This window comes from Dyella lutea, from assembly GCF_024158035.1.
Taxonomy (GTDB): Bacteria; Pseudomonadota; Gammaproteobacteria; order Xanthomonadales; family Rhodanobacteraceae; genus Dyella_A; species Dyella_A lutea.
In genome coordinates this window covers 281633-337389 of record NZ_JAMZEK010000003.1, presented here as the reverse complement: position 1 = coordinate 337389, position 55757 = coordinate 281633, and the positions used below count along the sequence as shown (strand labels likewise).

The following is a 55757-nucleotide window of genomic DNA, read 5'->3' as shown; positions in this document are numbered from 1 at the left end:
TCTGCTCTTCCTTCAGCGCCTTCCAGCGCTCGGCGGCGCGGGCCTGGCGGTTGAGGTGCTCGAGCTGCTTGTCCACCTCGTCGCGCACGTCGCGCACGCGGTCGAGGTTCTCGCGGGTGGACTTGATGCGGCTCTCGGTTTCCTTGCGGCGCTCCTTGTACTTGGAGATGCCGGCGGCCTCTTCCAGGTGGGTGCGCAGGTCTTCCGGCGCGGCCTCCACGATCTGGCTGATCATGCCCTGCTCGATGATCGAGTAGCTGCGCGGACCCAGGCCGGTGCCGAGGAACAGGTCGGTGATGTCGCGGCGGCGGCAGCGCGCGCCGTTGAGGAAGTACGAGGACTGCCCGTCGCGGGTCACCTGGCGCTTGACCGAGATCTCCGCGTACTGGCCGTACTCGCCCTGCACCGAGCCGTCGGCGTTGTCGAAGATCAGCTCCACCGTGGCCTGACCCACCGGCTTGCGCGAGTTGGAGCCGGAGAAGATCACGTCGGTCAGCGAGTCGCCGCGCAGGCGGCTGGCGGCGCTCTCGCCCATCACCCAGCGGATCGCGTCGATGATGTTGGACTTGCCGCAACCGTTGGGACCGACCACGCCGGTCATGTTGGTGGGCAGGTGCAACGTGGTCGGATCGACGAACGACTTGAATCCGGCAAGTTTGATGGTGGTCAGGCGCATCGGCGGCTCGATATTCCTTAGAGAGCGCCCACGCGGACGCGGGGCGACGGGGCACTGTGCCAAACGGCAGGCGCTGCCGCAATGCGTTGCGACAGCGCAATCCACTTGAAGAAGTTACTGCAAGCGGCTGATTTTACACGTCCGGTGCCCGCGCATCGATGGACAGGGCGTGGATCCCGTTGTCCATCAGGCCATCCAGCGCCGCGTACACCATGCGGTGGCGCTTGATCGGCAGCACCCCGGCGAACGCGGCACTGGCGATGCGGACGTGGAAATGGCCCTTCCCCGCGTTGGCGTGGCCGGCGTGCTTGTGGCCCTCGTCCAGCACCTCCAGCTCGGTCGGCGCCAGGGCGGCGGCGAGGCGCTCGCGGATCTGCTCGACCATCGCCCGGCTCATGGCAGGGTCTTGCGGAACGGCTTGACCTCGACCTCGGCATAGACGCCGGCCGCCACGTACGGGTCGGCGCCGGCCCAGGCTTCGGCATCGGCCTGGCTGGCGAACTCGGCGATGATCAGGCTGCCGGTGAAGCCGGCCGGGCCCGGGTCCTCCGAGGCGATCGCCGGGAACGGACCGGCCAGCAGCAGGCGTCCTTCGGCCTGCAGCGCGTGCAGGCGGGCCAGGTGCTCAGGCCGGGCGGCCATGCGCTTGGCGAGGGAATCGGGGTGGTCCTTGGCGTGGACGGCAAACCACATGCGGGGCGCTTCCTGACTGGGCAAAGCGGCATTTTACTGCAGCCACTGCCCTCGCAGATCCGATGCTGCATCGCAGAAACGTTCGGGTCGCTGGTTGACCTCGGTCAAGGCCTGCCGCGATGCCGCAGCGCATCCTGCCCGTGCTCCCGGTATGGTCAGGCATTCATGCCGATGCCGGCCCCCACCCGCGCATCCGGATGACCCGATGAAGGAAGTCGCTCCCGTCCCGAGAACGCCCCAGCCCACGGCCGCGGCGCGCACCGACCGTCAGGTCCGTGCAGCGCTGGCGCGATGGAGTGCCTCGATCTCCCCCGCTTCGCTGGAACTGGCCTGGAGCGACTGGGCGGCCCACCTCGCCGCTTCGCCCGGCAAGCGCCTGGAACTGATGCACCTGGGGCTGCGGCAATGGCAGGCGCTGGCGGATTACGCCGCCCGCTGCGCCCTCCCCGGCGCGGCTCCCAACGGCGGTTGCGTGACGCCCCGTCCCGGCGACCGCCGCTTCCGCGAGCCGGAGTGGGGACGCTGGCCGTTCAACGTGATGCAGCAGGCCTTCCTGATGGCCGAACGCTGGTGGGAGGAAGCCACCCACAGCGTGGAGGGCGTCGAGAAACACCATACCGACGTCGCCGGATTCGTCGCCCGCCAGTGGCTGGACATGTGGTCGCCGGGCAACCAGCTGGCGACCAACCCGGTGGTGCTGAAGCAGACAATCGAGCAGGCCGGCACCAACTTATGGCGCGGCTGGCTCAACGCACTGGACGACCTGGACCGGCTAGCGATCGGCGCACCGCCGGCCGGCACCGAGGACTACGCGGTCGGCCGCAACCTGGCGGTCACCCCGGGCAAGGTGGTGATGAAGAACCGGCTGGCGGAGCTGATCCAGTACTCGCCCACTACGGACAAGGTGCGGCCGGAACCGGTGCTGATCGTGCCGGCGTGGATCATGAAGTACTACATCCTGGATCTGTCGCCGCACAACTCGCTGATCCGCTACCTGGTCGACCAGGGCCACACCGTGTTCTGCATCTCCTGGAAGAACCCGGATGCCGACGACCGCGACCTGGGTATGGAGGACTACCTCGACCTGGGCGTGATGGCTGCGCTGGACGCCGTGGGCGCGATCGTCCCGAAGCAGAAGGTGCACGGCGTGGGCTACTGCCTGGGCGGCACCCTGCTGTCGGTCGCCGCGGCCGCGATGGCGCGCGACGACGATCACCGGCTCGCCTCGGCGACCCTGTTCGCCGCGCAGACCGACTTCACCGAGCCGGGCGAGCTGGGCCTGTTCATCGACGAGAGCCAGGTCTCCCTGCTCGAGGCGCAGATGTCGCAGACCGGCTATCTCACCGCCCAGCAGATGGCCGGCGCGTTCCAGATGCTGCGCTCCTACGACCTGCTGTGGTCGCGCATGGTCGGCGAGTACCTGATGGGCACGCGGCCGCCGATGAACGACCTGATGGCCTGGAACGCCGACGCCACCCGCATGCCGGCGCGCATGCACTCGGAATACCTGCGCCGGCTGTTCCTGCACAACGACCTGGCCGAAGGGCGTTTCCCGGTGCAGGGACGACCAGTCGCGCTGAGCGACATCACCCTGCCGGTGTTCGTGGTGGGGACGCAGACCGATCACGTGGCGCCCTGGCGCTCGGTCTACAAGCTGCACTACCTCACCGTCGCCGACCTCACCTTCGTGCTGACCAGCGGCGGGCACAACGCCGGCATCGTCAGCGAGCCGGGACATCCGCACCGCAGCTACCAGTTGCTGCGTCGCCCGGAAGGCACCGCCTACATCGGCCCCGACGACTGGCTGAAACGGGCACCGATGCAGGACGGCTCATGGTGGCCGGCCTGGGTGCAGTGGCTGGACGCGCATTCGGGCGAACCGGTGACGCCGCCGTCGATGGGCAACGCCCGTGCCGGCTACCGTCCGCTCGCCGATGCCCCCGGCCACAACGTGCGGGAGACCTGAGCATGACCGGTCTGGAAGGGGCGAAAGGCCTGGTGGTCGGCATCGCCAACGAGCACAGCATCGCTTGGGGATGCGCTCGCGCCCTGCATGCCGCCGGCGCGGAACTGGCCGTCACCTGGCTGAACGACAAGGCCAGGCCGTGGGTCGAGCCGCTGGCGCAAGCGCTGAACGCGCCGCTTCGCATGCCACTGGATGTGTCGCAGCCGGGTGAGCTCGAAGCGGTTTTCGATGCGGTGAAACGCCGGTGGGGCCGACTGGATTTCGTGCTGCATTCGATTGCCTTCGCGCCGAAGCAAGACCTGCACGGCCGCGTCACCGACAGTTCGCGCGACGGCTTCCTGCGCGCGATGGATATTTCCTGCCACTCGTTCATCCGCATGGCCCGGCTGGCCGAGCCACTGATGGACCGGGGTGGCAGCCTGCTGACCATGAGCTACCTCGGCGCGGACGAGGTGATCGACCACTACGGGCTGATGGGGCCGGTGAAAGCCGCGCTGGAATCGTCGGTGCGCTACCTGGCCGCCGAACTCGGCCGGTCCGGCATCCGCGTCAACGCGATTTCGCCGGGGCCGCTGGCGACCCGCGCCGCCTCCGGCATCGAACAGTTCGACCAGCTGCTGCGCGAAGCGGTGCAACGTGCACCGCTGCGGCACCCCGTGGACATCGACGATGTGGGCAGCCTGTGCGTGTTCCTGGCCAGCGACGCAGCCCGCTCGATCACCGGCGACACGCTGTACGTGGACGCCGGTTACCACATCCTCAACTGAACAGAAGGGAACGAAGGCAACGCTGCACGCTCTCTACCCCTGAATGGCCGCACGGATTGTCATGGAGCGCGGCCACCTTTGCGGACGACCGCCGGTATCGCCCGCCAGGATGACGTCGGGATGCCGGCCTTACGCCAACCGCCTCATCACGAGCGAGGAGATGAACATGAGCATCGACACCAACCTTCCGATGGAGTTGTACAAGGCCAACGTCCAGCTCTGGTTGAACATGGGCCTGCTGTTGCAGGAGGCCCGCCAGCAATGGGCCGACCTGGGCGACAAGACGCTCGGGGACGATGTGGAGGAAACCCGCAAGGAACTGGAGGAGTTGTCCCACGCCAGCGACTGGAAGGACCTCACCAACCTGCCCGGCAGCACTGCCTGGCGCCGTATGCAGAAGCGCGTGGGCGACGCGCAGGCATGCACCGAGACCGCCATCGCCGAGCAGACGCGCTTCGTCGCCGGCATCCAGCACGCGCTGGCCGACTGGCAGAAATCGCTCACCCGTGCCGTCAGCGACGCCGGCAAGTCGTTGCCGATGGGCATGCCGATGAGCGGCGCCGTGCCGGATTTCAGCGCGCTGATGAAGATGTTCACGCCGCCTGCGGGCGGGTCCGGTGCGAAGGCCGCGGGCAAAGGCAAGAACCATGCAAGCTGAGCACACTGCCGTGGTTACCGGCGGCATGGGCTGCCTGGGCGAGTCGATCGCCCAGGCCTTGCACGATGCCGGCTGCCGCGTGATCGTCACCCACTCGCCCGGGCGCAGCGACGTCGGCGCCTGGCTGGCCGAACACGCCGCCCAGGGCCGCAGCTACCTCACCTACGAGATGGACGTGGCCGACGCCGACTCCTGCGCCGCCTGCGCCGAACGCATCCGCGCCGACGGCCATGTCGTGGATATCCTGGTCAACAACGCCGGCATCACCCGCGACGCCAGCTTCCGCAAGATGCAGAAGGTGGACTGGGACGCGGTGATGCACACCAACCTCGATTCGCTGTTCAACGTCACCAAGGCCTTCGTCGAGGGCATGATCGGCGGCGGCTGGGGGCGCATCGTCAACATCGCCTCGGTCAACGGCTCCAAGGGCGCCTTCGGCCAGACCAACTACGCCGCGTCCAAGGCCGGCATGCACGGCTTCACCAAGTCGCTGGCGCTGGAGCTGGCGACTAAGGGCGTCACCGTCAACACGGTGTCGCCCGGCTACCTGCAGACGAGGATGGTGGCTGCGGTGCCCGAGGAGGTGCTCAAGACCAAGGTGCTCTCGCAGATCCCGATGGGACGGCTGGGACGCACCGACGAGGTCGCAGCGCTGGTGGCCTTCGTCTGCAGCGATGCGGCCGCGTTCATGACCGGGGCGAACCTGGCGATGAACGGCGGCCAGCACATGGCCTGATTTCCTTCCACGGACCCACGGAGCGCGTCCATGCCCGATACCCCCGCCGCCCCCGCCGGCCCGCCCGGCGACGCCGACGACATCCACTTCATCCGCAACCGCACCTTCGAGGAAATCGCCGTCGGCGACACCGCGGCGATCGAGCGCACGCTCACCGCCGAGGACATCCAGCTGTTCGCCGTGATGTCCGGCGACGTCAATCCGCAGCACCTGGATCCGGATTTCGCCGCCTCCACCCGTTTCCACGGCGTGATCGCGCACGGCATGTGGGGCGCGGCGCTGATCTCCGCCGTGCTCGGCACCCGCCTGCCCGGCCCCGGCACGATCTACCTGTCGCAGACGCTGAAATTCCTCGCCCCGGTGCACATCGGCGACACGCTGACCATCCGGGTCACCGTGCGCTCAAGGGACGAGGCGAGGAAGGAGCTGGTGCTCGACTGCAGCTGCATCGACCAGGCCGGCCAGTGCGCGATCAAGGGCGAAGCACTGGTGCTGGCGCCGGTGGAGAAGATCGTCCGCCCGCGCGCCACCCTGCCCGAAGTCCGCCTGACGAGGGGCAACGACGGCGTGCAGCGCCTGCTCGACTACGTGAAGCCGCTGGGCGCGATCCGCATGGCGGTGGTCCACCCCTGCGACGAGTCCAGTCTCGGCGGCGCCGTCGATGCCTGGCGCGCGGGGCTGATCGAACCGGTGCTGGTGGCCCCGCGTGCGCGACTCGAGGCAGTGGCCGCCCAGGCGGGATTCGACCTGACCGGCATCGCCATCGAGGATGTCCCGCACAGCCACGCCGCAGCGGCCCGCGCGGTCGAGCTGGCCGCGGCCGGCGAGGTCGATGCGCTGATGAAGGGCAGCCTGCACACCGACGAGTTGATGGGTGCCGTGGTCGCCGCGGGCAGCGGCCTGCGCACCAAGCGGCGGATCAGCCACTGCTTCATCATGCAGACGCCGGCCTACCCGCGGCCGTTCATCATCACCGACGCGGCGATCAACATCGCACCGACGCTGGAAGAGAAGGCCGACATCGTCCGCAACGCCATCGACCTGGCCCAGACGATCGGCGTGGCGCAGCCGCGCGTGGCGATCCTCGCCGCGGTGGAAACGGTCAACCCGCACATGCCGGCCACGCTGGATGCGGCGGCGCTGTGCAAGATGGCCGACCGCGGCCAGATCGAAGGCGGCGTGCTCGACGGCCCGCTGGCGTTCGACAACGCGGTATCGGCGGCGGCTGCGCGGATCAAGGGCATCGCCTCGCCGGTGGCCGGCCAGGCTGACGTGCTGGTGGTGCCGGATCTGGAGAGCGGCAACATGCTGGCCAAGCAGCTCGAATACCTCGGCGGTGCGGCCAGCGCCGGTATCGTGATCGGCGCGAAGGTGCCGATCGTGCTCACCAGCCGCGCCGACTCGCGCGAGTCGCGGATGGCCTCCTGTGCGGTGGCACTGCTGCTGGCCCATCACTACCGGAGCCATCCGCTGTGAGCGCGTTTCCGATGACCCAGGCGGCAGGCGATCTGCTGCTGGTGCTCAACTGCGGCTCGTCCAGCATCAAGTTCGCGCTGTTCGACGCCGCGGTCTCGCCGCTTCCGCGCCATCCCGCCTGGATCGGCAAGATCGAGGGCATCACCGGGCCGGCGCCGCGCTACGAAGCCGCCGGCGAGCCCGATGCGACGCTCGCGCTCGACAGCGCCGATCCGTACACCGGCGCCTTGATGCACATCCGCGAGCGACTGCAGGCCCGGCTCGGCGACCGCCGGCTGGCCGCCGTGGCGCATCGCGTGGTGCACGGCGGCAGCAAGTATTTCGCGCCGGTGCGGGTGGACGCCGCGGTGCTCGCCGACCTGCGCAGCTACATTCCGCTGGCGCCGCTGCACCAGCCGTTCGCGCTGGAGGCGATCGAGGCGCTGCTCGGCCTGCACCCGGACCTGCCGCAGGTCGCCTGCTTCGACACCGCCTTCCACCACACCGTGCCGAAGGTGGAGCAGATGCTGCCGCTGCCGCGCGCGCTCTGGGACGAGGGCCTGCGTCGCTACGGCTTCCACGGGCTGTCCTACGCCTACATGGCCACGGTGCTGGCCGAGCGCTACGGCGCCGGCGCGCGTGGCCGCACGATCTGCGCCCACCTGGGCAGCGGCGCCAGCCTGTGCGCCATGCACGACCTGCGCAGCGTCGCCACCACGATGGGCTTTTCCGCGCTGGACGGCCTGATGATGGGCACGCGCTGCGGCGCTCTGGATCCGGGCGCCGTGCTGTACCTGATGCAGGTCCGCGGCCTCGGCATCGACCAGGTCGGCCACATGCTCTACCACGAGTCCGGCCTGCTCGGCGTCTCGGGCGTGTCGCCCGACCCACGCGAACTGCTGCCGCGCGAGGACGAGCCCCCCGTGCGCGAGGCGCTGGCGCTCTACGTGCGACGCATCGTGCGCGAGATCGGCGCGCTCGCCGCCGTGCTTGGCGGGCTGGACATGCTGGTGTTCACGGCCGGCATCGGCGAACACAACGCAGTGATCCGCGAGCGCGTCTGCGACGCGCTGGGCTGGCTCGGCGTCGCGCTGGACACCCGCGCCAACGCGGCGCACGCTGCGGTGGTGTCCGGCCCGGAAAGCCGCGTGCGCGTGGTGGTCGAGCCGACCAACGAGGAGTGGATCGCCGCCCGTGCCACGCTGGAGCTGATGGCGGGCTGATCCGTTCCGGATTGATGCCAGTCAACTCCCGCAGTGCGCCGATGCCCGACCATGGGGCATCGCATGCGGGTGGCGCGTCCACCCTGGAGAACGAGAGCTTCTTTCATGGCCGGGATGCACGAGGGACAGGTGACGGCGGTACGCGGCGCAGTGCTCGACGTGCGCTTCGCGCTGCCGCCGCTGCCGGCGGTCGGTGAAGCCCTGCATGTGCTGCGCGACGACGGCTCACCGCTGCTGGTGGAAGTCACCTCGCAGCTTTCCACGACCGACGTGCGCGCGATCGCCCTGCAGTCCACCGAGGGCATCGCCCGCGGACTGCGCGTGCAGGCCCAGGGGCAGCCGCTCGAGGTGCCGGTCGGTCCGGCCGTGCTTGGCCGGCTGCTCGACGTCACCGGCCAGCTCGGCGACGACGGCCCCGCCCTGCCCGCCGACGTGCCGCGCCGCCCGATCCACCGCGCGCCGCCGCCGCTGTCCGCGCAGAGCGGCACCAGCACCCTGTTCGCCACCGGCTTGAAGGTGATCGACCTGCTCACCCCGCTGGTGCAGGGCGGCAAGGCGGCGATGTTCGGCGGTGCCGGGGTCGGCAAGACGGTGCTGGTGATGGAGCTGATCCACGCCATGGTCGAGCGCTACCAGGGCATCTCGGTGTTCGCCGGCGTTGGCGAGCGCTCGCGCGAGGGCCACGAGATGCTGCTGGACATGCGCAACTCCGGCGTGCTCGACCACACCGTGCTGGTCTACGGCCAGATGAACGAACCGCCCGGCGCGCGCTGGCGGGTGCCGTTCACCGCGCTGACCATGGCCGAGCATTTCCGCGACGAGCGAAAGCAGACCGTGCTGCTGCTGATGGACAACATCTTCCGCTTCGTCCAGGCCGGTTCCGAGGTGTCCGGTCTGCTCGGCCGCCTGCCCTCGCGGGTCGGCTACCAGCCCACTCTGGCCGACGAGGTGGCGGCGCTGCAGGAACGCATCGTCTCGGTGGACGGCGTGGCGGTCACCGCGATCGAGGCGGTCTACGTGCCGGCCGACGACTTCACCGACCCGGCAGTCACCGCGCTCGCCTCGCACGTGGACTCGATGGTGGTGCTGTCGCGCGAGATGGCCGCGCAGGGCATGTATCCGGCGATCGACCCGATCGCCTCGTCCTCGATCATGCTCGACGCCGACCTGCTCGGCGAGCGCCACGTGCGCATCGCCACCGAGGTGCGCCGGGTGATCGAACACTATCGCCAGCTGCAGGATGTGATCGCCCTGCTCGGCGTGGACGAACTGGGCGCCGAGGACCGCCGACTGGTCGAGCGGGCGCGCCGCCTGCAGCGTTTCCTGACCCAGCCGTTCGCCGTCACCGAGGCCTTCACCGGCATGCCCGGCCGCAGCGTGGCACTGGCCGACACGCTGGACGGCTGCGAGGCGATCCTGCGCGGCGACTGCGACGGCTGGCGCGAGAGTTCGCTGTACATGGTCGGCACGCTGGCCGAAGCCCAGGCCAAGGAAGCCGCCGCCACGAAGGCCGCGGCATGACCGGCCACCTGCACCTTGTGCTCGGCACGCCGCAGCAGGTCGTGCTCGACCTGGACGACGTGACCGCCGTGCGCGGCGAGGACGCCAGCGGCAGCTTCGGCATCCTGCCCGGCCATGCCGACCTGATCACCGTGCTGGTACCCACCGTGCTGCGCTGGCAGCGCGCCAACGGGGAAAAGGGCTACTGCGCGCTGCGCGGCGGCGTGCTGCGGATGAGCGAAGGCGGGCAACTGCACGTGGCCTGCCGTGGCGCCGTGCGCGGCGAAGAGCTCGACACGCTGGAGAGCACCGTGCGCGCGGCACGCGCCGACCAGGCCGATGCCGACCGCCGCGCCCGCGTCGAACAACTCCAACTGCATGCCCGCGCCGTGCGCACGTTGCTGCGCTACCTGCGCCCCGGTCCGCGGAATGTCGCGCCATGACGACACCGGCGCCCGAGCCTCGCAACGAACAGGGCCGCGACCCGGTCGCCACGGCTGCCCGTCGCGCACGCCAGCGCGACGAAGCGAACCGCGACGACCCGGCCACCCCGGCCAACATCCGCCTGGCGCAGATCGGCGTGCTGGGCTGGACCATCGTCACGCCGATCCTGCTCGGCCTGCTCGCCGGCCACTGGCTGGATCGCTGGCTGCGTACCGGCGTGATGTTCGCCGCCGCCCTGCTCACCATCGGCGCCGGGCTGGGGATGTGGTTCGCCTGGCGCTGGATGCACCGTCAATGAGGACTCCGCGATGAATCTGCCGCTTGCTTCGCTTCCTTTCGCTCCGGCGATCGGCATCGGCCTGCTCGGCGGTGGCGCGGTCGGCCTACTCCACTTCGTCGGACTGCGTTACACCGTGCGTCTGCTCGCCGCCGGCCGCACCGGACTGGCGCTGGCGTCGCAGGCGCTGCGCGTGCTGGCCAGCGCCCTGCTGCTGGCCGCGCTGTTCCACTTCGGCGTGGCCGCCCTGCTGGCCGGGTTCGTCGGTTTCCTGGTGGCGCGGCAGGCACTGCTGCGTGATGGCAGCGCCAGCGGGACTCCGCCGCCGACCCGGGAGCCGGAAGCATGATCGGCTCGCCGCTGCGCACCGAGACGCTGTTCCACCTCGGCCCGGTCCCGGTCAGCACCGCCGTGGCGGTGACCTGGGGGATCATGGCGCTGCTGACGATCGGCGCCTGGCTGGCCACCCGGCGGCTTTCGATGCACCCCTCGCGCACCCAGGCCGTGCTCGAGCTGCTGGTCGAGACCATCGACACGCAGATCCACGACACCATGCAGGTGGACGCGGCGCCATACCGTCCGCTGATCGGCAGCATCTTCCTGTTCGTGCTGGCGGCGAACTGGTCGGGGCTGGTGCCCGGTATCGAGCCGCCCACCGCCCACCTGGAGACCGACGCCGCGCTGGCCGGCATCGTGTTCTTCGCGACCATCTGGTTCGGCCTGCGCGCCCGCGGCGTACGCGGCTACCTGGCCACGTTCGCCGAGCCGGGCTGGCTGATGGTGCCGCTGAACTTGGTCGAGCAGATCACCCGCACCTTTTCGCTGATGGTGCGCCTGTTCGGCAACGTGATGAGCGGCGTGTTCGTGGTCGGCATCGCATTGTCGCTGGCCGGGCTGATCGTGCCGATCCCGTTCATGGCGCTGGACCTGCTCACCGGCGCCATCCAGGCCTACATCTTCAGCGTGCTGGCGATGGTGTTCCTCGGCGCTGCCGTGCACCCCGCCCCGCCTTCCCGCGCGCAAACCGAACCCGCACCTTCCGATCGGAGAGACCCGTCATGAACGACCTGATTCCCGTTGTGAGCATCCTGGCCGCCGCGCTATCGGTGAGCTTCGGTGCGATCGGCCCGGCGCTCGCCGAGGGCCGCGCGGTGGCGGCGGCGATGGATGCGATCGCGCGCCAGCCCGAATCGGCCGGCACCATCTCGCGCACGCTGTTCGTGGGCCTGGCGATGATCGAGACGATGGCGATCTACTGCCTGGTGATCGCCATCCTGCTGCTGTTCGCCAACCCGTTCCTCAAGTAGGCGGCGACCTTCGATGAAGATCGACTTCTGGACGCTGGCGCTGCAGGCGATCAATGCGCTGGTCCTGATCTGGCTGCTGTCGCGCGTGCTGTATCGCCCGGTGGTGCGCGTGATCGCGCAGCGGCGCGAGGCCGCGGCGAAACTGCTGGCCGACGCCGAGGCCGAACGCGACCGCGCGCGCCAGGCCACGGCGGCAGCGACGGCACAGCAGACCGAACTCGCCGCCGGGCGCGACGCGGCGATGAAGGCCGCGCAGGCCGATGCCGAAACGGCACGCACCCGCCTGCTGGCCGCCGCGCGGGCCGAGGCCGAGGCCCTGCGCCAGCAGGCACAGGCCGAACGGGACAAGCAGCTTGTCGCGCAGCGGCGCGCCGACGAGCAGCGCGCCGCTGCGCTGGCCGTCGACATTGCCGCGCGACTGCTTGATCGCCTGCCGGCCTCGGCACGCGTCGCGGGCTTTCTCGACGACCTCGTCGCCTCGTTGCGGGCACTGCCGGATTCGCAGCGGCAGAAGCTGGCCGATCCGGCAACGCCGCTCGCACTGGTGGCGCCGCGCACGCTCGAAGCGAGCGAGAGGGATCGCTGCGTGCAGGCGATCCAGCAGGCCATCGGCCGCTCCGCCCCGCTGCAGCCGGCGGTGGATCCCAACCTGATCGCCGGGCTGGAACTGCGCAGTCCCGACCTGGTGGTGAGCAATCACCTGCGCGCCGACCTCGACCATCTGCAGCACGAGCTGACCCATGCCGACCGACACGCCTGACGCCACCACCGGCGACTGGCTGCGCCGCAGCCAGGCCGTCGTCGCGCAGAGCCGGCTCGGCGTGCGCTCGGTCGGGCTGGGCCACGTCGAGCGGATCGCCGACGGCATCGCCATCGTCTCCGGCCTGGCCCAGGCACGTCTGCATGAACTACTGCGCTTCCAGCACGACCGCATGGGCTTCGTGCTCTCGCTGGACGAAGACACGCTGGCCGCCGTGCTGCTGGACGACGACGGCAGCGTCGAGGCCGGCTCCGAGGTGCTCGGCACCGGCGAGGTGCTGCGCGTGCCGGTCGGTCCGGGCCTGCTCGGCCGCGTGCTCGACCCGCTGGGACGCCCGCTGGACCGCGACGAGCCGGTGCCGGCCGAGGATCACCTGCCGATCGAGCGCCCGGCGCCGGCGATCATCGAGCGTGACCTGGTGAGTGAGCCGGTCGCCACCGGCGTGCTGGTGATCGACGCAATGTTCCCGATCGGCCGCGGCCAGCGCGAGCTCTTGATCGGCGACCGCGCCACCGGCAAGACCTCGCTGGCGGTGGACGCGATGATCAACCAGAAACACTCGGACATGGTCTGCGTGTACGTCTCGGTCGGCCAGCGCGCCCATGCGGTGCAGCAGGTGATCGAGGCGGTGCACGCGCATGGCGCGCCGGAGCGCACCATCTTCGTAGTCGCCTCGGCCGCGTCGTCCGCCGGACTGCAGTGGGTGGCGCCCTTCGCCGGTTTCAGCATCGCCGAGTACTTCCGCGACCGCGGCCAGCACGCGCTGATCGTGATCGACGACCTGACCAAGCACGCGGCCACCCACCGCGAACTGGCCCTGCTCACCCACCAGCCGGCCGGTCGCGAGGCGTATCCCGGCGACGTGTTCTACCTGCATGCCCGCATGCTCGAACGCGCCGCCAAGCTGTCATCCGCCAAGGGCGGCGGTTCGCTCACCGCGCTGCCGATCGCGCAGACCGAAGCGGGCAACCTGGCCGCCTACATCCCGACCAACCTGATCTCGATCACCGATGGCCAGATCGTGTTCGACACGGCGCTGTTCGCCGCCGACCAGCGACCCGCGGTGGACGTCGGCCTGTCGGTCAGCCGGGTCGGTGGCAAGGCGCAGCCGCCGGTACTGCGCGAGGTGGCCGGCCAGCTGCGGCTGCAGTATTCGCAGTTCCTCGAACTGGAGCTGTTCACCCGCTTCGGCAACCTCAGCGACACCCGCGTCAAGGCGCAGATCACCCGCGGCCGCGCGATCCGCGCCCTGCTCACCCAGCCGCGCTTCACCGCGCAGCAGCCGCCGGAACAGCTCGCCCTGCTCGCCGCGCTGGACGACGGCGTGCTGGACGGTCAGCCGGCGACGGTGATCGCCGAGCTGCGTCGGCAACTGCCGGCCCGCCTGGCCGAGGGACAGCCGATACCGATCGGCGACACGCTGGATCCGTCCACCCGCAGCGCGCTGGTGGACCGGGTGCGCGAGTTGGTCGCCGGCATCGCCGCCATGGGTGCGCCGGCATGAGCGGACAGCTGGCCGAGGTCGCGGCGCGGCTGGACTCCACGCGCCAGCTCGGCAGCGTGATCTCCGCGATGCGGGCGATTGCCGCCAGCCGGTCGCAGCAGGCGCGACGCGAACTGCAGGCGATCGGCCTGTACGCGCAGACCATCGGCGAGGCCATCGGCCAGGTGCTCGGCACGCTGCCGGGCGGCCAGCTCATGGCCGTGCCGACGCCACAGCCGGACGGCGTGCTGGTGGTGGCGCTGTGCGCCGAACAGGGCTTCGCCGGCAGCTTCAACGAGCGCGTGCTCGATGTCGCCCTGCCGCTGGCGGACCGAAACAGGGGCCGCCTGTTCATCGTCGGCGACCGCGGTCTGATGGTCGCCGGCAATCGCGGCCGCACACCCGACTGGAACGTGCCGATGGCCGCCCATACCGACGAGGTGTCCGCGCTGGCCGACCGGATTTCCGATGCGATCTATGCGGCGCTTGCCGCGCATGGACTCGGCCGGGTGCTGCTGGTGTACGGCAGCCCGGGCGAAGGCGAGGAGCAGAGCATCGAGCAGCGCTGGCTGCTGCCGTTCGACTTCGGTCGCTTTCCCGCCCGGCTCGCCGATGGCCAGGCACCGCTGATGAACCTGCCGCCGGCGACCCTGCTCGAACAGCTGGCGGTCGAATACGTGCATGCCGACCTGTGCGCGGCGCTGATGCTGTCGTACGCGGCGGAAAACCAGGCACGCATGCAGGCGATGATCGCCGCCCACGGCAACCTGGAACGCACCGAAGCCTCGCTCACGCTTCAGTTCCAGCGCGTGCGCCAGGAAGACATCACCGACGAGATCCTCGAACTTTCCGCTGCCCGGACCTGACCGTCCGGTCGCGATCAAAGGAGTCGCACGTGAACCACCGCCGCCACTGCCCGCCGCCTCCGCCGCGCAAGCGCCGCACGCCGCTGCCCTGGGAGCACCCCAAGGCACATGCCGAAGAGCCGCAGGTGGACGAGCGGCTGCGCGCGATCATGCAGCACCCGTCCTACCGCGAGGCCGACAGCGATCCGGCCTTTCTGCACGAGGACGCGGCACGCGGCGTGCGCCTGCAGGTGGACTACCTTAAGGCCGAACTGGTGCTCGCCGCGCACGGCATCGAGCGCACGGTGCTCGTCTACGGCAGCACCCGCCTGCGCGAACCGGAAACGGCGAAGCGCGAGCTCGCCTCGGCACGGGAAGCGGCCGGCTCGCGGCCCGATGACCCGGCCACCGCGCGCGCCCTGCAACTGGCCGAGCGGCGGGAAGCCCTGTCGCGCTACTACGAAGTGGGGCGCGAGGTCGGCCAGCGGGTCGGCCTGGCCGGCATTCCCGGCCTGGCCATCCTCACTGGCGGCGGCCCCGGCGCGATGGAGTCGGCCAATCGCGGCGCGTGCGAGGCCGGCGCCCAGACCGTGGGACTGAACATCGCGCTGCCGCGCGAGCAGTATCCCAACCCGTACGTCACCCCGGGGCTGTGCATGCAGTTCCACTACTTCGCCATGCGCAAGCTGCACTTCATGAAGCGGGCGGCGGCGATCGTCGCCCTGCCGGGTGGCTACGGCACGCTGGACGAGGTGTTCGGTGCGCTGACCCTGATCCAGACCCGCAAGAGCGCGCCCATTCCCATCGTGCTGGTCGGCGAGGACTACTGGCGCCGCGTGTTCGACGTCGACTTCCTGCTCGAGGCCGGCAGCATCGACGAGGAAGACCGCGACCTGTTCTGGTACGCCGAGACCGCCGAGGAGGCCTGGCAGGGGATCCTCGACTGGCACGAACGCAACGGCAGCCCCCTGCTCCCCTCCACCGCCACGGATGCACGCCCATGAAAATCTCCTTCCACGGCGCCGACCGCGAGGTCACCGGCTCCTGCCACCTGCTCGAGGCTGCCGGCAAGCGCATCCTCATCGACTGCGGCATGTACCAGGGCAGCCGCGAACTGGACGAGCAGAACGGCGACGATTTCGGCTTCGATCCGGTATCGATCGACATCCTACTGCTCACCCACGCCCACCTGGACCACTGCGGTCGCATCCCGCTGCTGGTCGATCGGGGGTTCTCCGGCGAGATCATCACCACCGCCGCCTCGCGCGAGCTGGCGCGGCTGGTGATGCTGGACGCCGCAGGCCTGCAGGAAGCCGATGCCGAACGCCGCCAGCGACACGCCTGGCGTCGCGGCGACAAGGACGGGCAGCCGCTGTACACCACGCTCGACGCGCTCAACGCGATGGACCGCTTCGGCCGCGTCGCCCGCTACGGCCAGCCGATCGAGCTCGCGCCCGGGCTCACCGCGACCTTCTTCGACGCCGGGCACATCCTCGGCTCGGCCAGCATCCGCATCGTGGAGGAGGGTGACGGCGGTCGTTCGGTGATCTTCTCCGGCGACCTCGGCAACAGCGGCCGGCCGATCCTGCGCGATCCACAGCCACCGCCGCATGCCGACGCGGTGGTGATGGAAACCACCTACGGCGACCGCCTGCACAAGCCGCTGGGGCCCTCGGTGGAGGAGCTGTATGCCGCGATCACCGACACCTTCGCGCGCGGCGGCAACGTGGTGATCCCCACTTTCGCGCTGGAGCGTGCGCAGGAGATCCTCTACTACCTGCGTGCCGGCGTGGAGAGCGGCCGGCTGCCGCGCACGCTGCCGGTGTTCCTCGATTCGCCGATGGCGATCTCCGCCACCGAGATCTTCCGCCGCCATACCGAGTGCTACGACCCGAAAGAGCGGGCGCTGTTCGCCCACGGCGGCGATCCGTTCGGCCTGCCCGGCCTGCGCTTCACCCGCGAGACCGCCGACTCGATGGCGCTGAACCGGATCCGCGGCGGCGCGATCCTGATGGCCGGCTCGGGCATGTGCACCGGCGGGCGCGTGCGCCACCACCTGCGGCACAACCTGTGGCGCGAGGATTCCAGCGTGGTGTTCGTCGGCTACGCCGCCTCCGGCACGCTGGCGCGCATCCTCATCGACGGCGCCAGGTCGGTGCGGCTGTTCGGCGACGAGATCCCGGTGCGCGCGCATCTGCACACCATCAACGGCTTTTCCGCACATGCCGACCGCGACGAGCTGCTGGCCTGGCACACGGCGATCAAACCGGACAAGACCATCCTGGTGCACGGCGACGAGCAGGTGATGCAGGCCTTCGCCACGCGGCTCACCGCCACCGAAGTCCACATGCCCGGCAAGGGCGATGTCATCGAACTCTAGTTTCCATCGCCGGCCAGGAGGCTGCCGTGTCCACCATCTCCCCGAATGTCCTTTCCAGCGAAGAACTGATCCAGCTCGACCGCTACTGGCGTGCCTCGCTGTACCTATGCGCCGGCATGCTGTACCTGCGCGAGAACCCGCTGCTGCACGAGCCGCTGCGGCTGGAGCACATCAAGCACCGGCTGCTCGGCCACTGGGGTTCGGACGCCGGGCAGACCCTGGTGTGGACGCACATGAACCGGCTGATCCGCGCGCGCGACCTCGACGCGATCTTCGTCTCCGGCCCCGGCCACGGTGCGCCCTCGGTGCTGGCCCATGCCTGGCTGGAGGGGCGCTACGGCGAGCTGTACGCGGACAAGGGGCCAGGCCTGGACGGCCTGCGCCGCTTCTTCAAGGAGTTCTCCTTCCCCGGCGGCGTGGGCAGCCACTGCACGCCGGAGACGCCGGGCTCGCTGCACGAGGGTGGCGAACTCGGCTACAGCCTGGCGCATGCCTACGGCGCGGCGTTCGACCACCCGGAGCTGCTGGTGGTGTGCATGGTCGGCGACGGCGAGGCGGAAACCGGTCCGCTGGCCATCGCCTGGCACTCGAACAAGTTTCTCGATCCGGTGCGCGACGGCGCGGTGCTGCCGGTGCTGCACCTCAACGGCTACAAGATCGCCAACCCCACGGTGCTGGCGCGCATACCGCACGAGCAGCTCGCCGACCTGATGCGCGGTTACGGCCACGAGCCGTTCTTCGTCGAAGGCGACGATCCAGAGCGGGTTCACCGCCTGCTCGCCACCGCGCTGGAAACCGTGCTGGACCGGATTGCCGACATCCAGTGCCGTGCCCGTACCGGCAGCTTCGAAGGCCTGCCGATGTGGCCGATGATCGTGCTGCGCACGCCCAAGGGCTGGACCGGCCCGAAGGAAGTGGACGGCCATCGCGTCGAAGGCACCTGGCGCGCCCACCAGATCCCGCTGGACCCGCATCGGGACACCGCGCACCTGCGCCAGCTCGAGCAGTGGCTACGCAGCTATCGCCCCGAAACGCTGTTCACCGCGGACGGGCACCTGGTACCGGAACTGGCCGCGCTGGCGCCGTCCGGGCACCGCCGCATGAGCGCCAACCCGGTGGCCAACGGCGGCCTGCTGCGGCGGGCGCTGCTGCGGCCGGACATCCGCGAGTACGCGGTGGCGGTCACCGAACCGGGCACCGCCACCGAAGAGAACACCCGGCCGACCGGCCGCCTGCTGCGCGACGTGATGCGCGCCAATCCCGACCGCTTTCGCTTCTTCTGCCCCGACGAAACCGCCTCGAACCGGCTGGACGACATCTACCAGGCCAGCGGCAAGGCGTGGATGGCCGCGACGCTGCCGGAGGATGCCGACGGCACCCACCTGCAACGCGGCGGCCGGGTGATGGAGATCCTCTCCGAACACACGCTGGAGGGCTGGCTGGAGGGCTACCTGCTGTCCGGCCGGCACGGCCTGCTCGCCTCGTACGAGGCCTTCATCCACGTCATCGACTCGATGTTCAACCAGCACGCCAAGTGGCTGGAGAAGGCACTGGAGGTGCCGTGGCGGGCCAGCGTGTCCTCGCTCAACATCCTGGTTACCTCCACCGTGTGGCGGCAGGACCACAACGGCTTTTCGCACCAGGACCCCGGCTTCCTCGACGTGGTCACCAACAAGAGCCCGCGGGTCACCCGCATCTACCTGCCGCCGGACGCGAACTGCCTGCTGTCGGTGGTCGACCATTGCCTGGACAGCACCGACAAGATCAACGTGATCGTCGCCGACAAGCAGAGCCACCTGCAGTACCTGGGCATCGACGAGGCCGCCGACCACTGCAGCAAGGGCATCGGCATCTGGGACTGGGCCAGCAGCGACGATGGCGCCGAGCCGGACCTGGTGATGGCCTGCGCCGGCGACGTGCCGACGATGGAGGCGCTGGCCGCCACCGCCCTGCTGCGCGAGCACTTCCCGGCGTTGAAGGTGCGCTTCGTCAACGTGGTGGACCTGTTCCGGCTGCAGCCCGAAAGCGAGCACGTGCACGGGCTGCCCGATGCCGAGTTCGACAGCCTGTTCACCCGCGACAAGCCGGTGATCTTCAACTTCCACGGCTACCCGTGGCTGATCCACAAGCTGCTGTACCGCCGCCACAACAGCCGCAACGTGCACGTCCGCGGCTACAAGGAACAGGGCAACATCAACACCCCGATGGACCTGGCCATCCGCAACCAGATCGACCGCTTCGACCTGGTGATCGACGCCATCGACCGCGTGCCCGGCCTGCTGGTGGCCGGCGCGCACGTGCGTGACCGGATGAAGGACGCGATCCTCGCCTGCCAGCGCTTCGCCTGCAGCGAGGGCTACGACCAGCCCGAATATGCGGACTGGCGCTGGCCGGGGCGCACCGGTGCGGCGTGACTTACCGCCCTCTTGAACACCACTCCGAACGGGCGCATGTCGCGGGAACCGACATGCACAGGGAGGCGCCATCGTGGAATCTTTCGTTCATCCGTTCGCCGAAGGGCTCTCGCTCCTCGCCCATCTGCTGGGCGGCAGCTACGGCCTGGCCGTCGTCGCCATCGCCATCGCCGTCGCCGTCCGCCTCGCGCTGCTGCCGCTGACCCTGCGGCTGGCCGAACAGGGCTGGCACCGCCAGCAGCGGATGCAGGCGCTGAAACCGCAACTCGATGCCCTGCGCGAGCGCCATGCCAAGGACCCCATGGCCTATGCCCGTGCCGCCCAGGCACTGCAAAGGCAACAAGGCATCACCAGCGGACTGGGTGGCGGCCTGCTGGTGTCCGCGGTGCAGGCGCCGCTGGGGATCGGTATCTATGCCGCGATCCGCCAGAGCGTCGCTGCAGCCGGTTCGTTCCTGTGGATCCCGCGACTGGCGCGACCGGACTTCCTGCTCGCCCTGGCCGTCGCCGCACTCACGTACGCCGCGATCACACTCAACCCGGCCATGCCGGCCCAGATGAAGACCCTGCTGCAGATGCTGCCGGTGCTGGTCTCGTTCCTGATGGTCTGGCACCTGGCCGCCGGCCTCGGCCTGTACTGGGCCGGTTCCAGCAGCGTCAACGTGCTGCAGGCCGCGCTGCTGCGGCGACGGGTGGCGCGCCGGCAATCCTGAGCCACCGTCCCCGTGTAGGAACCCGCTCGCGGGCGATGCCCTTCGCTTCGATGTGGATCAGGAGCAGAAGCATCGCCCGCGAGCGGGCTCTACACGGTAAGCGATTTGGCGCTCAGGCTTCCGGGCGCATGTAGGGGAACAGCAGCACGTCGCGGATCGACGACGAGTCGGTGAGCAGCATCACCAGCCGGTCGATGCCGATGCCGAGGCCGCCGGTGGGCGGCAGGCCCACTTCCAGCGCGCGGATGTAGTCGGCGTCGAAGTGCATCGCCTCGTCGTCGCCGGCGTCCTTGGCGTCGACCTGGGCCTGGAAGCGTGCGGCCTGGTCTTCCGGATCGTTGAGCTCGGAGAAGCCGTTCGCGATTTCCTTGCCGTTGACGAACAGCTCGAAGCGGTCGGTGATGCCTGGGTCGGTGTCGTTCTCGCGCGCCAGCGGCGAGACCTCGACCGGGTGCTGGGTGATGAAGGTGGGCTGGATCAGCGTGTGCTCCACCGTCTTCTCGAAAATCTCCAGCAGCAGCTTGCCCCAGCCGTAGCCGTCCTTGACCTGCATGCCCAGGCGCTTGGCATGCGCCGCCATCGCCGCGCGGTCGCGCAGCTCGTCGCGCTTGATCTCCGGGTTGTGCTCGAGCACCGCGTCTTCCATCGTCCAGCGACGGAACGCCGGGCCGACATCGATGCTCGCGCCGTCCCAGTGCAGCTCGGTGCTGCCGATCACCTGCCTGGCGGTATCGCGGATCAGGTTCTCGGTGAGGTCCATGATCTCGTTGTAGGTGGCGTACGCCTGGTACAGCTCGAGCATGGTGAACTCGGGGTTGTGCCGGGTCGACACGCCCTCGTTGCGGAAGTTGCGGTTGATCTCGTAGACGCGGTCGAAGCCGCCGACCACAAGCCGCTTGAGGTACAGCTCCGGCGCCACGCGCAGGTAGAGGTCCATGTCCAGCGCGTTGTGGTGGGTGATGAACGGACGCGCGGTGGCGCCGCCGGGGATGACGTGCATCATCGGCGTCTCCACTTCCATGAAGCGGCGCGGCTCGGCCTCCAGCCACTGGCGGATGTGCCCGATGATGCGCGAGCGCTGCTGGAAGGTGCGGCGCGCCTCCTCGGTGACGATCAGGTCGACGTAGCGCTGGCGGTAGCGCTGCTCCACGTCGGCGATGCCGTGATGCTTGTCCGGCAGCGGACGCAGGCTCTTGGTCAGCAGGCGCAGCTGCTCGACCTTCACCGACAGCTCGCCGGTCTTGGTGCGCATCAGCACGCCCTCGGCGCCGACGATGTCGCCCATGTCCCAGCCCTTGAAGGCCTCGTACACGTCGCCCACGGTGCCGGCGTGGATGAACAGCTGGATGCGGCCGGTCATGTCCTGCATCTGCACGAAGCTGACCTTGCCCTGCACGCGCTTGAGCACGATGCGGCCGGCCACCTTCACGCGCTTCGCCGCGGCGTCGATGGCATCGGCAGTCCAGCGCTCGGCATCGGCGAACTCGGTCTTGAGGTCGCCGGCGAAGCTGTCGACCTTGAAGTCGTTCGGGAACGCGATGCCCTGCCCGCGCAGCGCCTTGAGTTTCTCGCGGCGCTCGGCGATCAGCTTGTTTTCATCGACGGGCAGGTTCTCGGGGACTTCGCTCATTGCAGATTCCGTGGCGGGTGGCATGCCTGCGCTGGCAGGTGCCGGAGTTGGATCGTGGCGGGACGGCGACTGGCTCAGCCGCCCTTGTGGAACACTTCCTTGAAGCCTTTCTTGGTGGCGTCCCAGCCCACACGCGCGCCCTTGGCGATGCCGTGACCGGCATCGCGGGCACCATGTCCGACCTTGATCGCCACCTTCCGCGTGGCGTGGCCGACGTCGCGGGCGCCGTCCGCGATGTCATGACCGGCGGCCTTGGTGTCGCGCTTGATGTCCTGCCCGGCCGACTGCGCCTGGGCGCTGACCATGCCGGCACACGCAAGCAAGGCGGCAACGGACAACGAAAGGAACGTTCCACGCTTCATGGATGTCTCCTCGCAAGTTCGAACGGATGGAGCCGGTTCTCGGATCAGGCATCGGCGCGCTTGGCGCCGACCTCCAGGCCCGCCTTCAGGCTGGCCTCGACGAATTCGTCCAGGTCGCCATCGAGCACCTTCTGGGTGTCCGAGCGCTCGATGCCGGTGCGCAGGTCCTTGATGCGGCTCTGGTCGAGCACATAGTTGCGGATCTGGCTGCCCCAGCCGATGTCGGACTTGGTCGCTTCCACCGCATCCTTCTCGGCGTTGCGCTTCTGCACTTCCAGCTCGTACAGCTTGGCCGCCAGCATTTTCATCGCGGTGTCGCGGTTGGCGTGCTGGCTGCGGCCGGTCTGGCAGGCCACCACGATGCCGGTGGGCACGTGGGTGATCCGCACCGCCGACTCGGTCTTGTTGACGTGCTGGCCACCGGCGCCGGACGAGCGGTAGACGTCGGTCTTCAGGTCGGCCGGGTTGATGTTGATCTCGATGTTGTCGTCGACTTCCGGCGACACGAACACCGAGGTAAAACTGGTGTGGCGGCGGTTGTCCGAGTCGAACGGGCTCTTGCGCACCAGCCGGTGCACGCCGGTCTCGGTCTTCAGCCAGCCGTAGGCGTAGTCGCCCTCGACGCGGAAGGTGGCGGACTTGATGCCCGCCACATCGCCGCCGGAGGCTTCCATCAGCTCGGTCTTCCAGCCGCGCGACTCGCACCAGCGCAGGTACATGCGCAGCAGCATCTCGGCCCAGTCCTGCGCCTCGGTGCCGCCGGCGCCGGCCTGGATGTCCACGTAGGCGTTGGCCGAATCCATCTTGCCGGAGAACATGCGCTGGAACTCCAGCTTGTTCACCTCAATGTCGAGCTTGGCGACGTCGCCCTGCACCGAGGCGACGGTGTCGTCGTCACCGTCGGCGGCGGCCAGTTCCAGCAGTTCGCGGGCATCGGTGAGGCCGGCGGTGAGCCGGTCGATGCCGTTGACGACGGTGTCCAGGCGGGCGCGCTCGCGGCCCAGCTCCTGCGCGCGGGTCGGATCGTCCCAGACGTTGGGACTCTCCAGTTCGCGGGTTACTTCTTCCAGCCGTTCGCGCTTGGCCGGGTAGTCAAAGATACCCCCTAAGCGACTCGATGCGGCCGGTCAGGTCCGCGATCTGCGCAAGGATCGGATTGGTCTCGATCATGGATGGTTGGCAACAGGGAAAATGGCCGGTCATGGTAGCAGAGCCGGCCCCGGGCTTGGACCGCTTCGCCTGGTTGCTCCCGATCCCGGAGCTTGATCGACGGACCATCTCCGGGTTGGCTTCCCCGGGGGGCGGGCGACTGGCCGAACAGGCATTCAGCTCAACGCATCGGCATGCACCCCGCGCACGGCCCGGCCGGATGGATCGGCCATCGCCGCGAAGGCCGGGTCCCAGGCCAGCGCCGCCGGCGACGAGCAGGCAATCGACTTGCCGCCGGGCACCGTCGCCGCGCAGGCCTCGCCCGGATAGAACTGCTCGAAGATGCGTCGGTAGAAGTACGCCTCCTTGGTCGCCGGCGTGTTGAACGGAAAGCGCGAGGCGGCCGCGGCGAACTCGCGATCGCTCACCTCCTGCTCGGCGTGCGCCTTCAGCCCGTCGATCCAGCCGTAGCCGACGCCGTCGGAGAACTGCTCCTTCTGCCGCCACAGGATCTCCTTCGGCAGCGCGCCATCGAACGCCGCGCGCAGTACGTGCTTCTCGATCTTGCCGTTGCCGGCCATCTTGTGGGCGGCGTCGATGCCCATCGCCACGTCGATGAACTCCAGGTCCAGGAACGGCACGCGCGCCTCCACGCCCCAGGCCATCATCGCCTTGTTCGCGCGCAGGCAGTCGTAGCTGTGCAGGGCGTCGAGCTTGCGCACGGTCTCCTCGTGGAAGGTCTCGGCCGACGGCGCCTTGTGGAAGTAGAGATAGCCGCCGAACAGCTCGTCCGACCCCTCGCCGGAGAGCACCATCTTCACCCCCATCGCCTTGATCCGGCGGGCCAGCAGGTACATCGGCGTAGCGGCGCGGATGGTGGTGACGTCATAGGTTTCCAGGTGGCGGATCACCTCGGGCACCGCGTCCAGGCCTTCCCAGAAGGTGTAGACGAAGCCGTGGTGCACGGTACCCAGCGCGTCGGCGGCGATCTGCGCCGCCGCCAGGTCCGGCGAGCCGTCCAGTCCGATGGCGAACGAATGCAGGCGCGGCCACCAGGCCTCGGAACGATCGTCGTCCTCGATGCGCTCGCGGGCGAAGCGGGCGGCACAGGCGGCGACCAGCGAGGAATCCAGGCCGCCGGAGAGCAGCACGCCGTAGGGCACGTCGGTCATCAGCTGGCGATGCACGGCCTGCTCGAAGGCCTCGCGCAGGCCGTCCGGCCCCTGTCCCCTGGTTGCCTCATAGTCGCGCCAGCCCTTGACGTAGTAGCGGGTCAGCTCGCCGCTGGCGCTGTCGTAGACATGGCCCGGCGGGAACGCGGCCACGTCGTTGCATACTCCGACCAGTGCCTTCATCTCCGAGGCCACGCACAGGCGCCCTTCCCCATCGTGGCCCCAGTACAGCGGGCACACGCCGATCGGATCGCGGGCGATCACGTAGCGCTGGCTGGGGCCGTCCCACAGCGCGAAGGCGAAGATGCCGTTGAGCTTGCCAACGCCTTCGGCCACGAAGGCGTCGCCGCCGAGGTCGCGGTACAGCGCGTTGATCACCTCGCAGTCCGAGCCGGTGGTGAAGTCGTAGTCGCTGGCCGCGCGCAGCTCGCGGTGGTTGTAGATCTCGCCGTTCACGGCCAGTGCCAGCGCACCATCGCGTGAGCGCAGCGGCTGCGCGCCGCTGGCCGGGTCGACGATGGCCAGGCGCTCGTGCACCAGGATCACGCCGGCGTCGACATACACACCGCTCCAGTCCGGGCCGCGATGGCGCTGGCGCTGCGACAGTTCCAGCGCCTGCCGGCGCAACGCAGCGAGATCGTCACCCGGCTGCAGGTCGAACATCCCGAAGATCGAACACATGGCCAAACCCCTCTTTCGAAAGTTGATGGATCGGCCGGAAACCGCTCCTGCGTTTCCGGCATACCGGCCATCCATGGCCGTAAAAACGAAAAAGGCCCGCACTGGGCGGGCCTTTTTCGCGTATGTGGAGCTGAAAACTGTGTCTACGCGATGGCCCGCCCAGTGAGGCGATTATTATTGCCATTGCGGTTGTTCAGGCCGTTCGCGACGCACGCAGCCGCACGATGCAGGGCATCGGCGAGACGGACGGCGGCGGTGAACGACTGGGTCATGGCCCGACTAGATCACGACTTTTGATGCGGTGCAAGAACTATTTCTGGACGGCCATACCGCTCAGGGCGCCAGCAGCCAGTCCCGCGCCTGCGCGTACTCGGCATTGGCGAACAGGCGGAACTCGGCCGGAATCGCGAAGCGCATCGCCCGCGCCGCCACCCGCAGCCAGCCCACGTCGGTGACCAGGGCGACCTTTTCCCAGCCGCTGAAATGACGCATGCCGAGCTTGGCATCGTCCCAGGCGGCCTTGGCGTCGAAGCCGGTGAAGTCCTCGCCGCAGTGGTACATCAGGCGCAGCTTGGGGTTCATCGCGAAGGCGGCTTCGACGTCCGGCACCAGCACGTTCTCGTAGTCGGCGGCGGTAACCTGGCCGCGGGCGCGGAAACCCAGCACGCCGGCGGGAAGATCGGTGATCTGCTCGATCATGGATGACACTCCTTGCGGGACGATGCCGCCATCGCACTCCGAACCGCCGCTCCGTGCAAGCAGTGCGGCGTGAAAACGCCTCAGACCGCTTCGATATGCCGCAGCAGCAACTGCAGGCTCTCGCGCCCCTGCCAGTCGTTCACCGCCAGTTCGTAGGCCGCACGCAGCACCGGTGGTGGCGCTTCGCCGGTGTAGGCGTTGAACATCACTGCTTCGTAGACCTGTCCGTCGCGCGGATCACGCAGCTGCAGTTTCAGATGCTTCTCGGCCATCACTCGCCAGGAACGGCACTCGAACACGTTGTCGAACACCGGCTCGGGGAAGGCCTGCCCCCACGGCGCGGCGTGCCGCAACAACCGGGCCAGATCCAGGTCCAGTTGCCCGGGCCCGAGTTCGCCATCGCTATCCAGCACGGCCTGCAGCGGGCGATCGCCCAGCCACTCGCGGGCCACCGCGTCGAACGCTCCGGCGAAACGCTCGAAATCCTCGGCGCGCAGGCTCAGGCCGGCGGCCATGGCATGGCCACCGAAACGTTCCACCAGCCCCGGCTGACGCGCATCGATGGCAGCCAGCGCGTCGCGAATATGGAAGCCGGCAATCGAGCGCGCTGAGCCTCGCAGCACTTCGGTCTCGTCCTCGCTGGCCGGCGCGAAGGCGATCACCGGTCGGTGCAGGCGCTCCTTCAGCTTGGACGCCACCAGCCCGACCACACCCGCATGCCAGCTCGGCTCGAACAGGGCCACGCCCACCGCATCGGTGGCGTGGGCCGCGCCGACCATCTGCTCCGCCTCGGCCACCATCGAGGCCTGCAGGTCGCGGCGCTCGCGATTGATCCGGTCCAGTTCGGCGGCCAGATGCATGGCGCGCGACGGGTCGTCGGTGAGCAGGCACTCCACACCCAGGCTCATGTCCTCCAGCCGCCCGGCCGCATTCAGCCGCGGGCCGACCGCGTAGCCGAGGTCACTGGCGCACACCGTCGCCACGCCGCGCTTGCCGGCCTCGATCAACGCGGTGATGCCGGCACAGGCACGACCGGCGCGGATGCGCTTGAGCCCGGCCTCGACCAGCACGCGGTTGTTGAAGTCCAGCGGCACCAGATCGGCCACGGTACCGAGTGCGACCAGGTCGAGCAGAACGGAGAGATCCGGTTCTGCACCGTCGCCGAAGGCGCCCTGCCCGCGCAGCGCCGCGCGGGTCGCCAGCAGCAGGTAGAACATCACGCCGACCCCGGCCAGCGCCTTGCTGGGGAAGCCGTCGCCTGGGAGGTTCGGATTGACCATCGCATCGGCGTCCGGCAGCCGTTCGCCAGGCAGATGGTGGTCGGTCACCAGTACGCGGATGCCGCGCGCCTTCGCCGCCGCCACGCCCTCGACGCTGGCCACGCCGTTGTCCACGGTGATCACCAGTTGCGGCGTCGGCTGCAGCGATTCGACCAGGGCCGCGCTGAGGCCGTAGCCGTGCACGAAACGATTGGGAATCGCGTAGCGCACGTCGGTGGCGCCCAGCAGGCGCAAGCCGCGCAGCGCGACGGCCGTACCGGTGGCGCCGTCGCAGTCGTAGTCCCCGGCGACGACGATCGACCATCGACTGCGGATCGCCTCGACCAGCAGCGCGACCGCCCGGTCCATCCCGCCGAGCGCCTGCGGCGCGGCGAGCCGGGCCAGGCGATGTTCGGCCTGTTCCGGCGAGAGCACGCCGCGCGCGGCATAGACCGCCTGCAGCACCGGGTGCACGTCGCTGCCCCAGCCCTGCGGCCGGCCCTTCGCCTCGCGCCGACGCAACTCCATGCTCACCGGCGCCAGAACCGCCAGCGGTGCAGCGGCTTGTGCAGCCAGCGCTCGCCGCTGGCGAAATCCAGCTGCACGGTGCGCTGCGCCAGCAACGCCTCGATCACCGGCCACCACGCCTGCTCCAGCTCGGCCACCGGCAGATCCTGCAGGTCGACCAGGGTGCCCGGCGAGGCACCGGCGACCGCACTCGTGGAACGGGACTCGGCCAGGATGCCCGCCCGTGCGGCCAGCGCCAGCAGCAGCGGATCGTCGCCGACCACCCGCGTCGGCCCAGCCACCACATGATTGGGCAGCGATCCACCACCCCACAGCCAGAGGTTGTTCACCGGCGGCAGCCCCCTGGCCCGGCGCTCGGCATTGAGCGGATGCTGGTGCAGCAGCACCTGCAGTTCATTGATCAGGATGCGCCAACGTCGTCCCTCGGCGCCCTGCGGAAGGTGCTGGTACAGATCCTCGCCCAGCGCCTGCTCGGGCGCGGCAAAATCCGGCACGGGCGTGCCCTCCGCCAGGCGCACCTGCCAGCGGTCGGGCGCGGTGACCTCCAGTTGCATGCCGGCATCACCGAACACCGGGCGCAGCGGCGCAGCCAGCGCCTCGGCCTCGTCCTGCGACAGCCCCAGTTGTCCGCAGGCAAGCAGGCGCGCGCCGTTCATCTCGGCCTGCACCCAGGCCGGATCGGCACAGAGCCAGGGCGTTTCGCCGGCGTCACCGGCCAGGTGCTGGCGCAGCAGGGCGGCGGCCGGCAGCGCGCGGGCATGCGTGCGGAAGTAATGCCCCAGCCCGTCCAGGTAGCCACGCGGGCCATCGGGCTGGCGGTTGCCCTGGCGCAGGGCGCGATGCAGTGGATGGTCTGGCTCGAAGCGCGCCAGCGCGGGCAGCCAGAGGGCGACCGGAGCGAGCTGGCTCATGCCACCGACCTCAGGCTTCCAGTTGCTCGTAGAGTTCCAGCCATTCTGCCTCCAGCGTCTCCTTTTCCTTGCGCAGGTCGGCCTGCTGCTGGCCGAGCTTCATCAGCTCGGCGGTGGAGCCGTTGTAGGTGGCCGGGTCGGCCAGCTTCGCCTCCAGCTTGCCCAGTTCGGCATCGATGGTCGCCACGCGGGCCTCGATCTTCTTCACCCGCGAGCGCGAGGTTTTTTCCTGGTCGCGCTGGGCAGCGGCCTTGCGACGGCGCTCCTCCGGCGACTCGACCGGCGCGGCCGGCTTGGCCTCGCTCTTTTCCGCCTTCTTTGCCTGGCTGCCGCGCGAGCGCAGCCAGCGCGCGTAGTCGTCCAGGTCGCCGTCGAACGGCTCGACCCGGGTGTCCGCCACGCGCCAGAAGCTGTCGCAGACCATGCCCAGCAGGTGGCGATCGTGCGAGACCAGCACCAGCGCGCCGTCGAAGTCGGCCAGCGCGTCGGCCAGCGCCTCACGCATCTCCAGGTCGAGGTGGTTGGTTGGCTCGTCGAGCAGCAGCAGGTTCGGCTTGTCCCAGGCGATCAGCGCCAGCGCCAGGCGCGCCCGCTCGCCACCGGAGAAACCGTCGACCGACTCGAATGCGCGGTCGCCGGCGAAATTCCAGGTGCCGAGGAAGTCGCGCAACACCTGGTTGCCCACGCCGGGCGCGCGGTCCTGCAGGTGATCCAGCGGACTCGAACCGGCGCGCAGGCTCTCGACCGTGTGCTGGGCGAAGTAGCCGATCTTCAGGTCCTTGTGCACCTTGCGCTCGCCGGCCAGCGGCTCCAGCTCGCCGACCAGGGTCTTGACCAGGGTGGACTTGCCCGCGCCGTTCGGACCGAGCAGGCCGATGCGCTCGCCCGCCTCGATGCTGAAGCCGACGTTGTCCAGCACGGTCGAGTAGCCCTCGCCCGATTCCAGCGGATAGCCCGCGCGCACTTCGCCGAGCTGCAGCATCGCATCGGGCACGCGATCGGGCTTGGGGAAGCTGAAGCTGAAAGGCCGTTCGGCACGCACCGCCTCGGTGCCGGCCAGCTTCTCCAGCCGCTTCATCCGCGACTGCGCCTGCTTGGCCTTGCTGGCCTTGGCCTTGAAGCGGTCGATGAAGGATTGCAGGTGCGCCCGCTCGGCCTGTTCGCGCTCGAAGCTGATCTGCTGCTGGCGCAGCTGCTCGGCGCGCAGGCGCTCGAACGCGCTGTAGTTGCCGGTGTAGAGCTTCGCCCGGCCCTCGTTGAGGTGCAGCGTGTGGGTGATCACGCCGTCGAGGAACTCGCGGTCGTGCGAGATGATCATCAGCGTGCCCTGGTAGCGGCGCAGCCACTCTTCCAGCCACAGCACGGCATCGAGGTCGAGGTGGTTGGTCGGCTCGTCGAGCAGCAGCAGGTCGGACGGGCACATCAGCGCGCGGGCCAGGTTCAGGCGTCCGCGCCAGCCACCGGAGAACTCCTTCACCGCGCGCTCGTGGGTCTCCGGGGCAAACCCCAGGCCATGCATCAGCCGACCGGCACGGGCACGGGCGTCGTAGCCGTGCAGTTCCTCGATGCGATGATGCGCACGGGCCATCGCCTCGATGTCGCCCCGCTCCTGCGCGTCGGCCTCGTCGCGCAGCGCGGCGGCCAGTTCCTCGTCGCCGCCCATCACGTAGTCGATCGCCAGGTCCGGCAGCGCCGGCGTCTCCTGCGCCACCGAGGCCAGGCGCAGCTTGCCGGGCATGTCCAGCTCGCCGGCGTCGGACTCGAGCTGGCCCTGCAGCGCCGCGAACAGGCTGGACTTGCCGCAGCCGTTGCGACCGATCACGCCCAGCCGCCAGCCGCTCTGGATCACCAGGTCGATGTCGGAGAGCAGCAGCCGGCTGCCGCGGCGCAGGGCGAAGTGGCGGAAAGCGATCATGCGAGGGAAACCATACGGACCGGGCGCACGCCGCGCCCGCAGCCGCACATCATAGCGGTTGCGGAACGCCCAACCCATCGCAAACCGCGCAGCGTGCCGTGGCTAAGCGCCGGGGCTTCTGCTAAAACGGCGCAGCACGCAATCCGTGGGAGAGGGGATCATGATCAACCGTCGTTTCAGCCTGGCACTGGCCTGCGCCCTGGCCGTCGGCGCCGTCGCACTGCCGTCTGCCGCTCGCGCGGACAACCTGCTGATCAACCGCGTCAAGCAGGAAAAGGGCATGAACCTGCCCACCCGCGGCATGACCATGGCGCAGGTGGAAAAGAAGTACGGCGCGCCGCAGCGCAAGCTCAGCCCGCGTGGCGGGGACAGCGCGAAGCACCCGGTGATCAACCGCTGGGACTACGCGACGTTCATCGTGTACTTCGAGAAGAACCACGTGATCCACAGCGTGTTGAACACGCCGGCCGGCAACAACACCGATCCGTCGGCCGCGAAGTAGTCGCCCCCAGCCCCGGCCGGCGGGCCGGGGCTGCCGCACCGGGACATCCGGTGCCTTACAATTCGCCGCTCCGTGTTTTCCCGACGAGCGAATGCCCCCGATGAACGACTCCACCCTGCGCCTGCCGGCCGAATGGGAACCGCAGGCCGCGGTGCTGATCGCCTGGCCGCATGCCAGTACCGACTGGGCCGACCGGCTGGCGTCGGTCGAGACCACCTACTCTGCGCTGGCTGCCGCAGTGACCCGTTTCGAGTCGCTGGTGATCGTGGTGCCGGACGCCGAGGTGCAAGCCCACGCCGAGGCACTGGTGCGCACCGCAGGAGCGAAGTTCGAGCGCATCCGTTTCGTCACCCTGCCCTATGACGACACCTGGCTGCGCGACTCCGGCCCGATCACCCTGCGCGACGACGCCGGCCGCTTCCAGCTGACCGACTTCCGCTTCACCGGCTGGGGCGGCAAGTTCGGTGCCGAGCAGGACGACGCGCTGATCGCCGGCCTGGTCGACGCCGGCGTGTTCGGCCAGGCCGCGCACCGCCGCATCGACTGGGCGCTGGAAGGCGGCGGCATCGAGAGCGATGGCTCCGGCACCGTGCTGACCACCTGGCGCTGCCTCAACCAGCGCCATCCGGAGCAGTCCCGCGAGGAAATGAACGCCATCCTGCGCGACGGCCTGCACGCCTCGCGCATCCTCTGGCTCGACTACGGTTACCTGGAAGGCGACGATACCGACGCCCATATCGATACGCTGGCGCGCTTCGCGCCCGGCGACCGGATCGTGTACCAGGCTTGCGACGACGCCAGCGATCCCCATTTCGATGAACTGCAGCGGATGGGCACCGAGCTGGCCGCGCTGCGCACGGCCGACGGTCGTCCGTACGCGCTGCACCCGCTGCCGTGGGCCCGACCGATCATCGACGAAGGGCGGCGACTGGCGGCGTCGTACGCGAACTACCTGATCGTCAACGGTGCGGTGCTGGTGCCCGCCTATGGCGATGCGGCCGACGACGAAGCGGCACGGATCATCGGCGAGGCCCACCCGGGCCGCGAGGTCGTGCAGGTGCCCTGCCGCCCGCTGATCTGGCAGAACGGCAGCCTGCACTGCATCACCATGCAGTTGCCGGCCGGGCTGGTCGGCTGAGCCGACGACGTTCCACGACACAGGATTCCCGAGATGACCCGCAAGACCCTCAAGGTGGCCCTGCTGCAGGAAACCCATCGCGGCAGCCGCGACGCCAACCTCGACGCGATCGAGGCCGGCCTGCGCGAGGCGGCCGCCGCCGGCGTCGAGCTGGTGCTGCTGCAGGAGCTGCACAACGGGCCGTACTTCTGCCAGCGCGAGTCGGTGGACGAGTTCGACCTGGCCGAGACGATTCCCGGCCACAGCACCGCACGCATCGGCAAGCTCGCCGAGGAACTCAAGCTGGTGGTGGTCGCCTCGCTGTTCGAGAAGCGCGCCACCGGGCTGTACCACAACACCGCGGTGGTGTTCGACCGCTCGGCGGCGATCGCCGGCAAGTACCGCAAGATGCATATCCCGGACGATCCGTCGTTCTACGAAAAGTTCTACTTCACGCCCGGCGACCTGGGCTTCGAGCCGATCGACACCTCGGTCGGCCGCCTCGGCGTGCTGGTGTGCTGGGACCAGTGGTATCCGGAAGCGGCGCGCCTGATGGCGCTGGCCGGCGCCGAGCTGCTGCTCTATCCCACCGCGATCGGCTGGGACCCGAACGATGCGCAGGACGAGAAGGACCGCCAGCGCGAGGCGTGGGTTACCGTGCAGCGCGGCCATGCGGTGGCCAACGGCCTGCCGCTGCTGTCGTGCAACCGCACCGGCTACGAGGCCGATCCGTCGGGCGTGGGTGCGGGCATCCAGTTCTGGGGCACCAGCTTCGTGGCCGGGCCGCAGGGCGAATTCCTCGCCCGAGCCGGCACCGACGCCCGCGAACTGCTGATCGTCGACGTGGACATGGCGCGCAGCGAGCACGTGCGGCGCATCTGGCCGTTCCTGCGCGATCGCCGCATCGACGCCTATGCCGACCTGCTCAAGCGATTCCGTGACTGAGCCCACGGCCCGAGCCTGAACCGTGCCGCCGGTCGTGCTTGTCCGGCACCGGCACGGTCCCCATGCTTGGCATTCCCCCGACCCGGTTCCGCCGCATGACCGCTGACGCTTCCGACCTGTCCCCCCTGCCCGCCGCGCTGGTCGACCAACCGATCGAACGCGTCGAGCGCGACGGCGTGGAGTACGTGCTGCTCGGCACGGCCCACGTGTCGCGCGCCAGCGTGGACGCGGTCCAGGCGATGCTCGCGCACGAAACCTTCGATGCCGTGGCGGTGGAGCTGTGCGACAGCCGCGCGCACGGCATGCGCGACCCGGAGGCGTTCCGCCGCACCGACCTGTTCCAGGTGATCCGCCAAGGCAAGGCCGGCATGGTGGCGGCCAGCCTGGTGCTCTCCTCGTTCCAGCAGCGACTGGCCGACCAGTACGGCATCCAGCCGGGCGCCGAGATGAAGGCGGCGATGGACGGGGCCGAAGCGCGGGGCACGCCGGTGTGGCTGGTCGATCGCGATGTCGGCACCACGCTCAAGCGCGCCTGGCGCAGCGTCGGCTTCTGGCAGCGCTTCGGGCTGCTCGGCAGCTTGCTGGCCAGCGTGTTCGACCGCGAGGACATCGCCGAGCACGAGATCGAGAAGCTCAAGCAGAGCGACCTGCTGGAGAGCGCCTTCAGCGAGTTCGCCAGCCAGTCCGAGCCGCTCTACCGCAGCCTGATCGGCGAACGCGACAGTTACATGGCGGCGCGCCTGCGCGAGGAGGCCGGACTCGCCGCGCCTTCGGTGCACAAGGTGCTGGTGGTGATCGGTGCAGGCCACCTGAAGGGCCTGGCCACGCAACTGCGCGACGACCGGAGCGACCCGACCTCCACCGCCGCCGCGCTGGCACAGACACCACCGAAAGCGCGGTGGCCGAAGTGGCTGGCGATCGGCCTGGTGCTCGCGGTGTTCGCGATGATCGCCTACGCCTTCCACCGCAACGCGGCGCTGGGCGCCGATGCGCTCTGGCACTGGGTGCTGTTCACCGGCGGCTTCGCCGCGCTCGGCGCGCTGGTGGCCGGGGGGCATCCGCTAAGCGTGGCCGCCGCCTTCGTGGCCGCCCCGATCAAGCCGTTCCGCCCCGGCGTGCCGGCCGGCGGCATCAGCGCGATGGCCGAAGCGTGGGTGCGCAAGCCGCGGGTGGGCGATTTCGAGACCCTGCGCGAGCAGGTCGGCCACTGGACCGGCTGGTGGAAGAACCGCGTGGCCCGCACCCTGCTGAACTTTTTCCTGGTCAGCATCGGCACGCTGATCGGCGAATACAGCGCCGGCGTGCACATCTTCCGCAGCCTGTTCTGAGCCGCAAGAAACTGCCCTTGCGCTGCGCTCCGGCGGCCCGACACGTGTGCCGGCCGATTGTTGTCGCTGGTCTCGGGCAGCCTCTATACTTCGGTGACTTTGGTGTCACGTACTTGCCGGACTCTGGGGATCTAACGCAATGACTCGACTGCAACTGCTCGGCCTCGCCGCGGCCGCCGCCCTGTTCACCGTGGGCAGCGCACATGCCGAAGGCGACAAGGCTGCCGGGCGCAAGCTCGTCTACACCTGCAACGGCTGCCACGGCGTCGAGGGCTATACGAACGCCTACCCGGACTACCCGGTGCCGCGCATCGCCGGCCAGAACGAGCAGTACATCATCAATGCGCTGCACGGGTACAAGAGTGGTGACCGCACCCACCCGACCATGATGGCCCAAGCGCAGAGCCTGTCCGACAAGGACATCCAGGACATCGCCGCCTACCTCTCCAGCCTCGCCAAGTAAGCTGCCAAAGGATTCCGCATGACCCGTGCGCTCACCCTGATCTCGTTCGCCGCGCTGGCGTTCGCCTCCTCCTCCCTGATGGCGGCCGGCAATCCGCAGGCCGGCAAGACCAAGGCCGCGACCTGCTTCGCCTGCCACGGCGCCGACGGCAACGCGGTCGATCCGCAGTACCCGCGCCTGGCCGGCCAGTACCAGGGCTATCTCGAGCAGGCCCTGCACGAATACCAGACCGGCGGCCGCAACAACCCCATCATGAAGGGCTTCGCCGCCACGCTGTCCAACCAGGACATCGAGGACATCACCGCCTACTTCTCCGGCCTGCCGACCAAGCTCAGCACGCTGAACGGGCACATCCAGGGCGACAAGTAGGATCCAAGCGCTCCGGCAGCCTGCAAAGAGCCCGCTTCGGCGGGCTTTTTGCTATACGCGGGTCAGTCCATCGCCGAGCTGCCGCGTCGCCCCTCGTAATAAGGCTTGCTGCCCTTGGCATGATCAGTGGCGTCGCGCACCGCCGTCACCTCCGGCACCCGCTCGCGCAGGGTCTTCTCCACGCCCTGCTTGAGGGTAACGTCGACCATGCCGCAACCGTGACAGCCGCCGCCGAACTGCAGCACCACGACGCCCTCGGCATCGATCTCGCGCAGACTCACCCGTCCGCCGTGCGACGCCAGGCGCGGGTTGATCTCCGCCTCCAGCACGTACTGCACGCGTTCCACCAGGCTGGCATCCTTGCCCGGGGTCTGCCCCTTGATGCCAGGCGCACGAATGTTGAGCTGACCACCGGTGGGGTTCGGCTCGAAGTCGATACTGGCCTCGTTGAGCCAACGCACGCTGTCGCCCTCGAGGTAGAACTGAAAGCCCTCGCACTCGAGCGTCCACTCGCCGCCGGTCAGGTCTCGCCGCTCGCAGAATTCGAGCTCGCAATCGGCAGCTGGGGTGCCGGCGGCAGTCACCCGCAGCCGAATGCCCAGCTCTTCGTCGCCCTGTTGCGCGAGCAGCTTGCGGAAATGGGCCTGGGCCCGCTCGGAGATGTCGATCATGGGGATACCGGTTGATTGAATGGGCGCTCTGGAGTCACCCGAAGGAAAACAGCACCATTTTAGTACTGTTTCGAGAGCGTGTCGCCCGCTTTGACATTTCGCCGCACAGCTCCGACCCTTCGCATCCCCGAACCTCGGCTCCGGAGAAAGGCATGCGTATCGACGATCTCGCCCAGCAGCACTGCATCCCGCGCAGCGGCAGCGAGCATGCGATGGACGCGACCGCGGTCGCCGGACTGCTTGCCGGGATGCCCGGCTGGTCGCTGGCCAACGGTGGCAAGGCGATCGTCAAGGACTTCCGCTTCGACGACTTCCATCGCACGCTCGGCTTCATCAATGCCGTCGGCTTCATGGCCAACAGGGAAGACCACCACCCCGACCTGGAAGCCGGCTACGGCCATTGCCAGGTTCTCTGGTCGACGCATGATGTCGGCGGCCTCTCGCTGAACGACTTCATCTGCGCCGCCAGGGTCGAAGCGCTGCTCGCACGCTGACAGTGCACCTGGGTCGATCACGCTACGCGCGTACCGCCGGCCTGCTGGCCAGTGTGATCGCAATGCTGCTGGCGTTTGGCTGGCTCGCGGCCGAACTGACTGCGATTCATCTCGCCAACGACGCAGGGCGAGTGCTGCAGACGCTGCGGCGAGGCGAGCCTCGATGGCAATGGCGCCTCCGCGTACCCCGGGACCTCATCGCCGGTCGGGTTTTCGGTGACGGCGATGTCCGAAGGGCATCTGACGGACTGGAAATCATCAGCAGCGGGAAGGATCCCTTCGAGTTGGGACTTCCCATCGCCCAACGGCTGGACCTGGCGCACTGGCCCATACTCGCCGTCGATTCCGAGGGTCGTGCCGACGCACGTGTCTCCATCGTATGGGAGGATGGCCAGGGAACGGCTTGCCTGACTCAAGCACAGGCCTGGCACGTCGGCGCCCCGCTCCGCATCGATCTGCGTCGGCGAACGGGTCGTGACCCGGCCGGTCACCCATGCGCCTTGCCGCTGAGTGCGTCCATGTTGCGGCTGCGCGTCAGCGCACCGCCCGGGACATCCTGGATTCTCAGGCACGTCGCCCTGGAGGCAGCGGATCCGGCAACTGAGCATGGGACGCGACCAGCATTGCCCCCTCCCTCGCTGCCGTCGCCCACGACGCAACTGCCGGCCCTGACCGGCCGGACCGCGTCGCCGCTCATCTGGCTTCCGGTAAACGCATCGGCCGAGGAACTGCTCACCTGGCGCGATGAAGCCATTCGCAGGCAGGCTGGCGCCATTGTCGTGCGCGCAGACCTGCCCCCACGCACACCGCGATCGATCCCGCCCCAATGGCTGACCTGGCTGGCCTGCGGCGCCTACGCAGCCGCGTTGCTTCACCTGGCGTGGCGACCTCGAGGGGACCTGGTCACCCTGGCGGCCGTGTTCGCCGGCGCACTGTGGTTGATCGCGGGCCGGCACTGGGGTGAGGACAACAGCTGGCCCGCGATAGTCGTCGTGACGGCCGCCTTCGCCTTCGCGGCCTGGTCGACCTCCCGCGACGGCCCCCGCCGCTGGGAGTGGATCGGCCGCTGGCGGTCGATCGGATGGTGGGCTCCCCTGCTGCTGATCCCGATCGCGGCGGCCACCGGCCTGGCGTGGGGCCATTCGATCGAGCCGATCAAACCTTGGCGGGCACTGCTCTACCTTGGCTGGGCAGGCATGCAGCAGTGGTTGCTGCTCGGCTTCGCCCTGCCGCGGCTGGAGCGGATCCTGCGATCCGGGCCATGGGCAATCCTCAGCGTCGCCGCGTTGTTCGCCCTCATGCATACGCCGAACGGCACGCTGATGCAGCTATGCCTGTTGTCCGAACTGTTCTGGGCGGCCTGCTTCCTGCGCAACCGAAGCCTGCTGCCGGTCGCCATCGCACATGCCGCCAGTGCCGTGATCGCAGGTGCCACCCTGATCGGGCCGGTGTTGCGATCGCTGGAGGTCAGCGGGCGCTTTTTCCTTTAGTTCCAAGAGAATCCAGAAAAGACTTCAAGTCATCTGGTAGTGGCGCTGAAAACCCGTACGACCGACCGTCCAGCTCGAAGCTCATGTGCGAGGCGTGAAGGAACAGCCGGTGCAGCCCACGGCCGCGGAAGCGCTTGTTGGCCTCCTTGTCGCCGTATTTCGGGTCGCCGGCCAGTGGATGGCCGATGTGCGCGGCATGCACGCGAATCTGGTGGGTGCGTCCCGTCCCCAGCGTCGCCTGCATCAGCCGGGCGCCCGGATACTGCTCCATTTCCTGGAAAAAAGTGAGCGACGGCTTGCCGTTATCGGACACTCTTACCATTCGCTCACCGCCCTGCAGCACCGACTTGGCCAGCGGCGCATTGACATTGAACTTGGCCTTGGACGGGTGGCCGACCATCAGGCAGAGGTACTGCTTGACCACCTGGCCATCTCGGATCGCCGCCTGCAGACCGGTCAGGCCCGCGCGGGTCTTGGCAAACACCAGTACGCCACTGGTATCCCGATCCAGTCGATGGACGAGCTCCAGATGCTCGTTCGGCCGGGCCGCGCGCATCAGCTCGATCGCCCCGTGACTCACCCCGCTGCCGCCATGGCTGGCCATACCCGATGGCTTGTCGATGACCAGGAAATGCTTGTCCTCGAAGATCACCGCAGCCGCAGCCTCGGCGACCTGGGCGGAGGCGGGCCCCTTCGTCTCATGCTTCTCTGCGACGCGAACGGGAGGGATGCGCAGCAGATCACCGGCCGCCAGCCGGGTGTCCGGCTTCGCGCGCTTGCCGTTCACCCGTACCTGGCCGGTACGAAGGATGCGATAGATGACGCTCTTGGGGACGCCTTTAAGCAGCGTGGCCAAGGCGTTGTCGATCCGTTGGCCGTCCCGTTCCGGGCCGACCTCGACTTGACGCACCCCGTGAGGTGCGTCAGGGGAAGTTACCGTCTGCATTGAAAAAAATCCGCTTCGATAGGATACTCGACCGGCGCTTCGCCCTGCCCGATCCAGTGATCGTGCGGGCCCCGTCCGTCACGTCGGCGAGGATTGCGCCGGCCGCCTTCCCCGGGCGCCCGGTCGCTGCTCCCTTTCATCGTAACGGGTCGGATGGCGGTTTGTCCGGATCCATCGAAGGAACGGTCGACCGCGGCGTGACAGCTAGAGGAATCATCGCCGGCACCCGGAATGGTGTCGTACTTTTGCCGCCCTCCCGCAAGCGGCGCGATCCCCGGCAGGCCGCCCCCAGTGGCGCCACCGTGGCACGCGACGCGCGGAAGGTCCAAGGAAAACAACACAATGAAGCGCATGTTGATCAACGCAACTCAGCGTGAAGAGTTGCGTGTGGCCATCGTCGATGGCCAGACCCTGTACGACCTCGATATCGAAATCCCCTCGCGCGAGCAGAAAAAGGCCAACATCTACAAGGGCCGTATCACCCGCGTCGAAGCCTCGCTGGAAGCCTGTTTCGTCGACTATGGCGCCGAGCGTCACGGCTTCCTGCCGATCAAGGAAATCGCCCGCGAGTACTTCACCCCGGGCCTGGACCCACACAAGGCGAACATCCGCGAGCTGTTGAAGGAAGGCCAGGAGCTGGTCGTCCAGGTGGAGAAGGAAGAGCGCGGCAACAAGGGCGCCGCGCTGACCACCTACATCAGCCTGGCTGGCCGCTACATGGTGTTGATGCCGAACAACCCGAAGGCCGGCGGAGTATCGCGCCGGATCGAGGGCGAGGACCGGCAGGCGCTGAAGGAAGCGCTGGACCTGCTCAACGTACCGGACGACGTCGGCCTGATCGTGCGCACCGCCGGCATGGGCCGCGACGCCGAAGAGCTGCAGTGGGATCTGGACTACCTGCTCACCCTGTGGCGCTCGATCTCCGAAGCCGCCGCCAAGCAGAAGGCTCCGTTCCTGATCTACCAGGAATCGAAGCTGTTCATCCGTGCCCTGCGCGACTACCTGCGCAATGACATCGGCGAGATCCTCATCGACGAGGAGTCGCTGTTCAACGACGCGCGGGAGTTCATGCAGCAGGTGATGCCCAACGCCCTGCGCAAGCTCAAGCTTTACAAGGACGATACCCCGCTGTTCTCGCGCTACCAGATCGAGACGCAGATCGAGAGTGCGTTCGATCGCCAGGTACGCCTGCCCTCCGGCGGCTCGATCGTGATCGATCAGACCGAGGCACTGACCGCGATCGACATCAATTCGGCCAAGTCGACCAAGGGCGGCGACATCGAGGAAACCGCCTTCAACACCAATTGCGAAGCCGCAGTGGAGATCGCCCGCCAGCTGCGCATCCGCGACGCCGGCGGCCTGATCGTCATCGACTTCATCGACATGGACAGCCCGCGCCACCAGCGCGAGGTCGAGGAGAAGCTGAAGGACGCCCTCAAGCTCGATCGCGCCCGCGTGCAGGTCGGTCGCATCTCGCGCTTCGGCCTGCTGGAGATGTCGCGCCAGCGCCTGCGCCCGAGTCTGGGCGAAGCGACCCAGATCGTCTGCCCGCGTTGCGAAGGCCACGGCCACATCCGCAGCGTGGAATCGCTGTCGCTGTCGACCCTGCGCCTGATCGAAGAGCACGCGATGAAGGACAACACCGGCCAGGTGCTGGTGCAGGCGCCGCCGACGGTCGCCAACTTCCTGCTCAACGAGAAGCGCGCCAGCGTCGTCGAGATCGAACTGCGCAACAAAGTGCACGTGGTCATCGTCGCCGACCGCAAGCTGCAGACGCCGCATATCGAGATCCAGCGGATCAAGGAGGCGGAGATGGGCGAACACAGCAAGCCCAGCTACGAGCGCCTGACCGCTGTCGAGGCGTCGCCGATCCCGAAGATGGGCCAGACCCTGGGCAGCAGCGAGCAGCCCGCCGTCAGCGGCGTTGTGCCGTCTACACCGGCACCGGTCCGAGAGGAAACCGCTCAGGTCGTCGCCACGGCACCTGCCCCGAAGGCCGCGCCGCGTCGCCAGGCGGCGGCACCCGCACCGGCCCCGTCCGGCGGCCTGCTGACGCGACTGCTCGGCTGGTTCCGCGGCCCGACCGAGGCGTCTGCGCCGTCCGAACCGGACAGCAACGAGCGTTCCGGCAGTCGCCGTCAGGGGCAGCGCCGCGACGAGCGCAATCGCCCCGCCCAGCAGGCTCAGGCCAATAACGCATCCCAGGGCAACAGGAGCAATCGCCGCGAACAGGGTCAGCAGCCCGGTCGAGGTGGCAATGCCGCGCAGCAGAAAGGCAACCGCCAGCGCGGTGGCGAACAGGAGCAGGCGGGCCGGTCTCGCCAGGAAAAGACCGCTTCCGGCAATAGTCCTCGCCAGGACAAAGCACCCCAGCCCCGTCAGCAGCCGAAGCCGGAATCGGCGAACGTGAAGGCGGATTCGGCCGGCACCGCGCCGACCGGCAATCGCCCGGAGCGCCAGGCTCCCGCAGCGACGCGCCCGCAACCGCCGCAGGGCCCGGTCGTGAACGAAGCACCGGCCGAAGAGCTGCAGAAGTTGGCAGCGGCAGCCGCCGAGCCTGTCGCTGCGACCGGGCAGGCTCCTGTGGAAGGCGCTGCCGAGGCCACCGACGGCAGCACCCCGCGTCGCCGCCGCGGTCGCCGCGGCGGGCGCCGCCGCCGCCGCCATGACGAAGGCGCCGCCGGTACGACAGCCGATGCTGCGCAGCAGGCCGATGGACTGGATGACGAGGATCGCGACGATCAGCACGATGGCGCCGGCGAAGGCGCCGCACCCGCACCGTCGGCGCGCCCCGCCGAAGCCGGTGCGGTCGCGATCGCAGCGACAATCGTGGCCTCCTCGTCGACTGACGTGCCGACCGAGCCCACCCTCGCGGTCAACACCGAGAATGCGGCCGAAGCCGTGGCCATGACCATGGCTCCGCCGGTGGCGACGATGACACCGTCGGCGATGACATCGTTCAACCTGCCCACCTTGCCGCCAATTCCGCAGGCATCGACCGAGCGCACTCAAGGCAACTCTTCCGAGGCCGACGAACAGGTCCAGGAGGCACCGTCGATCACCGCGGCGGCACCAGCAGTGGCGGTGGCCGCGTACGAGGAGAAGCAGGACGGCACGGTGTCCGTGGCCGAGCTACCTCAGGCAGACAACGAGACGGTGCTGCCTGGCGTGACCGACACCGATGCCATGGTGTCCGCCCCCGCAACCAGCGCGGCTGCCGAACCTGCGACCACCATCGCTGCAGGTCCGGCGCAGGGTGATCTGCTTGCGCAGGCGACTGCGACGCCAACGCACACGCCTCCTCGGGAGGCGATCGAACCGCCCGCTGCCGCCGAGCATGCAACACTTGAACCGGCAGCAGCGACCGGGAACCCTGCCCCCGAAACGCCGGAAGCCGACAAGGAAGACGCACCGGAACGCAAACAGGATGGCAACACCAAAGTGAGCTGACCGGATGCCGGCGAAAGCCGGTGTTCCCATTGAACAAAAGCCGGGCGAATGCCCGGCTTTTGTTTTGCTACCACGCAGATGCCATGCCGCTCAGGCGTTGGCGTGCTGCGCCTGAGTATCGATCAGTCCGTGCACGGCCATCAGGTGGGCGAGACTGATCACGTGGTCGACGTTGAGCTTTTCCATCAGACGCTGCTTGTACGTCGACACTGTCTTCGGACTGAGATTGAGCTGCTCGCCGATCAGCGTCAGCGGCTTGCCTCGCACCAGCATCATCGCCACTTCGAGCTCGCGGCTGGAGAGCGTGTCGAACGGCGAGTCGCTGCCATCCAGCGTTGCCAGCGCCAGCTGCTGCGCTACAGCCGGTGCAAGATAGCGACGGCCACTGGCCACCTGGCGAACCGCCGCCAGCAGCTCTTCAGCGGTACACCCCTTGGTCAGATAACCGAGTGCGCCGGCATCGAGCAGGCGTTTCGGAAACCGGGCATCGTCGACCACCGTCACGATCACGATGTGCGTGTGCAACTTGGACCGCACCACCCGCTCGGTGAGTTCGATACCACTCATGCCAGGCATATGGACATCCACCAGTGCGATGTCGGGCGCCAGTGTGCGGATCAGGCGCAAGCCCTCTTCCGCGCTCCCCGCCTCCCCGCGAATGCGAATATCCGGTTGCTGTTGCAGGATCATCCGGAAGCCGGTGCGAACCAGCTCGTGATCATCCACCAGGACAACATTGATCACTACGCTACCCTCCTTGGGTATTGAATCATCTTGCGCGCAAATTCCACTGCGCGCCAGCAGCCGGCAAAGCATGTCCGCTTGCCATCAAATCACCCATTCAACCCTGGATGACACAGACGGGCCGGCATCAAGACGTTCGTCGCAACCGACGAACGAAAAATAGCTTGCCATCGCATTGTGGGTCGATGCCGTAGGAGCACGCCTACTGACCGCGTACGGTATCCACCGGAAGGCAGGCGGAAAGTGGCAGCGGTCGCACAATGTCCCGCGCGCCGGCCGTCAAGTCGGACCGACAGCTAGCTTTCGGGAAAAGATTGCAGGAACCGGCTACGCGCCAGTTCGTCCTCTCGTCTCGTGCGAGCCTCGGAACACCAGGAAACCAGGTCGCTCCTTGCCGCCAACGCCTCGGGCGCGGTCGAACGGGCCTTCTCGCCCGCCAGCATCCCTGCAAACAACCGCAGCCCGCGCCGCAGCGCCGAGCCCGCATGCATCGTTTGCATTTTGACTCTCCACAGCTGCCCCTGCGCAGCCGCGGGAAAAGGTTAGCAACACTTCACGCCACGTGCACGCTGCGACCACAAAAACAACGACCAACAAAAAAGCCGCCTTGCGGCGGCTTTCGATCCGGGGCTGGCGCTGCTCTGCATGCCCCGCTGTTGTTGGTGCCCAAGGGGGGACTCGAACCCCCACGCCTCTCGGCGCTACCACCTCAAGGTAGTGCGTCTACCAATTCCGCCACCTGGGCAGGTGTATTACTTCTTGCTGCTGCTAGCCGCCGATGCGGGAGCCGCGGCAGCAGGCGCTGCTGCGGGAACGGCGCTGGTGCTGGCCGGCTTGGCCGCCTGCGGCACGTCGCTGTTCACCACCGCGGCGGGCTGCGCATTTTGGGAGGCTGGAGCCGACTTGGCAACCCCCGCCATCACACCAAGATCGTTGTCCGATACCTTCGGCGTACCGCTGTGGCTCAGGTACATACCCATGCCCAGGCTCAGCAGGAAAAACAGGCCCGCCAGCACCGCCGTCGTGCGACTCATGAAGTTGGACGAGCCGCGGGCGCCGAACACGGTAGCCGAGGCGCCGCCACCGAATCCCGAGCCCGCATCGGCGCCCGCGCCGCGCTGCATGAGGATCAGCACGATCATCGCCGCGGCCACCAGGATGTAGAACACGCTGAAAATGACGAACATGACTATTTTTGGATTCCGTTGCGCTCAACGAGCGGCTTCGCAGATGCCGAGGAAATCGCCGGACTGCAGGCAGGCACCGCCCACCAGGCCCCCGTCGACATCCGGCTGCGCGAACAGTTGCGCAGCGTTTCCGGGCTTGACGCTGCCGCCGTAAAGCAGCCGAGTCAGACCCGCAATCATAGCATCCTCCCTGGCCAGTTGGCTACGAATCAGCGCGTGCACGTGCTGCGCCTGCTCCGGCGTGGCCGTGTGGCCGGTGCCGATCGCCCACACCGGCTCGTAGGCGATCACCGCCGTATCGAACGGCGCGATACCCACCAGGTCGAGCACCGCCTTGACCTGACGCTGCACCACCTGCCCGGTCTCCCCCGCTTCGCGCTGGGCCAGCGTTTCGCCCACACAGAGAATCGGCGTCAGCCCGGCGCCGAGCGCGGCGACGAACTTGCGGGCCACCAATGTGTCGCCCTCATCGTGGTACTGGCGGCGTTCCGAGTGACCGACCAGCACCCAGCCGGCGCCCACGTCGGCGAGCATGGCCGCCGATACTTCGCCGGTATAGGCACCCTGCCCCTCATGCTCGCTCACATCCTGCCCGCCCAGACCGATCCCGGCGCTGGCACACGCATCGGCGACCAGCGCCAGATAGGGAAACGGCGGGATCACCAGCACATCCACTTCCGGTGTCCGATGGGCAGCCAGCTCGGCGACGAGCGCGCTCGCCATGGAACGGCTGCCATGCATCTTCCAGTTGCCTGCGACCAGCTTCTTGCGCATGGGATGTCCCGCAAAAAAGCGCGAGCTTAGCGATGCTCTGGGCCCCGGACAATTGCGCTGGCAGCCAATGCCGACACCCGCGAAGATGACCGCCTGCCCGCAAGGAACTCCATCATGTCCGACAAACGCCCCTGCAGCCTCGTCACCGGCGCCTCCGCAGGCATCGGTGCAGCCTTTGCCCGGGCGCTGGCCGCCCGCGGCCATGACCTGGTGCTCGTCGCACGCCGCGAGGATCGCCTGCACGCACTGGCCGAGGCGCTGCGTGAGCGGCACGGCACGCGCTCCTTGGTGCTTGCCGCCGACCTCGCCGATCCATCGTCTCCGCAGCGCCTGTGCGAAGCATTGGAGGCGGAGGGCTATGCCGTCGACTGGCTGGTCAACAATGCCGGCTACGGCCTGCCCGGCACCCTGGTCGCCAATCCCTGGCAGGCTCACGCCGACTTCATCCAGGTGATGATGACCGCGCCCACCGAACTGGCCTGGCGCCTGCAGCCCGGCATGCGCGCGCGGGGCCATGGGCGTGTGATCAACGTGGCTTCGCTGGCCGGTTTCGTTCCTGGCACGGCCGGTCACACGCTATATGCAGCCTCCAAGGCCTATCTGATCAAGCTTTCGCAGTCGCTGGCACTGGAGAACCGGGATACCGGAGTCCATGTCTGCGCACTCTGTCCGGGCTTTACCTGGTCGGAGTTTCACGACGTCACGGGGACCCGCCAGAAGATGAATGCGATGCCTCGCTTCATGTGGCTCAGCGCCGAGGAGGTCGCTCAGCAGGGTGTCGACGCCGTCGAGCGCGGCGCGGTGGTGTTCGTTCCGGGGCGCGTCAACCGCATCATCAAGACCGTCACGGAACTGCTGCCCGATCGTCTCGCCCTGTGGTTGTCCCACCGCGAATCCGCGCGCTACCGCAACCGCCACGACTGAGGCCCATGCGCTAACGTGCGCAGTCTGGACCGTCGTCGGGAGATCCCAGCATGTCCTTGTTTCCCACGCACCCTGCGATGCGGCCGTTGCCCTACCGGAAGCCGACCGAGGGGCGCGACTATTGGGTGGTCGACGAGGTGCTGCCGAACCCTGACGAGGTGCGCCAACGCTGCCTTGCCAAGACCGACTGGGAATACGGTTATCCGGCCACGGGCGAGGTCTGGCCAGGCATGCGCGCGAACGACGCGCTGCTGCCGGCCGAACTGGAGGCGCTGGAGGCGCGGGTGCGCCAGCTCACGGGCGCCAAACGCCTGTGGGTGGGCCAGACCGAAGACGGCCTCAGGCTCAACCACAACGCGGTGCAGGTGGTCGGTTCGCTGGAGGGTGCGGTCAAGCCGCACACCGATTCGCTCAACCTGTGCCGCTACGCCGCGGTGATCTATCTCAATCCCGACGTGCCGGAGCGCTGCGGCACCAGCTTTTTCCGCCAGCGCATGCCGAACGGCCAGCTGGCCGGCAACATGGTGATGCCGCCCCATCGCAACCTGGTCGACGCGCTGGGGAATCGTTTCGTCGCGCCCACGGCCTTCGTCGAGGACGTGCGCGTGCCGCACCGCTACAACCGACTGCTGGTGTACAGGTCCAACATCATCCACAGCGCCAGCAGTTACTGGGGGATGGATGGTGTCGAGTCCAAACGGATGACCGCCCTGTTTTTCTGGATGGCCTGAATGCAAAACGGGGAGCTTTCGCTCCCCGCTTCATCCGCAGTGCCGTCAGCTCGGAAAATCAGATCAGCTTGATCTCGCGCAGGCGCTGCATCAGGTACTCGTGCGAGGTCATCGAAGTGTCGTAACGGCTCGGGTTGTCCGGCGTGACGCACTCCGGCACCGGATCGAGCACCACGTCCGGGTTCGGATGCAGGAAGTACGGCACCGAATAGCGCGGCTTGCGCGCGTTGTCGTTCGGCGGGTTCACCACCCGATGCGTGGTGGACGGATACACGTGGTTGGTCAGCCGCTGCAGCATGTCGCCGATGTTCACCACGATGGCGTCGCCCCGGGTGGTGATCGGCAGCCACTGGCCCTCGCGGGTCAGCACTTCCAGGCCTTCGGCGCTGGCACCGACCAGCAGGGTGATGAAGTTGATGTCCTCGTGGGCGCCGGCGCGCACGTTGGGGATGTTGTCCTCGGTGATCGGCGGGTAGTGGATCGGCCGCAGGATCGAATTGCCCTGGTCGGTCTTGTCCTCGAAGTAGCTCTCCGGCAGGCCGATGTGCAGGGCCAGCGCGCGCAACACGCGTGTGCCGAGCTGGTCCAGAGCCTCGAACAGGCCGTAGCCGTACGCCTTGAAGTCCGGCACTTCCTCCGGCCACAGGTTCGGCGGCATCACGTCGGCGAACTTCGAATCACGCGGGATCTCGCGCCCGACGTGCCAGAATTCCTTCAGGTCCGGGTAACTGCTGTCCTTCGCCGTCTCCACCTTGAATGGCGTATAGCCACGCGCACCGCCGGACCCGGGCACGTGGTACTTCATCTTGGTCTCGGCCGGCAGCGCGAAGAAGCGCTTGAAGGCGTCGTAGGCGCCGTCGATCAGTGCCGGATCGATGCCATGGCCGCTGATGCAGCAGAAGCCGAATTCGCGATAGGCCGCACCCAGCTCGGCGACGAAGGCGTCGCGGTCGGTGTCGTAACGGCGGATGTCCAGGGTGGGAACGTTCTTCATTTATGGAGCTCCAGGTTGGCGTGCGGTCGATTTCATCCGCCACCGCAAGGGCGGGGCACGTCGGGCCATTCCATGGCGACCTGGATACAGCTAGAGCAGGCTCACGAGCGTTCGGCGACGGATTTTACGACGTCTGCCAGGCTCTGTGCCAAAGCCTTCACCTCGGAGGCGTCTGCCCCCTCGACGGTGACGCGCACCACCGGCTCGGTACCCGAGGCGCGCAGGAACACCCGGCCGCGGCCCGCCATCTGCCGCTGGGCGGCACCCACGGCCGCTGCCACCTCGGCGTCCTCCAGCACGGCTTTGGCATTGCCGCTGAAGCGCACGTTGAGCATCACCTGCGGCAGCTTCACCAGCCCGGCACGGGCCTGGACCAGATCCTGTCCCGACTCGGCCAGCGCCTCGAGCACGGCCAATGCGGCGACGATGCCATCCCCCGTGGTGGCGCGGTCCAGGCACAGCACGTGGCCGGAGGTCTCGCCGCCGAGCACCCCACCGTGCGCGCGCAGCTGCTGCAACACGTAGCGATCGCCCACGTTGGCCCTGATCAGCTCCACACCCATCGCGGCCAGCGCCTTCTCCAGCCCGTAGTTGCTCATCAGGGTGCCGACCACCGGCCCCTTCAGCTCCCCCTTGGCCTGCCAGGCACGGGCGAGCACATAGAGGATGTCGTCGCCATCGGCGACGGCACCGGTGCGATCGACCAGCAGCACGCGATCGCCGTCGCCATCGAAGGCAATACCGAGGTCCGCGCCCCGTTCGACCACGGCCTGCTGCAGCGCCTCGGGATGGGTGGAACCGACGCCCCGGTTGATGTTGAAGCCGTCCGGGGTGTCGCCGATGGTGACGACCTCGGCGCCAAGCTCGGCGAACACCTTCGGCGCGACCTGGTAGGTGGCGCCATGCGCGCAATCGAGCACGACCTTCATGCCGTGCAGGCTGAGCTCCTCCGGCACGGTGGCCTTGCAGGACTCGGCATAACGCGCCACGGCGTTGTCGATGCGGGTGGCCTTGCCCAGGTTCTCAGACGGCACGGTGACGAAGTCGCGCTCCAGCTCGGCCTCGATCGCCAGCTCGACCTCGTCCGGCAACTTCTCGCCAGTGGCGGAGAAGAACTTGATGCCGTTGTCGTCGAACGGATTGTGCGAGGCACTGATCACGATGCCGGCAACGGCGCGCAGCGAGCGGGTCAGGAAGGCCACCGCCGGGGTCGGCAACGGGCCGAGCAGGCGCACGTCCACGCCAGCCGCCACCAGCCCTGCCTCCAGCGCGGACTCGAACATGTAGCCGGAAATGCGCGTGTCCTTGCCGATCACCACCGCCGGGTGCTTCGGTACCTGGCCACCGGCGATGCTGGGTTTGGCGCGCGCGGCCAGCACCGTTCCTGCGGCACGACCGAGGCGCAGCATGAAGTCGGCGCTGATCGGCCACTGCCCGGCCCGGCCGCGGATGCCGTCGGTACCGAAGTACTTGCGCTGGGTCATGCAGATGTCCTTGAAGCCTGGAAAGGAAGTCGGGCAGCCACCATCGACGGCAGCGGATCAGTCGTCATCCGGCCAGCGCGGCATCGACGGCGCCGGATCCTTGCGGCGCGCGGGCCGGTTGGCGTCCACCGCATGCCACACCGCCAGTGCATCGACGGTGGCCTGCACGTCGTGCACGCGCACCAGCTTCGCTCCCTGCTGCACGGCGATGAGTGCCGCAGCGACCGAACCGGCAGCGCGGTCCGCGGGAGCGCTGCGCCCGGTGATCGTGCCGATCATCGACTTGCGCGACAGGCCGGCGTACACGCCGCTGCCCAAGTCGGTGAAACGCCGCAACTCGCGCAGCAGCTCGAGGTTGTGTTCCAGCGTCTTGCCGAAGCCGAAGCCCGGATCGACCAGCACTTTGCGCTTGTCGATACCGGCCAGTTCGCAGGCGAACAGGCGATCGGCGAGGAAGCGATGCACCTCGCCGACCACGTCGTCGTAACGGGGATCGTCCTGCATGCCGCGCGGCTCGCCCTGCATGTGCATGATGCACACCGGCACGCCGAGCGACGCGGCGGCATCGAGTGCCCCCTCGCGGCGCAGCGCATACACATCGTTGACCATGCCGGCGCCGGCGGCCACAGCGGCGCGCATTACTTCCGGCTTGGAGGTGTCGATCGAGATCGGCTTGTCGGTACGTGCGACCAGCGCCTCGATCACCGGCAGCACGCGCGCCAGTTCGTCCTGCTCCGACACGTCGGCCGCGCCCGGACGGGTCGACTCGCCGCCGACATCGAGCATGTCGGCACCCTGCGCCACCATCGCCAGGCCGTGCGCCACGGCGGCATCGAGGTCGGCGTAGAGGCCGCCATCGGAGAACGAGTCGGGCGTGACGTTGAGGATGCCGACCACGCGCGGACGATCCAGCATGAGCGGGCGGCCGTTGCAGTCGAGTACGGTGGCGAACAGGTCGGCGGCGGACATGGTCGTGCTCAGGCCAGCCCGCCCAGCGTGCCCATGTGCTGGCGGTAGTAGCGCAACTCGTCTATGGAGTCGCGGATGTCCGACAGCGCGGTATGCGCCGAGTCCTTGCTGAAGCCCTTGCCAATCGCCGGAGCCCAGCGGCGGGCCAGCTCCTTGAGCGTGGACACGTCGAGGTTGCGGTAGTGGAAGTAGCGCTCCAGCTGCGGCATCTGGCGATGCAGGAAGCGGCGGTCCTGGCAGATCGAGTTGCCGCACATCGGCGACTTGCCCGCCGGCACCCAGGCCTTGAGGAATTCCACCGTCGCCTGCTCGGCCTCCGCGTGGTCGGCGGTGGATTCGAGTACCTGCTGCCACAGACCGGAGCGGCTGTGCTGGTTGCGGTTCCAGCTGTCCATGGCTTCGAGCCGGTCGAGCTCATGACGGATCGCGAACACCGGCCCTTCGGCCAGGATGTTGAGATCCTTGTCGGTGACGATGGTGGCGATCTCCAGGATGGAATCGGCATCCGTGTCGAGGCCGGTCATCTCAAGATCGATCCAGATCAGGTTGTCGTTGTCTTGGCTCATGTGCCCTCCCGGGCTGCGGATTCTAGCAGCAGGCATGCCACGCGCCGCCCCATGCGATGATCGCCCGATGCAGACCTTCTTCTGGCACGACTACGAAACCTTCGGCGCGGACAGCCGGCGGGACCGGCCGGTGCAGTTCGCCGGCATCCGCACCACCATGGAACTGGAGATCGTCGGCGAGCCGGTGATGTTCTTCGGCAAGCCACCCACGGACGCCCTGCCCCACCCCGAAGCCTGCCTGATCACCGGCATCACGCCGCAGCAGGCCGAGCGCGAGGGCGTGATCGAGGCCGAATTCGCCGCCCGCGTGCACGAGCAACTGGCCGAACCGGGCACCTGCGGCGTGGGCTACAACTCGCTGCGCTTCGACGACGAGGTCACACGCCAACTGCTGTACCGCAACTTCTACGATCCCTACGGTCGCGAGTGGGAAAACGGCAACTCGCGCTGGGACCTGATCGACCTGGTGCGCATGTGCGAGGCGCTGCGGCCGGAGGGCATCGCCTGGCCGACCCGTGACGACGGCTCGCCCAGCTTCAAGCTCGAACACCTCGCCCGGGCCAACCACCTGCAGCAGGAGCGCGCCCACGACGCGCTCTCGGACGTGCATGCGCTGATCGACCTGGCCCGCCTGCTGCGCGTACGCCAGCCCAGGCTGTGGGACTGGCACTTCGCCCTGCGCCGCAAGCAGCGGGTGTTCGAACTGCTCGACGTGGCCGGCATGACGCCGCTGGTGCACGTGTCCTCGCGCTATCCGGCCAGCCAGCACTGCCTGACCCTGATCGCCCCGCTGGCGCTGCATCCGGCGCGACCGGGCGAGGTGATCGTCTACGACCTGCGCCACGATCCGGCCGAGCTGATCGCGCTGGACGTGGAGGACATCGCCGACCGCGTGTTCACCGCCCGCGCCGACCTGCCCGAGGGCGTCGAGCGCATCGCCCTGCGCACCGTGCGCGCCAACCGTGCGCCGGCGGTGGCACCGCTGTCGGTTCTGAAGGGTGCGGACATGGACCGGCTGCAGCTCGACGTCGACCGCTGCCTCGCCCACGCCACCACGCTACGCGACGCCGCTGGCCTGCGCGACAAGGTGCAGCGCCTGTTCGAGCAGGCGGCTGCGATGCCTCCGGCGGAGGATCCCGAGCTGGCGCTGTACGACGGTTTCCTGCCGGACGCGGACAAACGGCGTCTCGCCGAGGTACGCGGCACCCCGCCCGAGGCGCTGGCCGCGGCCGGCATCACCTTCCGCGACCCACGCTACACCGAGCTGTTGTTCCGCTATCGCGCGCGCAACTGGCCGCAGACGCTAAGCGTGGAGGAGCAGGATCGATGGCAAGCCTTCCGGCATGACCGGCTGACCCGTCGCACCCCGTTGACCGGCCTCACCCTGGACGAATACTTCACCCGCCTCGAGCAGATGCGGCACGATCCCGCGCTGGCGGAGCGACGTCCCCTGCTCGACCAGCTCGAAGCCTGGGGCCGCCAGCTCGCCGACGAACTCCAACCGCTCGCCTGACCGATCCGCCAATGCCCACCACCTACTTTTCGCCCGCGACCTTCCGCTTCCTCAAGGCCCTGGACCGCAACAATAACCGCGAGTGGTTCCTCGACCACAAGGCCGACTACGAGCAGCACGTGCGCGAGCCTTTCCTCACCCTGATCGCCGACATGCAGGCGCCGCTGACGAAGATCAGCCCGCACTACCGCGCCGATGCCCGCAAGAACGGCGGCTCGCTGTTCCGCATCCATCGCGACACGCGCTTCTCGAACAACAAGCTGCCGTACAAGCCCTGGCAGGGCGCGCGCTTTTTCCACGAGCGGCGGCACGAGATCGCCGCGCCCTCGTTCTATGTGCACATCCAGCCCGGCGACTGCTTCGCCGGCGGCGGCATGTGGCACCCGGAGCCGGACGACCTCAAGCGCATCCGCGCTTTCCTCGCCGACAACCCCGCAGCCTGGAAGAAGGCCACGCGGAGCAAGACCTTCCGTGAGCGTTTCGAGTTCTGGGGCGAGTCGCTGAGCCGGCCACCGCGCGGCTACGATCCCGGCCATGAGCTGATCGAGGACCTCAAGCGCAAGGACTTCGCCGCGGGCCAGGGCTTCGACGAGGCACTGGCCTGCTCGCCGAAATTGCTGCCGACGCTGGTGGACATTTACCGCCACATCGCCCCGCTCAACGACTACCTGTGCGCGGCGCAGGAGCTGGAGTTCTAGCGAGCCGCGACGGATCCGGCAGCCTTGCCGAAGAGCATCGCGACTGAAGTCGCTCCCATAAAGAGCGTTGTGGGAGGGGCTTCAGCCCCGACGCTTTCCCGCAAGCTCGCTGCGCAGGAACCGGAGCTCTTACAAGCCTTCGGCAGGTGATCGGCGAGCTTGGCGAAGTACGTCGCGACTGAAGTCGCTCCCACAGAGACCAGGCGCCTGGGTGCCTTGTGGGAGGGGCTACAGAGCATCGCGACTGAAGTCGCTCCTACAAAGGGCGAGGTGGGCGTTGTGGGAGGGGCTTCAGCCCCGACGCTTTTCTGCGACCCGGCCGCCTGTCCGCAGACCCATGGCAACCCCCACAGCCGCCAGCGCGGCCAGCGCCACGTAATACGCCGGCGCCAGTGAGCCCAGGCCTTTCACCAGCGCACCGATCAGCGGCGGCGTGATGCCGCCGAACACGGCGTACGCCACGTTGTAGGAGAACGACAGCCCGCTGAAGCGCACCGCCGGAGGAAACGCGTCGACCATCACCGTGGGCACCACCCCCACCACGCCCACGGTGAAACCCGCCAGCGCGTACAGCGGCAGAAAATGCGCCGCGCCGCACTGCAGATCGAGGTAGAGCGCGCCCGTCGCCAGCGTCATCAGCACCGCACCGCCGGCCAGCGTGCGCGCCACGCCGAAGCGGTCCGCGGCCGCACCGAACGCCAGGCAGCCGATCGCCAGCGCGAACGAGGCCAGGCTGTTGCCCAGGAACGCCGTGGCAGCCGGCAGGTGGAACACCGCCTGCACCAGGGTCGGCGTCATCAGGATCACCACCACGATGGCCGCGGTGAGCGTCCAGGTCACCGCCATCGAGCGCAGCACCGCGCCGCGATGCTCGCGCAGCACGCGCTTGAGCGGCAGCTCGTCGGCCAGCGCGCGGCGCGCCTGCATCGCCTCGAACACCGGCGTCTCGCGCAGCCATCGGCGCAGCCACACCGCAATGAAACCGAACACGCCGCCGGCCAGGAACGGCAGCCGCCAGCCGTAGTCGAGCAATTGCGCGGGCGTCATCCGCTCGTGGATCGCCGCCGTGAGCAGCGAACCGATGAGGATGCCCACCGTGAGCCCGCTGGTGAGGCTGGCACAGGCGATGCCGACGCGCCGCGCCGGCACGTGCTCGGCCACGAACACCCAGGCGCCCGGCACCTCGCCGCCCACCGCGATACCCTGCAGCACGCGCAGCACCAGCAGAAGCACCGGCGCCAGGATGCCGATCTGCGCATATACCGGCAGCAGGCCGATCAGCAGGGTCGGCAAGGCCATCAGGAACACGCTCAGCGTGAACATCCGCTTGCGTCCCAGCAGGTCGCCATAGTGCGCCATCACGATGCCGCCCAGCGGCCGCGCCAGATAGCCGGCGGCGAAGATGCCGTACACCTGCAGCTGCGCCAGCCAGGGTGAGGTGCCCTTCGGAAAGAACAGCTCGCTCAACGGCAGTGCGAGGAACACGAACACGACGAAGTCGTAGAACTCCAGTGCCCCACCCAACGCGGCCAGCGCCAGGGTCCGGATGTCGGACCGACCGAGGCGGTCGGTTGCGGGAGACGGGACGGCGGCAACGGGGCTGCGCATGCGGAAGCGGCTCGTGACGTGGCGGGCGCGCCAACATACCCGAAGCGGCAGGCTGTGACGCACCGCACCTTCCTGCGGCTATGCGTCAAGACCCGCGCCCGGCAAGGCTGCTAGCGTCCATGCGCCGCCGCATGGTCTTCCGGAGAAGCCGCGGCGGCAGTCGGTGCCCTCGGGGGAGGCGCCACATGCCATGGTCGACCTGCCGCAAGCCACGGATGGTTTGTCTCGCCCGTGCCTGCGTCCGCAGGCGATCCCACGCGCGGCCGCACGGCCGCATCGAGAGGGAGAGACGACGTGAAACGCATGATGCTGACAGGGGCGCTGGCACTGGCCAGTGCAGGGGTACAGGCCGCCACCGGAGTGGCGCTGGTGCACGGCACCGGAAAGCAGACCGATGCCTACAACGATTACTGGCAGTCGGACATGGTCGAGGGCATCCGCAAGGGCCTGGCCGATCCGAACAACCTGCTGGTGGTGAACTGCGACTTCGACCAATACATGTGGGACGACCGCGCGGCCGGCTGCCTCGCCGGCCAGCTCACCAGCTTCATCCAGAACCGCAACATCGACCGCCTGATCGTCATCACCCACTCCAACGGCGGCAACGTGATGCGCTGGATCCTGTCCAACCCCACCTATGATGCGCGCTACCCGGCGATCATCCAGCGCATCGTCAAGGTGGACGCGATCGCACCGTCCAGCGCCGGCACGCCGCTGGCCGACGCGGCGATCGCCGGCAACGTGTTCGAAACCTCGCTGGGCTGGCTGCTCGGCTACAAGACCGACGCGGTGCGGCAGCAGCAGGTCGGCTGGATGGCCACCTACAACCAGCAGTACCTGCTCGGTACCTCCGGACGTCCCGCCCTGCCGGTGCCGTTCCGCGACGTGGTCGGCACCGACGTGGTGTCGGCGGTGTGGTCCAGCCAGGCCTACTGCGGCGGCTACACCCAGAGCGTGGGCCTGGAGATCACCCAGAACTGGCTGAGCAGTTGCTCCGACGGCTTCATCGAGTGCTCCAGCGCGCAGGCCGCCGGCACGCTCTGGTTCAAGGACAGGACGCGTACCAGCGGCGGCCAGGTGCTGAACCACAACCAGAGCCGGCGCGCCTGCTTCGGCCTGCCCTCCATCCTCGCCAACGACCTGAAGGGGTGATCGCGATGAACCGACGGATCCTTGCCGCCGGCGTCC

56 protein-coding genes and 1 tRNA gene (2 of these 57 running past the window's edge) are annotated in these 55757 nt (G+C 68.5%); 34 read left to right on the top strand and 23 right to left on the bottom strand.

The window, feature by feature from the left end; translation table 11 throughout:
- From smc to NC595_RS13790, 3 genes are all read right to left on the bottom strand, one after another.
- Window positions 1-676 carry the start of a chromosome segregation protein SMC gene (gene smc / locus NC595_RS13800; RefSeq protein ID WP_253567354.1) on the bottom strand. 2825 nt of this gene lie to the left of the window's left edge, so 676 of the gene's 3501 nt are visible here — the first part of the coding sequence; it begins with the start codon at window positions 674-676; its stop codon lies beyond the left edge, outside the window.
- A gap of 133 nt (window positions 677-809) precedes the next feature.
- A complete protein-coding gene (locus tag NC595_RS13795) occupies window positions 810-1073 on the bottom strand; it encodes a BolA family protein (protein ID WP_253567352.1) in 264 nt (87 codons plus the stop codon).
- Window positions 1070-1369, bottom strand: coding sequence for a YciI family protein (locus tag NC595_RS13790; protein WP_063670885.1), 300 nt, complete (start codon window positions 1367-1369; stop codon window positions 1070-1072). Before NC595_RS13790 ends, NC595_RS13795 begins: the two co-directional genes overlap by 4 nt.
- Before the next feature lie 205 nt (window positions 1370-1574).
- On the opposite strand from NC595_RS13790, the gene NC595_RS13785 reads away from it, so the two are divergent.
- The 19 genes from NC595_RS13785 to yidC all read left to right on the top strand — a co-directional run bounded on the left by NC595_RS13785 (window position 1575) and on the right by yidC (window position 20296).
- Window positions 1575-3335, top strand: coding sequence for a PHA/PHB synthase family protein (locus NC595_RS13785; RefSeq protein ID WP_253567350.1), 1761 nt, complete (start codon window positions 1575-1577; stop codon window positions 3333-3335).
- A 2-nt stretch (window positions 3336-3337) separates the two neighbouring features.
- On the top strand, window positions 3338-4102 hold the full coding sequence (fabI, locus tag NC595_RS13780; protein ID WP_253567348.1) for an enoyl-ACP reductase FabI: 765 nt from the start codon (window positions 3338-3340) through the stop codon (window positions 4100-4102).
- 166 nt (window positions 4103-4268) lie between these two features.
- Window positions 4269-4760 carry a phasin family protein gene (locus NC595_RS13775; RefSeq protein WP_253567346.1) on the top strand — a complete coding sequence of 164 codons (492 nt, stop codon included), beginning with the start codon at window positions 4269-4271 and terminating at the stop codon, window positions 4758-4760.
- A complete protein-coding gene (gene phbB, locus NC595_RS13770; protein ID WP_253567344.1) occupies window positions 4750-5496 on the top strand; it encodes an acetoacetyl-CoA reductase in 747 nt (248 codons plus the stop codon). Before NC595_RS13775 ends, phbB begins: the two co-directional genes overlap by 11 nt.
- 30 nt (window positions 5497-5526) lie before the next feature.
- Complete coding sequence (locus NC595_RS13765) at window positions 5527-6972, top strand: bifunctional enoyl-CoA hydratase/phosphate acetyltransferase (protein ID WP_253567343.1); 1446 nt, start codon at window positions 5527-5529, stop codon at window positions 6970-6972.
- A gap of 11 nt (window positions 6973-6983) precedes the next feature.
- On the top strand, window positions 6984-8174 hold the full coding sequence (locus NC595_RS13760; RefSeq protein ID WP_253568337.1) for an acetate/propionate family kinase: 1191 nt from the start codon (window positions 6984-6986) through the stop codon (window positions 8172-8174).
- Window positions 8175-8288: 114 nt separating this feature from the next.
- A complete protein-coding gene (atpD, locus tag NC595_RS13755; protein ID WP_253568335.1) occupies window positions 8289-9695 on the top strand; it encodes a F0F1 ATP synthase subunit beta in 1407 nt (468 codons plus the stop codon).
- Complete coding sequence (locus tag NC595_RS13750) at window positions 9692-10117, top strand: F0F1 ATP synthase subunit epsilon (protein ID WP_253567341.1); 426 nt, start codon at window positions 9692-9694, stop codon at window positions 10115-10117. Before atpD ends, NC595_RS13750 begins: the two co-directional genes overlap by 4 nt.
- Window positions 10114-10416, top strand: coding sequence for an AtpZ/AtpI family protein (locus NC595_RS13745; RefSeq protein ID WP_253567339.1), 303 nt, complete (start codon window positions 10114-10116; stop codon window positions 10414-10416). Before NC595_RS13750 ends, NC595_RS13745 begins: the two co-directional genes overlap by 4 nt.
- Before the next feature lie 10 nt (window positions 10417-10426).
- Window positions 10427-10744: an N-ATPase subunit AtpR gene (locus tag NC595_RS13740; RefSeq protein ID WP_253567337.1), complete on the top strand. Its 318-nt coding sequence runs from the start codon at window positions 10427-10429 to the stop codon at window positions 10742-10744.
- Window positions 10741-11457: a F0F1 ATP synthase subunit A gene (locus NC595_RS13735; protein WP_253567335.1), complete on the top strand. Its 717-nt coding sequence runs from the start codon at window positions 10741-10743 to the stop codon at window positions 11455-11457. Before NC595_RS13740 ends, NC595_RS13735 begins: the two co-directional genes overlap by 4 nt.
- Entirely contained in the window at window positions 11454-11702 is a 249-nt protein-coding gene (locus NC595_RS13730) for a F0F1 ATP synthase subunit C (RefSeq protein ID WP_017461027.1), read from the top strand. Before NC595_RS13735 ends, NC595_RS13730 begins: the two co-directional genes overlap by 4 nt.
- 13 nt (window positions 11703-11715) lie before the next feature.
- Window positions 11716-12462, top strand: coding sequence for a F0F1 ATP synthase subunit B family protein (locus NC595_RS13725; RefSeq protein ID WP_253567333.1), 747 nt, complete (start codon window positions 11716-11718; stop codon window positions 12460-12462).
- Complete coding sequence (locus tag NC595_RS13720) at window positions 12443-13966, top strand: F0F1 ATP synthase subunit alpha (RefSeq protein WP_253567331.1); 1524 nt, start codon at window positions 12443-12445, stop codon at window positions 13964-13966. Before NC595_RS13725 ends, NC595_RS13720 begins: the two co-directional genes overlap by 20 nt.
- On the top strand, window positions 13963-14811 hold the full coding sequence (locus NC595_RS13715) for a F0F1 ATP synthase subunit gamma (RefSeq protein ID WP_253567330.1): 849 nt from the start codon (window positions 13963-13965) through the stop codon (window positions 14809-14811). The genes NC595_RS13720 and NC595_RS13715 overlap by 4 nt, the downstream gene beginning before the upstream one ends.
- Before the next feature lie 29 nt (window positions 14812-14840).
- On the top strand, window positions 14841-15794 hold the full coding sequence (locus tag NC595_RS13710) for an LOG family protein (RefSeq protein ID WP_253567329.1): 954 nt from the start codon (window positions 14841-14843) through the stop codon (window positions 15792-15794).
- The gene (locus NC595_RS13705; RefSeq protein ID WP_253567328.1) at window positions 15791-17170 is read left to right on the top strand and encodes an MBL fold metallo-hydrolase RNA specificity domain-containing protein; all 1380 of its coding nucleotides are present in this window, start codon (window positions 15791-15793) and stop codon (window positions 17168-17170) included. The genes NC595_RS13710 and NC595_RS13705 overlap by 4 nt, the downstream gene beginning before the upstream one ends.
- A 26-nt stretch (window positions 17171-17196) precedes the next feature.
- Complete coding sequence (locus NC595_RS13700; protein ID WP_253567326.1) at window positions 17197-19584, top strand: phosphoketolase family protein; 2388 nt, start codon at window positions 17197-17199, stop codon at window positions 19582-19584.
- 73 nt (window positions 19585-19657) lie between these two features.
- The gene (yidC, locus tag NC595_RS13695; RefSeq protein ID WP_253567324.1) at window positions 19658-20296 is read left to right on the top strand and encodes a membrane protein insertase YidC; all 639 of its coding nucleotides are present in this window, start codon (window positions 19658-19660) and stop codon (window positions 20294-20296) included.
- 112 nt (window positions 20297-20408) lie between these two features.
- Here the strand turns inward: yidC and lysS are convergent, their stop codons facing one another.
- The 8 genes from lysS to NC595_RS13655 form a co-directional block, all read right to left on the bottom strand.
- Window positions 20409-21926 (bottom strand): lysine--tRNA ligase, encoded by a 1518-nt coding sequence (lysS, locus tag NC595_RS13690; RefSeq protein ID WP_253567322.1) that lies wholly within the window; start codon window positions 21924-21926, stop codon window positions 20409-20411.
- 74 nt (window positions 21927-22000) lie between these two features.
- Complete coding sequence (locus NC595_RS13685; RefSeq protein WP_253567320.1) at window positions 22001-22288, bottom strand: hypothetical protein; 288 nt, start codon at window positions 22286-22288, stop codon at window positions 22001-22003.
- 44 nt (window positions 22289-22332) lie between these two features.
- Window positions 22333-23458, bottom strand: a protein-coding gene (gene prfB / locus NC595_RS13680; protein WP_253567318.1) for a peptide chain release factor 2 whose coding sequence is annotated in 2 segments (ribosomal slippage) — window positions 22333-23382 and window positions 23384-23458 — 1125 coding nt in all. Because the reading frame shifts where the segments join, the coding sequence is not laid out codon by codon here.
- A 155-nt stretch (window positions 23459-23613) separates the two neighbouring features.
- Complete coding sequence (asnB, locus tag NC595_RS13675) at window positions 23614-25290, bottom strand: asparagine synthase B (protein ID WP_253567317.1); 1677 nt, start codon at window positions 25288-25290, stop codon at window positions 23614-23616.
- Window positions 25291-25623: 333 nt separating this feature from the next.
- The gene (locus NC595_RS13670) at window positions 25624-25989 is read right to left on the bottom strand and encodes a SpoIIAA family protein (RefSeq protein WP_063670844.1); all 366 of its coding nucleotides are present in this window, start codon (window positions 25987-25989) and stop codon (window positions 25624-25626) included.
- A gap of 80 nt (window positions 25990-26069) precedes the next feature.
- Entirely contained in the window at window positions 26070-27776 is a 1707-nt protein-coding gene (gene recJ, locus NC595_RS13665) for a single-stranded-DNA-specific exonuclease RecJ (protein WP_253567315.1), read from the bottom strand.
- Between the two features lie 2 nt (window positions 27777-27778).
- Window positions 27779-28687 (bottom strand): phosphoglycerate mutase, encoded by a 909-nt coding sequence (locus tag NC595_RS13660; protein WP_253567313.1) that lies wholly within the window; start codon window positions 28685-28687, stop codon window positions 27779-27781.
- Between the two features lie 10 nt (window positions 28688-28697).
- The gene (locus NC595_RS13655; protein ID WP_253567311.1) at window positions 28698-30602 is read right to left on the bottom strand and encodes an ABC-F family ATP-binding cassette domain-containing protein; all 1905 of its coding nucleotides are present in this window, start codon (window positions 30600-30602) and stop codon (window positions 28698-28700) included.
- Window positions 30603-30762: 160 nt separating this feature from the next.
- Between NC595_RS13655 and NC595_RS13650 the strand changes: the two genes are divergently transcribed.
- From NC595_RS13650 to NC595_RS13625, 6 genes are all read left to right on the top strand, one after another.
- Entirely contained in the window at window positions 30763-31104 is a 342-nt protein-coding gene (locus NC595_RS13650; protein ID WP_253567310.1) for a hypothetical protein, read from the top strand.
- 100 nt (window positions 31105-31204) lie between these two features.
- The gene (locus NC595_RS13645; RefSeq protein WP_253567309.1) at window positions 31205-32242 is read left to right on the top strand and encodes an agmatine deiminase family protein; all 1038 of its coding nucleotides are present in this window, start codon (window positions 31205-31207) and stop codon (window positions 32240-32242) included.
- Between the two features lie 33 nt (window positions 32243-32275).
- Entirely contained in the window at window positions 32276-33166 is an 891-nt protein-coding gene (locus NC595_RS13640; protein ID WP_253567308.1) for a carbon-nitrogen hydrolase, read from the top strand.
- Between the two features lie 95 nt (window positions 33167-33261).
- Window positions 33262-34494, top strand: a complete 1233-nt coding sequence (locus NC595_RS13635; protein WP_253567307.1) for a TraB/GumN family protein — start codon at window positions 33262-33264, stop codon at window positions 34492-34494.
- Between the two features lie 139 nt (window positions 34495-34633).
- Entirely contained in the window at window positions 34634-34957 is a 324-nt protein-coding gene (locus tag NC595_RS13630) for a c-type cytochrome (RefSeq protein ID WP_253567306.1), read from the top strand.
- Window positions 34958-34975: 18 nt separating this feature from the next.
- A complete protein-coding gene (locus NC595_RS13625) occupies window positions 34976-35326 on the top strand; it encodes a c-type cytochrome (protein WP_253567305.1) in 351 nt (116 codons plus the stop codon).
- Between the two features lie 62 nt (window positions 35327-35388).
- On the opposite strand, the gene NC595_RS13620 is transcribed toward NC595_RS13625, so the two are convergent.
- Window positions 35389-35997: an NfuA family Fe-S biogenesis protein gene (locus NC595_RS13620; protein ID WP_253567304.1), complete on the bottom strand. Its 609-nt coding sequence runs from the start codon at window positions 35995-35997 to the stop codon at window positions 35389-35391.
- A gap of 152 nt (window positions 35998-36149) precedes the next feature.
- On the opposite strand from NC595_RS13620, the gene NC595_RS13615 reads away from it, so the two are divergent.
- Both NC595_RS13615 and NC595_RS13610 read left to right on the top strand, forming a co-directional pair.
- A complete protein-coding gene (locus NC595_RS13615) occupies window positions 36150-36491 on the top strand; it encodes a 4a-hydroxytetrahydrobiopterin dehydratase (RefSeq protein ID WP_253567303.1) in 342 nt (113 codons plus the stop codon).
- A gap of 62 nt (window positions 36492-36553) precedes the next feature.
- Entirely contained in the window at window positions 36554-37981 is a 1428-nt protein-coding gene (locus tag NC595_RS13610; protein WP_253567301.1) for a CPBP family intramembrane glutamic endopeptidase, read from the top strand.
- On the opposite strand, the gene NC595_RS13605 is transcribed toward NC595_RS13610, so the two are convergent.
- Complete coding sequence (locus NC595_RS13605) at window positions 37959-38927, bottom strand: RluA family pseudouridine synthase (protein ID WP_253567299.1); 969 nt, start codon at window positions 38925-38927, stop codon at window positions 37959-37961. The two genes, NC595_RS13610 and NC595_RS13605, sit on opposite strands and share 23 nt — an antisense overlap.
- A 342-nt stretch (window positions 38928-39269) precedes the next feature.
- Between NC595_RS13605 and NC595_RS13600 the strand changes: the two genes are divergently transcribed.
- Window positions 39270-42377, top strand: coding sequence for an Rne/Rng family ribonuclease (locus NC595_RS13600; protein WP_253567297.1), 3108 nt, complete (start codon window positions 39270-39272; stop codon window positions 42375-42377).
- A 90-nt stretch (window positions 42378-42467) separates the two neighbouring features.
- Here the strand turns inward: NC595_RS13600 and NC595_RS13595 are convergent, their stop codons facing one another.
- From NC595_RS13595 to tpiA, 5 genes are all read right to left on the bottom strand, one after another.
- Complete coding sequence (locus NC595_RS13595; RefSeq protein ID WP_026107178.1) at window positions 42468-43121, bottom strand: response regulator; 654 nt, start codon at window positions 43119-43121, stop codon at window positions 42468-42470.
- 296 nt (window positions 43122-43417) lie between these two features.
- Complete coding sequence (locus tag NC595_RS13590) at window positions 43418-43621, bottom strand: hypothetical protein (RefSeq protein ID WP_253567295.1); 204 nt, start codon at window positions 43619-43621, stop codon at window positions 43418-43420.
- 160 nt (window positions 43622-43781) lie between these two features.
- Window positions 43782-43866, bottom strand: a tRNA-Leu gene (locus NC595_RS13585).
- Window positions 43867-43873: 7 nt separating this feature from the next.
- Window positions 43874-44308 (bottom strand): preprotein translocase subunit SecG, encoded by a 435-nt coding sequence (secG, locus tag NC595_RS13580; RefSeq protein ID WP_253567293.1) that lies wholly within the window; start codon window positions 44306-44308, stop codon window positions 43874-43876.
- A gap of 24 nt (window positions 44309-44332) precedes the next feature.
- On the bottom strand, window positions 44333-45082 hold the full coding sequence (gene tpiA / locus NC595_RS13575) for a triose-phosphate isomerase (RefSeq protein WP_253567291.1): 750 nt from the start codon (window positions 45080-45082) through the stop codon (window positions 44333-44335).
- A gap of 114 nt (window positions 45083-45196) precedes the next feature.
- Between tpiA and NC595_RS13570 the strand changes: the two genes are divergently transcribed.
- Both NC595_RS13570 and NC595_RS13565 read left to right on the top strand, forming a co-directional pair.
- Entirely contained in the window at window positions 45197-46006 is an 810-nt protein-coding gene (locus NC595_RS13570) for an SDR family NAD(P)-dependent oxidoreductase (protein ID WP_253567290.1), read from the top strand.
- 50 nt (window positions 46007-46056) lie between these two features.
- Window positions 46057-46737 (top strand): DUF6445 family protein, encoded by a 681-nt coding sequence (locus NC595_RS13565; RefSeq protein ID WP_253567282.1) that lies wholly within the window; start codon window positions 46057-46059, stop codon window positions 46735-46737.
- A 58-nt stretch (window positions 46738-46795) separates the two neighbouring features.
- On the opposite strand, the gene NC595_RS13560 is transcribed toward NC595_RS13565, so the two are convergent.
- From NC595_RS13560 to orn, 4 genes are all read right to left on the bottom strand, one after another.
- The gene (locus NC595_RS13560; RefSeq protein ID WP_253567280.1) at window positions 46796-47731 is read right to left on the bottom strand and encodes an isopenicillin N synthase family dioxygenase; all 936 of its coding nucleotides are present in this window, start codon (window positions 47729-47731) and stop codon (window positions 46796-46798) included.
- A gap of 101 nt (window positions 47732-47832) precedes the next feature.
- Window positions 47833-49215: a phosphoglucosamine mutase gene (glmM, locus tag NC595_RS13555; RefSeq protein ID WP_253567278.1), complete on the bottom strand. Its 1383-nt coding sequence runs from the start codon at window positions 49213-49215 to the stop codon at window positions 47833-47835.
- A 57-nt stretch (window positions 49216-49272) separates the two neighbouring features.
- Window positions 49273-50184, bottom strand: coding sequence for a dihydropteroate synthase (gene folP, locus NC595_RS13550; RefSeq protein WP_253567276.1), 912 nt, complete (start codon window positions 50182-50184; stop codon window positions 49273-49275).
- A gap of 8 nt (window positions 50185-50192) precedes the next feature.
- Window positions 50193-50750 carry an oligoribonuclease gene (gene orn, locus NC595_RS13545; RefSeq protein ID WP_253567274.1) on the bottom strand — a complete coding sequence of 186 codons (558 nt, stop codon included), beginning with the start codon at window positions 50748-50750 and terminating at the stop codon, window positions 50193-50195.
- Window positions 50751-50817: 67 nt separating this feature from the next.
- Between orn and sbcB the strand changes: the two genes are divergently transcribed.
- Entirely contained in the window at window positions 50818-52263 is a 1446-nt protein-coding gene (sbcB, locus tag NC595_RS13540) for an exodeoxyribonuclease I (protein ID WP_253567272.1), read from the top strand.
- A gap of 11 nt (window positions 52264-52274) precedes the next feature.
- The gene (locus NC595_RS13535; RefSeq protein ID WP_253567270.1) at window positions 52275-52961 is read left to right on the top strand and encodes a DUF2461 domain-containing protein; all 687 of its coding nucleotides are present in this window, start codon (window positions 52275-52277) and stop codon (window positions 52959-52961) included.
- Window positions 52962-53252: 291 nt separating this feature from the next.
- On the opposite strand, the gene NC595_RS13530 is transcribed toward NC595_RS13535, so the two are convergent.
- Window positions 53253-54569 (bottom strand): MFS transporter, encoded by a 1317-nt coding sequence (locus NC595_RS13530; protein ID WP_253567269.1) that lies wholly within the window; start codon window positions 54567-54569, stop codon window positions 53253-53255.
- Between the two features lie 303 nt (window positions 54570-54872).
- Between NC595_RS13530 and NC595_RS13525 the strand changes: the two genes are divergently transcribed.
- On the top strand, window positions 54873-55721 hold the full coding sequence (locus NC595_RS13525) for a hypothetical protein (protein WP_253568334.1): 849 nt from the start codon (window positions 54873-54875) through the stop codon (window positions 55719-55721).
- A gap of 5 nt (window positions 55722-55726) precedes the next feature.
- A protein-coding gene (locus NC595_RS13520; protein ID WP_253567268.1) for a DUF4785 domain-containing protein crosses the window boundary here: on the top strand, window positions 55727-55757 show its start. 1232 nt of this gene lie beyond the right edge of the window; only the first 31 of its 1263 coding nucleotides appear in the window; its start codon is at window positions 55727-55729; its stop codon lies beyond the right edge, outside the window.

What these genes read in the sequence shown, in the direction of transcription:
- NC595_RS13655 (WP_253567311.1), bottom strand. Translation starts at nt 30,602, where the DNA reads ATGATCGCTTTCCGCCACTTCGCCCTGCGCCGCGGCAGCCGGCTGCTG.
- NC595_RS13730 (WP_017461027.1), top strand. Translation starts at nt 11,454, where the DNA reads ATGAACGACCTGATTCCCGTTGTGAGCATCCTGGCCGCCGCGCTATCG.
- asnB (WP_253567317.1), bottom strand. Translation starts at nt 25,290, where the DNA reads ATGTGTTCGATCTTCGGGATGTTCGACCTGCAGCCGGGTGACGATCTC.
- NC595_RS13725 (WP_253567333.1), top strand. Translation starts at nt 11,716, where the DNA reads ATGAAGATCGACTTCTGGACGCTGGCGCTGCAGGCGATCAATGCGCTG.
- NC595_RS13635 (WP_253567307.1), top strand. Translation starts at nt 33,262, where the DNA reads ATGACCGCTGACGCTTCCGACCTGTCCCCCCTGCCCGCCGCGCTGGTC.
- recJ (WP_253567315.1), bottom strand. Translation starts at nt 27,776, where the DNA reads ATGGAGTTGCGTCGGCGCGAGGCGAAGGGCCGGCCGCAGGGCTGGGGC.
- sbcB (WP_253567272.1), top strand. Translation starts at nt 50,818, where the DNA reads ATGCAGACCTTCTTCTGGCACGACTACGAAACCTTCGGCGCGGACAGC.
- NC595_RS13570 (WP_253567290.1), top strand. Translation starts at nt 45,197, where the DNA reads ATGTCCGACAAACGCCCCTGCAGCCTCGTCACCGGCGCCTCCGCAGGC.
- NC595_RS13750 (WP_253567341.1), top strand. Translation starts at nt 9,692, where the DNA reads ATGACCGGCCACCTGCACCTTGTGCTCGGCACGCCGCAGCAGGTCGTG.
- atpD (WP_253568335.1), top strand. Translation starts at nt 8,289, where the DNA reads ATGCACGAGGGACAGGTGACGGCGGTACGCGGCGCAGTGCTCGACGTG.
- tpiA (WP_253567291.1), bottom strand. Translation starts at nt 45,082, where the DNA reads ATGCGCAAGAAGCTGGTCGCAGGCAACTGGAAGATGCATGGCAGCCGT.
- glmM (WP_253567278.1), bottom strand. Translation starts at nt 49,215, where the DNA reads ATGACCCAGCGCAAGTACTTCGGTACCGACGGCATCCGCGGCCGGGCC.
- NC595_RS13590 (WP_253567295.1), bottom strand. Translation starts at nt 43,621, where the DNA reads ATGCAAACGATGCATGCGGGCTCGGCGCTGCGGCGCGGGCTGCGGTTG.
- fabI (WP_253567348.1), top strand. Translation starts at nt 3,338, where the DNA reads ATGACCGGTCTGGAAGGGGCGAAAGGCCTGGTGGTCGGCATCGCCAAC.
- NC595_RS13670 (WP_063670844.1), bottom strand. Translation starts at nt 25,989, where the DNA reads ATGATCGAGCAGATCACCGATCTTCCCGCCGGCGTGCTGGGTTTCCGC.
- NC595_RS13720 (WP_253567331.1), top strand. Translation starts at nt 12,443, where the DNA reads ATGCCGACCGACACGCCTGACGCCACCACCGGCGACTGGCTGCGCCGC.
- NC595_RS13565 (WP_253567282.1), top strand. Translation starts at nt 46,057, where the DNA reads ATGTCCTTGTTTCCCACGCACCCTGCGATGCGGCCGTTGCCCTACCGG.
- NC595_RS13685 (WP_253567320.1), bottom strand. Translation starts at nt 22,288, where the DNA reads ATGAAGCGTGGAACGTTCCTTTCGTTGTCCGTTGCCGCCTTGCTTGCG.
- NC595_RS13785 (WP_253567350.1), top strand. Translation starts at nt 1,575, where the DNA reads ATGAAGGAAGTCGCTCCCGTCCCGAGAACGCCCCAGCCCACGGCCGCG.
- NC595_RS13735 (WP_253567335.1), top strand. Translation starts at nt 10,741, where the DNA reads ATGATCGGCTCGCCGCTGCGCACCGAGACGCTGTTCCACCTCGGCCCG.
- NC595_RS13535 (WP_253567270.1), top strand. Translation starts at nt 52,275, where the DNA reads ATGCCCACCACCTACTTTTCGCCCGCGACCTTCCGCTTCCTCAAGGCC.
- NC595_RS13775 (WP_253567346.1), top strand. Translation starts at nt 4,269, where the DNA reads ATGAGCATCGACACCAACCTTCCGATGGAGTTGTACAAGGCCAACGTC.
- NC595_RS13625 (WP_253567305.1), top strand. Translation starts at nt 34,976, where the DNA reads ATGACCCGTGCGCTCACCCTGATCTCGTTCGCCGCGCTGGCGTTCGCC.
- NC595_RS13630 (WP_253567306.1), top strand. Translation starts at nt 34,634, where the DNA reads ATGACTCGACTGCAACTGCTCGGCCTCGCCGCGGCCGCCGCCCTGTTC.
- NC595_RS13765 (WP_253567343.1), top strand. Translation starts at nt 5,527, where the DNA reads ATGCCCGATACCCCCGCCGCCCCCGCCGGCCCGCCCGGCGACGCCGAC.
- folP (WP_253567276.1), bottom strand. Translation starts at nt 50,184, where the DNA reads ATGTCCGCCGCCGACCTGTTCGCCACCGTACTCGACTGCAACGGCCGC.
- NC595_RS13610 (WP_253567301.1), top strand. Translation starts at nt 36,554, where the DNA reads ATGCTGCTGGCGTTTGGCTGGCTCGCGGCCGAACTGACTGCGATTCAT.
- NC595_RS13600 (WP_253567297.1), top strand. Translation starts at nt 39,270, where the DNA reads ATGAAGCGCATGTTGATCAACGCAACTCAGCGTGAAGAGTTGCGTGTG.
- NC595_RS13760 (WP_253568337.1), top strand. Translation starts at nt 6,984, where the DNA reads ATGACCCAGGCGGCAGGCGATCTGCTGCTGGTGCTCAACTGCGGCTCG.
- NC595_RS13740 (WP_253567337.1), top strand. Translation starts at nt 10,427, where the DNA reads ATGAATCTGCCGCTTGCTTCGCTTCCTTTCGCTCCGGCGATCGGCATC.
- NC595_RS13745 (WP_253567339.1), top strand. Translation starts at nt 10,114, where the DNA reads ATGACGACACCGGCGCCCGAGCCTCGCAACGAACAGGGCCGCGACCCG.
- NC595_RS13795 (WP_253567352.1), bottom strand. Translation starts at nt 1,073, where the DNA reads ATGAGCCGGGCGATGGTCGAGCAGATCCGCGAGCGCCTCGCCGCCGCC.
- NC595_RS13660 (WP_253567313.1), bottom strand. Translation starts at nt 28,687, where the DNA reads ATGAGCCAGCTCGCTCCGGTCGCCCTCTGGCTGCCCGCGCTGGCGCGC.
- NC595_RS13645 (WP_253567309.1), top strand. Translation starts at nt 31,205, where the DNA reads ATGAACGACTCCACCCTGCGCCTGCCGGCCGAATGGGAACCGCAGGCC.
- NC595_RS13715 (WP_253567330.1), top strand. Translation starts at nt 13,963, where the DNA reads ATGAGCGGACAGCTGGCCGAGGTCGCGGCGCGGCTGGACTCCACGCGC.
- NC595_RS13605 (WP_253567299.1), bottom strand. Translation starts at nt 38,927, where the DNA reads ATGCAGACGGTAACTTCCCCTGACGCACCTCACGGGGTGCGTCAAGTC.
- NC595_RS13530 (WP_253567269.1), bottom strand. Translation starts at nt 54,569, where the DNA reads ATGCGCAGCCCCGTTGCCGCCGTCCCGTCTCCCGCAACCGACCGCCTC.
- NC595_RS13525 (WP_253568334.1), top strand. Translation starts at nt 54,873, where the DNA reads ATGATGCTGACAGGGGCGCTGGCACTGGCCAGTGCAGGGGTACAGGCC.
- NC595_RS13650 (WP_253567310.1), top strand. Translation starts at nt 30,763, where the DNA reads ATGATCAACCGTCGTTTCAGCCTGGCACTGGCCTGCGCCCTGGCCGTC.
- NC595_RS13615 (WP_253567303.1), top strand. Translation starts at nt 36,150, where the DNA reads ATGCGTATCGACGATCTCGCCCAGCAGCACTGCATCCCGCGCAGCGGC.
- NC595_RS13705 (WP_253567328.1), top strand. Translation starts at nt 15,791, where the DNA reads ATGAAAATCTCCTTCCACGGCGCCGACCGCGAGGTCACCGGCTCCTGC.
- NC595_RS13640 (WP_253567308.1), top strand. Translation starts at nt 32,276, where the DNA reads ATGACCCGCAAGACCCTCAAGGTGGCCCTGCTGCAGGAAACCCATCGC.
- NC595_RS13560 (WP_253567280.1), bottom strand. Translation starts at nt 47,731, where the DNA reads ATGAAGAACGTTCCCACCCTGGACATCCGCCGTTACGACACCGACCGC.
- orn (WP_253567274.1), bottom strand. Translation starts at nt 50,750, where the DNA reads ATGAGCCAAGACAACGACAACCTGATCTGGATCGATCTTGAGATGACC.
- NC595_RS13620 (WP_253567304.1), bottom strand. Translation starts at nt 35,997, where the DNA reads ATGATCGACATCTCCGAGCGGGCCCAGGCCCATTTCCGCAAGCTGCTC.
- phbB (WP_253567344.1), top strand. Translation starts at nt 4,750, where the DNA reads ATGCAAGCTGAGCACACTGCCGTGGTTACCGGCGGCATGGGCTGCCTG.
- secG (WP_253567293.1), bottom strand. Translation starts at nt 44,308, where the DNA reads ATGTTCGTCATTTTCAGCGTGTTCTACATCCTGGTGGCCGCGGCGATG.
- lysS (WP_253567322.1), bottom strand. Translation starts at nt 21,926, where the DNA reads ATGAGCGAAGTCCCCGAGAACCTGCCCGTCGATGAAAACAAGCTGATC.
- NC595_RS13790 (WP_063670885.1), bottom strand. Translation starts at nt 1,369, where the DNA reads ATGTGGTTTGCCGTCCACGCCAAGGACCACCCCGATTCCCTCGCCAAG.